At 73.3% G+C, this 57,671-nt stretch carries 38 protein-coding genes and 2 pseudogenes (2 of these 40 running past the window's edge); 12 read left to right on the forward strand and 28 right to left on the reverse strand.

What is annotated here, in order from left to right; translation table 11 throughout:
• On the reverse strand, positions 1–256 hold the beginning of the coding sequence (locus CBOVI_RS09015; RefSeq protein ID WP_125185952.1) for an FAD-dependent oxidoreductase. 944 nt of this gene lie to the left of the window's left edge; 256 of the gene's 1,200 nt are visible here — the first part of the coding sequence; its start codon is at positions 254–256; its stop codon lies off the left edge, out of view.
• Positions 249–980 (reverse strand): thiamine phosphate synthase, encoded by a 732-nt coding sequence (gene thiE / locus CBOVI_RS09020; RefSeq protein ID WP_125185951.1) that lies wholly within the window; start codon positions 978–980, stop codon positions 249–251. Before thiE ends, CBOVI_RS09015 begins: the two co-directional genes overlap by 8 nt.
• A 133-nt stretch (positions 981–1,113) precedes the next feature.
• Here thiE and CBOVI_RS09025 point away from each other — a divergent pair, with 133 nt between their 5' ends.
• From CBOVI_RS09025 to CBOVI_RS09040, 4 genes are all read left to right on the forward strand, one after another.
• Positions 1,114–2,583 (forward strand): GlnX family signal transduction membrane protein, encoded by a 1,470-nt coding sequence (locus tag CBOVI_RS09025; protein WP_010266278.1) that lies wholly within the window; start codon positions 1,114–1,116, stop codon positions 2,581–2,583.
• Entirely contained in the window at positions 2,583–3,671 is a 1,089-nt protein-coding gene (locus tag CBOVI_RS09030; RefSeq protein ID WP_010266281.1) for a transporter substrate-binding domain-containing protein, read from the forward strand. Before CBOVI_RS09025 ends, CBOVI_RS09030 begins: the two co-directional genes overlap by 1 nt.
• Positions 3,668–6,178 (forward strand): serine/threonine protein kinase, encoded by a 2,511-nt coding sequence (locus CBOVI_RS09035; protein ID WP_010266284.1) that lies wholly within the window; start codon positions 3,668–3,670, stop codon positions 6,176–6,178. The genes CBOVI_RS09030 and CBOVI_RS09035 overlap by 4 nt, the downstream gene beginning before the upstream one ends.
• 346 nt (positions 6,179–6,524) lie before the next feature.
• A complete protein-coding gene (locus tag CBOVI_RS09040) occupies positions 6,525–7,988 on the forward strand; it encodes a hypothetical protein (RefSeq protein WP_010266287.1) in 1,464 nt (487 codons plus the stop codon).
• 318 nt (positions 7,989–8,306) lie between these two features.
• Here the strand turns inward: CBOVI_RS09040 and CBOVI_RS09045 are convergent, their stop codons facing one another.
• From CBOVI_RS09045 to CBOVI_RS09085, 9 genes are all read right to left on the reverse strand, one after another.
• Positions 8,307–9,566: an acetate kinase gene (locus CBOVI_RS09045; RefSeq protein WP_010266290.1), complete on the reverse strand. Its 1,260-nt coding sequence runs from the start codon at positions 9,564–9,566 to the stop codon at positions 8,307–8,309.
• Positions 9,567–9,601: 35 nt separating this feature from the next.
• Positions 9,602–11,047, reverse strand: coding sequence for a phosphate acetyltransferase (gene pta / locus CBOVI_RS09050; RefSeq protein WP_010266293.1), 1,446 nt, complete (start codon positions 11,045–11,047; stop codon positions 9,602–9,604).
• A 134-nt stretch (positions 11,048–11,181) separates the two neighbouring features.
• Positions 11,182–12,243, reverse strand: a complete 1,062-nt coding sequence (locus CBOVI_RS09055) for a sulfite exporter TauE/SafE family protein (RefSeq protein ID WP_375781335.1) — start codon at positions 12,241–12,243, stop codon at positions 11,182–11,184.
• Positions 12,240–13,070, reverse strand: a complete 831-nt coding sequence (locus CBOVI_RS09060) for a sirohydrochlorin chelatase (RefSeq protein WP_125187437.1) — start codon at positions 13,068–13,070, stop codon at positions 12,240–12,242. Before CBOVI_RS09060 ends, CBOVI_RS09055 begins: the two co-directional genes overlap by 4 nt.
• Positions 13,071–13,115: 45 nt before the next feature.
• A complete protein-coding gene (locus CBOVI_RS09065; RefSeq protein WP_010269701.1) occupies positions 13,116–14,420 on the reverse strand; it encodes a sulfate adenylyltransferase subunit 1 in 1,305 nt (434 codons plus the stop codon).
• Positions 14,420–15,358 carry a sulfate adenylyltransferase subunit CysD gene (cysD, locus tag CBOVI_RS09070; RefSeq protein WP_010269704.1) on the reverse strand — a complete coding sequence of 313 codons (939 nt, stop codon included), beginning with the start codon at positions 15,356–15,358 and terminating at the stop codon, positions 14,420–14,422. The genes CBOVI_RS09065 and cysD overlap by 1 nt, the downstream gene beginning before the upstream one ends.
• Positions 15,359–15,443: 85 nt before the next feature.
• A complete protein-coding gene (locus tag CBOVI_RS09075) occupies positions 15,444–16,244 on the reverse strand; it encodes a phosphoadenylyl-sulfate reductase (protein ID WP_010269709.1) in 801 nt (266 codons plus the stop codon).
• A 280-nt stretch (positions 16,245–16,524) separates the two neighbouring features.
• Complete coding sequence (locus CBOVI_RS09080; RefSeq protein ID WP_183273644.1) at positions 16,525–16,812, reverse strand: hypothetical protein; 288 nt, start codon at positions 16,810–16,812, stop codon at positions 16,525–16,527.
• Positions 16,809–18,497 carry a nitrite/sulfite reductase gene (locus CBOVI_RS09085; RefSeq protein ID WP_010264473.1) on the reverse strand — a complete coding sequence of 563 codons (1,689 nt, stop codon included), beginning with the start codon at positions 18,495–18,497 and terminating at the stop codon, positions 16,809–16,811. The genes CBOVI_RS09080 and CBOVI_RS09085 overlap by 4 nt, the downstream gene beginning before the upstream one ends.
• Positions 18,498–18,892: 395 nt before the next feature.
• On the opposite strand from CBOVI_RS09085, the gene CBOVI_RS09090 reads away from it, so the two are divergent.
• Both CBOVI_RS09090 and CBOVI_RS09095 read left to right on the forward strand, forming a co-directional pair.
• The gene (locus tag CBOVI_RS09090; RefSeq protein ID WP_010264479.1) at positions 18,893–20,323 is read left to right on the forward strand and encodes an FAD-dependent oxidoreductase; all 1,431 of its coding nucleotides are present in this window, start codon (positions 18,893–18,895) and stop codon (positions 20,321–20,323) included.
• A gap of 8 nt (positions 20,324–20,331) precedes the next feature.
• Positions 20,332–20,868, forward strand: a complete 537-nt coding sequence (locus CBOVI_RS09095; protein WP_010264482.1) for a GNAT family N-acetyltransferase — start codon at positions 20,332–20,334, stop codon at positions 20,866–20,868.
• 39 nt (positions 20,869–20,907) lie between these two features.
• Here CBOVI_RS09095 and purT read toward each other — a convergent pair whose 3' ends face one another.
• From purT to CBOVI_RS09145, 10 genes and pseudogenes are all read right to left on the reverse strand, one after another.
• Entirely contained in the window at positions 20,908–22,119 is a 1,212-nt protein-coding gene (gene purT, locus CBOVI_RS09100) for a formate-dependent phosphoribosylglycinamide formyltransferase (RefSeq protein WP_010264485.1), read from the reverse strand.
• Between the two features lie 92 nt (positions 22,120–22,211).
• Positions 22,212–23,918: an AMP-binding protein gene (locus tag CBOVI_RS09105; RefSeq protein ID WP_010264490.1), complete on the reverse strand. Its 1,707-nt coding sequence runs from the start codon at positions 23,916–23,918 to the stop codon at positions 22,212–22,214.
• A gap of 80 nt (positions 23,919–23,998) precedes the next feature.
• Positions 23,999–27,217, reverse strand: a complete 3,219-nt coding sequence (locus tag CBOVI_RS09110) for a cytochrome P450 (protein ID WP_043360385.1) — start codon at positions 27,215–27,217, stop codon at positions 23,999–24,001.
• Between the two features lie 230 nt (positions 27,218–27,447).
• Complete coding sequence (locus CBOVI_RS09115) at positions 27,448–27,591, reverse strand: hypothetical protein (RefSeq protein ID WP_010264497.1); 144 nt, start codon at positions 27,589–27,591, stop codon at positions 27,448–27,450.
• Positions 27,592–27,683: 92 nt separating this feature from the next.
• Positions 27,684–28,688: a GDSL-type esterase/lipase family protein gene (locus CBOVI_RS09120; RefSeq protein ID WP_183273636.1), complete on the reverse strand. Its 1,005-nt coding sequence runs from the start codon at positions 28,686–28,688 to the stop codon at positions 27,684–27,686.
• Between the two features lie 900 nt (positions 28,689–29,588).
• Positions 29,589–30,818: an ATP-binding cassette domain-containing protein gene (locus tag CBOVI_RS09125; protein WP_125186032.1), complete on the reverse strand. Its 1,230-nt coding sequence runs from the start codon at positions 30,816–30,818 to the stop codon at positions 29,589–29,591.
• Between the two features lie 36 nt (positions 30,819–30,854).
• Positions 30,855–33,302 (reverse strand): fructose-specific PTS transporter subunit EIIC, encoded by a 2,448-nt coding sequence (locus CBOVI_RS09130; RefSeq protein ID WP_260159829.1) that lies wholly within the window; start codon positions 33,300–33,302, stop codon positions 30,855–30,857.
• A 29-nt stretch (positions 33,303–33,331) separates the two neighbouring features.
• A complete protein-coding gene (locus tag CBOVI_RS09135) occupies positions 33,332–34,087 on the reverse strand; it encodes an energy-coupling factor transporter transmembrane component T family protein (RefSeq protein ID WP_010269400.1) in 756 nt (251 codons plus the stop codon).
• Positions 34,088–34,269: 182 nt separating this feature from the next.
• Positions 34,270–35,016 (reverse strand): annotated as a pseudogene (locus CBOVI_RS09140) (ECF transporter S component); the annotation flags it as partial.
• 407 nt (positions 35,017–35,423) lie between these two features.
• Complete coding sequence (locus CBOVI_RS09145) at positions 35,424–37,121, reverse strand: HNH endonuclease signature motif containing protein (RefSeq protein WP_139016717.1); 1,698 nt, start codon at positions 37,119–37,121, stop codon at positions 35,424–35,426.
• A gap of 350 nt (positions 37,122–37,471) precedes the next feature.
• On the opposite strand from CBOVI_RS09145, the gene CBOVI_RS09150 reads away from it, so the two are divergent.
• The 6 genes from CBOVI_RS09150 (at position 37,472) to CBOVI_RS09175 (ending at position 49,328) form a co-directional block, all read left to right on the forward strand.
• Positions 37,472–39,250 (forward strand): (2,3-dihydroxybenzoyl)adenylate synthase, encoded by a 1,779-nt coding sequence (locus CBOVI_RS09150; RefSeq protein ID WP_010269393.1) that lies wholly within the window; start codon positions 37,472–37,474, stop codon positions 39,248–39,250.
• 7 nt (positions 39,251–39,257) lie between these two features.
• Positions 39,258–39,494 carry a phosphopantetheine-binding protein gene (locus CBOVI_RS09155; protein WP_010269389.1) on the forward strand — a complete coding sequence of 79 codons (237 nt, stop codon included), beginning with the start codon at positions 39,258–39,260 and terminating at the stop codon, positions 39,492–39,494.
• Positions 39,494–41,080 (forward strand): enterochelin esterase domain-containing protein, encoded by a 1,587-nt coding sequence (locus CBOVI_RS09160; protein ID WP_125186232.1) that lies wholly within the window; start codon positions 39,494–39,496, stop codon positions 41,078–41,080. The genes CBOVI_RS09155 and CBOVI_RS09160 overlap by 1 nt, the downstream gene beginning before the upstream one ends.
• On the forward strand, positions 41,077–45,942 hold the full coding sequence (locus tag CBOVI_RS09165) for an AMP-binding protein (RefSeq protein ID WP_183273637.1): 4,866 nt from the start codon (positions 41,077–41,079) through the stop codon (positions 45,940–45,942). Before CBOVI_RS09160 ends, CBOVI_RS09165 begins: the two co-directional genes overlap by 4 nt.
• A gap of 206 nt (positions 45,943–46,148) precedes the next feature.
• The gene (metE, locus tag CBOVI_RS09170) at positions 46,149–48,596 is read left to right on the forward strand and encodes a 5-methyltetrahydropteroyltriglutamate--homocysteine S-methyltransferase (RefSeq protein ID WP_125186310.1); all 2,448 of its coding nucleotides are present in this window, start codon (positions 46,149–46,151) and stop codon (positions 48,594–48,596) included.
• A 288-nt stretch (positions 48,597–48,884) separates the two neighbouring features.
• Entirely contained in the window at positions 48,885–49,328 is a 444-nt protein-coding gene (locus tag CBOVI_RS09175) for a helix-turn-helix domain-containing protein (RefSeq protein WP_010274665.1), read from the forward strand.
• A 776-nt stretch (positions 49,329–50,104) separates the two neighbouring features.
• On the opposite strand, the gene CBOVI_RS09180 is transcribed toward CBOVI_RS09175, so the two are convergent.
• From CBOVI_RS09180 to CBOVI_RS09210, 7 genes and pseudogenes are all read right to left on the reverse strand, one after another.
• Complete coding sequence (locus CBOVI_RS09180; RefSeq protein ID WP_290214608.1) at positions 50,105–51,595, reverse strand: alpha/beta fold hydrolase; 1,491 nt, start codon at positions 51,593–51,595, stop codon at positions 50,105–50,107.
• Positions 51,596–52,111: 516 nt separating this feature from the next.
• Positions 52,112–53,182, reverse strand: coding sequence for a nucleoside hydrolase (locus CBOVI_RS09185; RefSeq protein ID WP_010265497.1), 1,071 nt, complete (start codon positions 53,180–53,182; stop codon positions 52,112–52,114).
• Positions 53,183–53,215: 33 nt separating this feature from the next.
• Entirely contained in the window at positions 53,216–54,274 is a 1,059-nt protein-coding gene (locus CBOVI_RS09190; RefSeq protein WP_010265496.1) for a hypothetical protein, read from the reverse strand.
• The gene (locus CBOVI_RS09195; RefSeq protein WP_010265495.1) at positions 54,271–55,020 is read right to left on the reverse strand and encodes an ABC transporter ATP-binding protein; all 750 of its coding nucleotides are present in this window, start codon (positions 55,018–55,020) and stop codon (positions 54,271–54,273) included. The genes CBOVI_RS09190 and CBOVI_RS09195 overlap by 4 nt, the downstream gene beginning before the upstream one ends.
• Positions 55,017–55,370 (reverse strand): hypothetical protein, encoded by a 354-nt coding sequence (locus CBOVI_RS09200; protein ID WP_125176319.1) that lies wholly within the window; start codon positions 55,368–55,370, stop codon positions 55,017–55,019. The genes CBOVI_RS09195 and CBOVI_RS09200 overlap by 4 nt, the downstream gene beginning before the upstream one ends.
• Positions 55,371–55,752: 382 nt before the next feature.
• Positions 55,753–57,420: pseudogene (locus CBOVI_RS09205) on the reverse strand (alpha-keto acid decarboxylase family protein).
• 128 nt (positions 57,421–57,548) lie between these two features.
• Positions 57,549–57,671 carry the end of a GNAT family N-acetyltransferase gene (locus tag CBOVI_RS09210; RefSeq protein ID WP_083825981.1) on the reverse strand. 483 nt of this gene lie beyond the right edge of the window, so the window shows 123 of its 606 coding nt (coding positions 484–606); its start codon lies beyond the right edge, outside the window; the stop codon is at positions 57,549–57,551.

A 57,671-nucleotide genomic window follows, 5' to 3' on the forward strand; every position in this document is an offset into this window, starting at 1 on the left:
CGAGGGCGGTGACCCCCTGGTGGAGCAGGTCCTCGTCGCCCGGCCACGCCTCCGTGTACGCGCCGAGCATCCCGGCGGCCACCCACGCCGCGGGGGCGGGGGCGGTGCCGGTGCCGGTGCCGGGGGCGGTGCCGGTGCCGGGGTCGAAGGGGTCGACGACCTCCACCGCGTGCCCGGCGCGGGCGAGACGGTGGGCGCACGCGAGGCCGATGACGCTGCCACCGACGACGGTGACGGGGGCGGCGACGTCAGTCACGGGCGGTCACCGCCGTCCGGAGGGTGCGGGCGGCCGCGGCGGGGTCGGCGGCCGCGGCGACGGCGCGGACGACGACGATGCGCCGCGCCCCGGCGGAGACGACCTCCCCCACGGAGGCGGCGTCGATCCCCCCGATGGCGAAGAACGGGGTGCCGGTGTCCCGGGACGCGGCGGCCCCGTGCCGGACGAGCGCGGTGCCGACGGCCGCGCGGCCCGGCTTCGTCGGCGTCGTCCACACCGGGCCGGTGCAGAAGTAGTCGACGTCCGGGTCCGCGGCGGCGGCGTCGACCTGCCCCGGGGTGTGGCAGCTCAGGCCGACGACGACGTCCGGGCCGACGATCCGGCGCACGACGTCGACGGGGACGTCGTCCTGCCCGACGTGGACGACGTCCGCCCCGACGGCGAGGGCGACGTCGGCCCGGTCGTTGACCGCGTAGAGCGCGCCGTGCCGGTGGCACAGGTCCCGCAGCCGGCGGTGGACGGCGATCTCGTCGGCGACGCTCAGGGCCCCGAACCGGTCGGGGACGGCACCCTTGTCCCGGAACTGGACGACGTCCACCCCGCCGTCGAGCGCGGCGGCGACCGTCGCGTGGAGCCGGGTCAGCGCGTCCCGGTCGGCGGGGCTGTCCCCCTCCCGGCGCAACGAGTCCGTGACGAGGTACAGGCGGGCGTCCCGGAGGCGCTGCCGGGGCGGGACGTCGGGGTGGGTGTCGGTCCGGGTCATGGCACACACGCTACTCCGCGCCCGGACCCGGGACGCGGCCGTGCGGCGGGCCTGTGGACGGGCGCGGGCCGGGCCTGTGGACAGGTGCCGGGACAGGCCGTGGAGTGTCCCGGCACCTTGTAAGCTGTCACCCATGTCCGCACCGGAGACCCCGCCCGCACGCCCCGTGCACGGTCCCCGTGACGACTTCGACCGGTGGATGGACACCGACCGCGCGGGCGGCCGGTCGCCGCGGCTCAGCATCTTCGCCCCGGCGCTCGCCCTGCCGCGCCGGTTCACCGAGTTCGTGTCGACGTCACCCGGCCTGCTGTGGGTGGTCTCCACCGTGCTCGTCCTCGCGATCCTCGCCGCGGGCGGGGCGATGGCGGCCAGTTCACAGTCCCGGCAGGCGGACCTGAACAAGCTGGTCAACGGCACCGAGCCGCTGTCCTACGCCTCCCAGGAGCTGTTCAACTCCCTCTCCGTCGCCGACTCGGTCGCGACGACGTCGTTCATCCAGGACGGCGCCGGGACGGGGGCGGACGACGCCGCGTACACGCACGCCCTCCAGAACGCGACGCAGTCCGTCATCCGCGCGGCGAACGGCATCGAGGACCCCTCCAGCCGGGACATGCGCCTCGTGCTGGAGATCCAGCAGAAGCTCCCGGACTACGTCAGCCTCATCGCGGAGGCGAAGGTCAACAACCGGGTGAGCAACCCCGTCGGCGGGGCGTACATCGCCCAGGCCAGCGAGCTCATGCAGAACGACCTGCTCACGGCCGCGTCCGAGCTCTACACCCGCACGAACGCCCGCGTCGGCGAACAGCAGGTCGGTCTCACCCGGCCGATGTGGTTCCCGCTGTCCGGCCTGCTCGCGGCGGTGGTCATGCTCGTCCTCGCCCAGTTCTGGCTCGCGGCGTTGACGAACCGGCGGCTCAACGCCGGGTACGGGACGGCGACGATCCTCATGACCCTGGCGCTGCTGTGGACGGTCGGCTCCGCCGTCGTCACGTGGCACGCGGGCGCCAACGGCCTCACCCGGGCCGCCGAGCCGCTCGAGACGCTGACGTCCGTGCGGATCGAGGCCCAGCAGACCCGGACGACGGAGGCGCTGAGCCTCGTGCGCCGGGAGTACTCCGACGCGGAGCGGACGTCGTTCTCCGAGCACATCCGCTCCATCGACGCCGCGCTCGACGACCTGCGCGACACCGTGCACGACCCGGCGCTCGTCGACAGCTCCCGGGAGCTGCTCCGCGGCTGGGACACGTCCCACGCCCGGACGCTGACCCTCATCCGCGACGGGGACTACCCGGCGGCGATCCGCGTCGCCGTCGCGGAGGGCAACGGGGCGACCGGGCCGGACGACGCGACCGACCCCGCCGGCACCGCCGCCGACCCCGGCGCGGCAGGGACGACGGGTGCGACGGGGACGACCCGGAACTTCGCGCGCCTCGACCGCCAGCTCCAGCAGCTCATCGCGGAGACCCGCAAGGACCTCCGCGACTACCTCATCGAGAGCCGGGTCTCGGCCGAACGGGTGACGAACCTCGTCGTCGTGTTCACCGTGTTCTCCGCCCTGTGCGTCATCCTGGGCACCCGCCCCCGCCTCCAGGAGTACATGTGATGTCCCCGCTGTCCGTCCCTCCCCGGCGCGCCCCGCTGCGGGTGTGCGCCGCGCTCACGCTCGCCGCCGTGACGCTCTCCGCGTGCAGCTCCCCCGACTTCACGCTCCCCGCGTGGCCCACGGTCACCGACGACGCGGGCGACGACCTCCCCGCCGGCGCGACGATGACGTCCGCCACGGCGGACCCGTCCGACGCGGGGACGTCGGCGTCGGCACCCCCCGTCGGGTCCCTGCCCCCCGACGACCGGACCGCGGCCGAGCGCGTCCCCCAGATCATCGACCGGGGCCGGCTCATCGTCGGCGTGGCCCAGTCCCTCAACGGCCTCGGCTTCCGCGACCCCGTGACCGGTGACCTCGCCGGGTTCGAGGTCGACCTCGCCCGGGAGATCGCCCGCGACATCTTCGGCGACCCGACGAAGGTCGACTTCCGCTACGTGGAGTCCACCCGCCGGGACGACGCCCTGACCACCGGGGACGTCGACCTCATCATCCGCACCATGACCGTCACCCGGGACCGGCAGGACGAGATCGAGTTCTCCACCCCCTACCTCACGACCGGCACCGCGGTGCTGGCGATGCGCGACGCCGGCATCGACGGCAGCGACGACCTCGCGGGGCGGACCGTGTGCGTCGCCCGGGACTCGACGTCCGCCCGGCGCGTGTGGACGGAGATCCCCCACGGCGACGTGCTGCTGACCCAGACCTGGCCGGACTGCCTCATGGCCGCGCAACGCCACCAGGTCGACGCGGTGTTCTCCGACAGCGCGATCCTCGCCGGGCTCCGCGCCCAGGACCCGCACACCGAGTTCGTCGACCTGCCCTCCCCGACGGTGCAGCGCTACGCCGTCGCGGCGGCGTCGTCGGCGTCGGGGCGGGACACCGGCGGGCTCATCCGGCAGGTCAACGCCACCGTCGAACGGATCCGGGACGACGGCACGTGGCGGCGGTCCTACGACCGGTGGCTCCGGCAGTACCTCGGCCCGGCGGACCCGCCGCCGCTGTCCTACCGGACGGAGGCCCAGTCCGCCGACCTCGCGCGGAGCCGCGCCGAGGTCCGCGGGAACCGGACACGGGAGGAGCAACGGTGACCGATGACGCGACGACCCCGGGAGCCCGGGGCAGACTCAGCGGCGACGGTGACACGGAGCCGACGACCGGCCCGACGGCCGGGCCACGCACCGGTCCGTCGACCGGGCCGGGGACAGGGCCGTCGACCGGGCCGGTCACCGAGCCCGGGACGGAGGCCACGGTCTTCGACCCCTTCGCCGACGACGATGACGACGACATGGCCGAGATCGAGGTCGACCCGGACACGTACCTCGACGACCTCGCCGCGGCCGGCGGCCACCACGGCGACGGCGAGGACACCGTCACGAACCCGCTGCCCGCCGGCGCGACCCAGTCCGCGACCGACACCGGGGAACGCAGCCGCCGGGAGGCGCTGACGAAGTTCCGCCGCCTCCGCGGGACGTACCGGGAGGGGGCGACCGTCGCCGGGGGCATGGTCCGGCTGCCCTTCGTCACGCCGACCGACCCGAACGACGCCGTCATCAGCCCGGAGGAGACCGCCCGCACCGTCGCCGAGGGCACGGAGCCGCCGACGCTCTCCTCCGGCGACATCGTCGCGGCGCAGTACGAGGTCCTCGGCCCCATCGCCCACGGCGGCCTCGGCTGGATCTACCTCGCCGTCGACCACAACGTCGCCGACCGGTGGGTCGTGCTCAAGGGCATGATGGCCACGGAGAACGAGCACGAGGCCGCGGTCGCGGAGTCCGAGCGGGCGTTCCTCGCGGACATCACCCACCCCGGGATCGTGAAGATCTTCAACTTCATCGACGACCCGCGCAGCCCCGGCGGGTTCATCGTCATGGAGTTCGTCGGCGGGCCGTCCCTGCGCAGCCGGCGGCGCCGGCAGCCGGGCAACGTCCTGCCCGTCGACGACGCGATCGGCTACATCCTGGAGATCCTCCCGGCGCTGGACTACCTGCACAGCCGGGGCGTCGTCTACAACGACCTCAAACCGGACAACATCATCATCACCGAGGACCAGGTCAAGCTCATCGACCTCGGGGCGGTGTCCGGCGTCGGCGCGTACGGGCACATCTTCGGCACGAAGGGGTTCCAGGCCCCCGAGATCGCGACGACGGGGCCGACCGTGGCGTCGGACATCTACACCGTCGGCCGGACGCTCGCGAGCCTCGTCGTCCGGCTGCCCGTCACCGACGGGGTGTACGACCCCGGCCTGCCGACCCCCGACCAGGAGCCCCTCTTCCGGCGCTACCTGTCCCTCTACCGCCTCCTGCTCCGCGCGACGGCGGAGGACCCGGAGGTGCGGTTCTCCTCGGCGTCGACGATGGCCGACCAGCTCATCGGCGTGCTCCGCGAGATCCTCGCCATCCGGGACGGCCGGAAGTTCCCGCACCTCGACACCCGCTTCACCGCCCAGCGGTCGACGTTCGGCACGAAGCACCTCGTGTTCCGCACGGACCAGCTGCTCGACGGCATCGTCCGCTCGGTGGAGATCTCCCCGGCGGAGGTCGTCGCCGCGCTGCCGACCCCGCTCGCGGACAAGGACGACCCCGGGGCGGCGCTGCTGTCCGCGACCGGGTTCACCGAACCGGGCGAGCTGCTGGAGACGCTCACCGAGGCCGCCCGGCAGCCGGACATGGCGAACTCCACGGAGATCCCGCTGACGAAGGTCCGGGCGCAGCTCGACCTCGGCCTCGTCACGGAGGCGCACGACGCCCTCCGCGCGATGGACGGGACGATGCACAACGACTGGCGTCACCAGTGGTACTCCGGGATCGCGAGCCTGCTGCTCGGCGACTTCGCCGGCGCGCAGGTGTACTTCAACCACGTGCTCAACATCCTCCCCGGGGAGCCCGCGCCGAAGCTCGCCCTCGCCGCGACGGACGAGCTGCTGCTCCAGCACCAGGGGGTCAACGGCACCCGGCTGCTCGACGCCGACGTCCGGCGGGCCGCGACGGCGCTCGCGTACGCGCAGAGCGTGCAGATCGCGGACTACAGCACGGTGCCGAGCTGGGACCACGTCACGCAGGACCCGGTGGCCCTGCGGTTCCACTCCATGCGGCTGTACGGGCTGGTGTGGGCGACGAACCCGACGACGGTCTCCTCCGCCTTCGGGCTCGCCCGGCAGATCCAGGCCGAGGGGCTGATCGACATGGCCGTCTCCGTGCTCGACCGGGTGCCGCAGGCGTCCCGCCACCACCACCTCGCCCGGCTGACGACCGTGCTCATCCTCATCGCCGACCCGGAGTCCCTCCACGAGTCGCGGCTGCGCCGGGCGGCCCGCCGCCTGGAGACGATGCCCACGAACGAGCCGCGCCTGCCGCAGGTGCGGCTCGCGGTGCTCGGTGCGGCCCTCGACTGGTTGCGCTCGGTGACGGAGGACGACGACGACTCCACCCGCCGCGTCGGGTCCGCGCCGTTGTTCGACGTGCGGTTCACCGAACGGGGCCTGCGCACGGGGCTGGAGCAGGGGCTGCGCCAGCTCGCCCGCCAGTCCCCGTTCGACCGCCACCGGTACCGGCTCGTGGACATGGCGAACAAGATCCGGCCCCGGACGTGGTTCTGAGCGGGGTGGGTGCCGCGCGGGGGTCGCGCGCGGGGGCCCTCCCCACCCCCGGTTTCCCGGGCCCCGGCACCCCCGAACGTGAATGACAGCTCATTGTTTCCGAATTGTGACAATCCCGCTGGCCAGGGCGGGAGCCGGGCCGATCCGCGGGGTGCACGCATCCGTGCAGGTCGCCCCTGCACAGGTCACGAAACGGACACGATCACAGCCATTGACCTGTCCTTTCACGGTGTTAGCGTAGCCGTGAACGAGGTCGGCGGAGGCTCCCGTCGTCCCCCCCCCCCTCACCGCACCCGACACCCGACCCGGCCCCGACGGCCGGGTCCAGACCGGAAGGCACCCTCACGTGATTCGTCCGACCAGGTTCCACCTCTCCCGCCTCCGCCCCCGCACCGTCGCCGTCTCCGTCGCCGGCGTCGTCGCCCTGACGACCGGCGCCGTGGGCGCGGGCACCGCCGGCGCCGTCACCCTCGGCGCGGGCGACCCCGTGCGCATCCCCGCCGCGGAGACCGAGGTCACCGACGCGGGCGTCCACACCGCCACCGGCCTGTGCACCGCCGGCATCCCCGGCACCGTCACCGACCCCGACGGCACGACGCACCGGGTCATGATCACCGCCGGCCACTGCGCCGCCTCCCCGTTCGAGGACATCACCGGCGAGTTCTACGTGCCGGCCCCCGACGGCGACCGGCACGTCGGCACCGCCCGGGACGTCCGGGCGCTCGGCTTCATCGACGGCGACCCGGCCAACGGGCTCGAGACGGCGGAGGACGACGCCGCCGCCTCCGAGGAGGGCGACCCCGTGGCCTTCCTCGACCAGGCGTTCAACATGCCCGACTACGCCGTGGTCGCGGTCGACGACGACGTCGAGATGAACGGCAGCACGTACTCCGTGGACTCCGAGGGGCGCCGGTACGGCAGCCCGATCCCGCTGACGCGCGTGCGGGACTACCCGGACCTCGGCCAGCGGCAGGTCTCCCTCGACAACCTCGGCCAGCCGGTGTGCAAGGACGGCAACCGCACGGGCCGGAGCTGCGGCTTCCAGCTGTTCCGCACGGCCAACGGCGTGTGGTCGGTCAACGTCCGGCTCAGCCAGGGCGACTCCGGCGGCCCGGCGTACGACCCGAAGACCGGCGAGGTCGTCGGCGTGTCCTCCCAGGCCATCGGCCCGTTCCAGCGGTACCAGCCGCTCGACGTGCCGCTCGAGCACCTCTACGGCGCGCCCGACGGGCAGGCGGCGGACACCTTCCGGATCGCCCCGGCGACCGGTGAGCACGACACGTTCCGCACGATGGACGACGACATCATCGCGCTCATGACCTGGTACGACGAGCACGAGCCCGCGGCCGACGAGCCGGAGGCCGGGGACCCGACGTCCTCGGCGCCGGACGCCCTCCCCGCCCCGGAGCTGCCGCAGCTGCCCGAGCTGCCCCAGCTCCCGCAGGTCCCGCAGGTCCAGGCGCCGCAGCTGCCCGAGCTGCCCCAGCTCCCGCAGGTCCCGCAGGTCCAGGCGCCCCAGCTCCCCCAGCTGCCCGAGCTTCCCCAGGTCCCGCAGGTCCAGGCGCCCCAGCTGCCGCAGCTGCCTGAGGTCCCGCAGCTCCCGCAGCTCGGCGCGCAGGCGGGGGCGGCCGACCAGGTCGGCACCCCGGAGGTTCAGGAGCCGGCCCCGACCACCTCGGCGGGCAGCTCCGACGCCGTCGCCGCCGATCTCCTCGCGGCCGGGGACACGGCCCGCCAGGCGGTCAACGACGGGATCCGCACCGCGGCGGCGGCCGTCGCCCCCGGTGTCGAGGTCCCGGACGTCGTCTGACCCTGATCCCCTGCCCCCCCCTGACCCCGGCGCGGCACCCCGCCGCCCACCCAGGTGTGCACCCCGCGGTGCACACCTTTTTCATGCGCTCACCGCACAGGTCAAGCGCTCGCCGGGCAGGTCATGCGCGCAACTGGCAGCCCCGGGTCAAAAAACGGGCGAAAAATGACCCGGAGCTGCCAGTCGCTGACAACCGCCGCGCCGCACAACCGCCGCGGTGACCCGGAGCTGCCAGTCGCGCACAACCACCCCGCCGCGGTGACCCCGCGCTGCCAGTCGCTGACAACCACCGCGCGCCCCGGCACCCCGGCCCCGCCGCTAGCCCTCCCCGTCGTCGGCGAGGTCGAGGGCGTACCGGGCGATCGCGAGCTCCTCGTTCGTCGGCACGACGAACACCTTCACGCGCGAGTCGTCCGTGGAGATCATCCGCGGCCCCTCGGCCTCGGGGTCCTCGTTGCGCGCGTCGTCGATCTCCACGCCGAACCCCTCGAGCCGGGCGAGGGTGTCCCGCCGGATCCCCGCGTGGTTCTCCCCCACCCCGGCGGTGAACGTGATCGCGTCGACCCCGCCGAGGATGAGCATGTACGACCCGAGGTAGCGGCGCAGCTGGTGGACGTAGATGTCGTAGGCGAGGATCGCGTCCTCGTCGCCGGCGTCGATGAGCTCCTGGAGCTGCCGGAAGTCGTTGACCCCGGAGAGGCCCTTGAGGCCGGAGTCCCGGTTGAGCATCGTGTCGATGTCCTCCGAGCTCATCCCCGACGACCGGTGGAGGTGGAAGATGATGCCCGGGTCGATGTCACCGGACCGGGTGCCCATGACGAGCCCGGCGAGCGGCGTGAGCCCCATGGACGTGTCCACCGCCCGCCCGCCGTCGATCGCGGCGGCGGACGCGCCGTTGCCCAGGTGCAGCGTGATCTGCCGCACGTCCGCCGGGTCCCGGTCGAGCAGCCCGGCGACCTGCTGCGACACGTACTCGTGGCTCGTGCCGTGGAAGCCGTAGCGGCGGATGTGGTTGTCCTCGGCGACCTTCCGGTCGATGGCGTAGCGGGCGGCGGCCGGGGGCAGGGTGTGGAAGAAGCCGGTGTCGAACACGGCGACGTGGGGGACGTCGGGCAGGAGGCTCCGCGCGTTCTCGATGCCGTCGATGTTCGCCGGGTTGTGCAGCGGGGCGAGCGGCACGAGGTCCTTGATGCGGCGGATGACGTCCCGGTCGATGAGCACCGGCCCGGAGAACGTCTCGCCGCCGTGGACGACGCGGTGCCCCACGGCGACGACGTTGAGGTCGGACGGGCCGACGCCGAGGAGGCTCATCATGCCGAAGGCGCGCTCGAGGCCGACGGAGTGGCCGAGGATCGGGCGGTTGTCCTCCATCGCCTGGTCGGGGGTGGTGATGCGGATGTGCCCGCGGTCCTCCCCGATCTTCTCGACGAGCCCGCTGATGTACGGCGGCTCGGTGCCGTCCGCCCGCGGGTCGAGGACCTGGAACTTGATCGAGGAGGACCCGGAGTTGAGGACGAGGACGTACTCGTGGTCGCCGTCGGTCGGCGCGGGGACGGGGGCGGCGGACGTGTCGGTCATGGGTCGGTGGCCTTTCGGTGCAGGTGTGTGGGTTGTCACTCGCCGGAGGGGGTCCGACGGGCACCCGCCTGGACCGCCGTCACGGCGACGGTGTTGACGATGTCGCGGACGGTCGCGCCGCGGGAGAGGTCGTTGACCGGCTTGTTCAGCCCCTGGAGGATCGGTCCGACGGCGAGCGCGCCGGCGGTGCGCTGGACCGCCTTGTACGCGATGTTGCCCGCGTCGAGGTCCGGGAAGATGAAGACCGTCGCCCGGCCGGCGACGTCGGACCCGGGCATCTTCTTCGCGCCGACGGACTCGACGACGGCGGCGTCGAACTGCAGCGGCCCGTCGACCGTGAGGTCCGGGTGCGCGGCCCGGGCGGCCTCGACGGCGGCGGCGACGGCCTCGACGTCCGCGCCGCTGCCGGACGTGCCCGTCGAGTAGGACAGCATCGCCACCCGGGGCTCGACGCCGAACTGCGCGGCGGTCTCCGCGGACACCGCCGCGATCTCGGCGAGCTGCTCCGGCGTCGGGTCCGGGTTCACCGCGCAGTCACCGAAGGCCCACAGCACCCCGTCCATGACCATGAGGAAGATCGACGAGACGACGCTCGCCCCCGGCGCCGTGCGGATGATCTGCAGGCCCGGCCGGATGGTGTGGGCGGTGGTGTGGGCCGCGCCGGAGACCATGCCGTCGGCGAGCCCGGTGTGGACCATCATCGTGGCGTAGTAGCTGATGTCCCGCATGGTCTCCCGGGCGTCGTCGAGGGTGACGCCCTTGTGCTTCCGCAGCTCGGCGAAGTCCGCGGCGAAGCGCTCGAGGTCCTCCCCCGCGGTCGGGTCGGTGACCGTCGCGCCGGAGAGGTCGAGGCCGAGCTCGTCGGCCCGGGCCCGGACGGCGGCGGGGTCACCGAGGACGGTGAGCCGGCACACCCCGTCGCGGAGGAGTTCGTCGGCGGCGCGGAGGATGCGGTCGTCGTCCCCCTCCGGGAGCACGATGTGCGCGTCGGCGGCGCGGGCCTTCCCGAGGAGGTCCCGCTGGAAGACCTCGGGGCCGGTGACGGGGGTGCGCGGGCGGGTGGCGCGGACGTCGTCGTCGGAGAGGACGGGCAGGGACCCCTCCCCCGCGTCGAGGGGCAGGGAGGTGCCGTCGTGCCCGCCCTCGAGGAACCACACCCCGTCGACGGGGCGGCCGGCGGCGGCGAGCCCGGCGGCGGTGGCCTGGACGGGGACGTCGTCGTCACGGGTGCTGCCGACGAGGATGTGGTGGGCGCCGGTGGCGGCGGCGAGGCGGGCGTCGAAGGCGGGGTCGCCGGTGCCGACGAGCACCCCGGCCGACGCCGCGGCCCCGAGGGTGAAGTCCACCGCCTCGCCCATGTCCGGGCCGGTCGGGCGGGTGCCGTCGAAGACGTCGGCGGCGGAGAAGACGGTGACGGTGCGGCGGCGTTGGTCGGTGCCGGCGGCGGAGGCCAGCGGGCTGAGGACGGCGGTGACGGTCAATGCGACTCCTCGGTCGTGGGTGCCTGTCCGCGACCCCGGCGCGGGGGCCGTGGCGGGCCCGCCGTCGGGGCGCGGTCTCGGTGCCCATTGTGCCCGTGCAGCCCGCCGGGGACCACCGGATGCGGGGGCCGGGGTCAGGGTCGCGGGCCCCGGTCACCCCCGTCGCGGCCGCAGGCCACGGGCGTCGCCGCGCGGTCACGTCCGACGGCTGCAGGTTCCGGGCCCCGGGGCTCCTCCCGGGCCCGGTCGGCGGCGGGGTCCGGCCGCGTCCCGGCGGCGGTGGGCCGGGGGTGGGGTCGGGGGTCGACGCCGTCCGCGTCCGCGAGACTGCCGGCGAGGATGGACCGCTTCCGCACCCGGACGACGGCGACGACGACCACGAGGGCGAGCACGGCCACCGCGACCGCCCCCGGCCAGCCGAAGAACCGGATGAGCCGCGAGGAGTTCAGGACCATGAGCAGCCCGCCGACGACCGCGCCGAGGGTGTGCGGCCGGATGACCGTGACGACCCACGCGGCGACCGGCGCGGCGACGAGCCCGCCGACGAGCAGCCCGACGACCGGCTGCCACGACTCGTGGAGCTGGTCGGACAGGCCGACGAGGAACCCGCCCGAGGCGGACACCGCGACGAGGAACTCCGCGGTGTTCACCGTGCCGATGATGCGGCGCGGCTCGCCGCTGCTGACGGACATGAGCGTGGAGGTCGTCAGCGGCCCCCAGCCCCCGCCGCCGCTGGCGTCCATGAAGCCGCCGCCGAGGCCGAGCGCGGCGAGGCCCAGCCGGGACCGCCGGGTGGAGGACACGGGGGCGGTCCGCCGCGACTCCCGCCACGGCGCGGCGACGCTGCGGACGAGGACGTACGCGCCGAGGAGCACGAGGATCGTGGAGACGACCGGTTCCGCGGCGCGGGTGGACAGCGTCGAGAGCACACTCGCCCCGAGGAACGCGCCGACCGCCCCGGGCACGCCGAGGGCGACGACCGTCGGCCAGTGGACGTTGCGCAGCCGCCAGTGCGCGGCGCCGGAGAAGAGCGTCGTGCCGACCTCCGCGAAGTGCACGGCCGCGCTGGCCTGGGCGGGGGCGGTGCCGGAGAAGACGAGGGCGGTCGTCGCGGTGACGCCGAAGGCCATGCCGAGGGCGCCGTCGACCAGCTGGGCGAGCAGGCCCGCCACGGCGAAGAGCAGCAGTTTCATCATGACGCCACCCGCTGTCCGGGACTTCCGGCGGGGGCGGTCCCGGTCAGCGCCGCCGCGGCGCGCTCCCGGACGAGGGGGACGACGCGCGTCCCCAGCGGCGCACCGGTCAGCACCGGCACCCCCGCGGCGGGCAGGGCGTCGAGGGCCTCCACGTCCCGGTCCCACAGCGTGCCCGGCGCGACGAACAGCGGCAGCACGACCGTCGGGCCGGCACTGCGGTCCGGGGCAACGCTGCGGTCCGGGGCAGCGCTGCGCCGCACCCGGTCGACGAGCGCGGCGGGCCCGACCTCGCCGCGCAGCCGCGCCGCCGGGGCGCCCGTCGCGACGACCGCGGACCCGGCGACGCCGAGCTCCGCCCCGACCGCCCGGGCGAGCCGGCCGACCGCGGCGTTCGCGCCGGGACGCGTCGACCCCACCGAGTACAGCACCACCGCACCCGGCCGCGCCGCACCCGGCTCCCCGGGGGCGAGCTCCCGGGCGACCCCGGCGAGCAGCCGCGCGAGGTCCGGCCCCGTGCCGAGCCCGGCGGCGCACCGGACGTCCATGCCCGTGCCCCGGGCCATGTCCCGCACGGCGGCGGGCACGTCCTCGGTCATGTGGAACGCGGAGGTGAACAGCAGCGGGACGACGACCGCCCGGTCGTGCCCGGCGGCGGCGAGCATCCGCGCGGCGTTGAGCGGGGTGCGCGGGGAGAAGTCCAGGAAGGCCTCGGCCGCGGGCGGCCCGCCGGCGGCGGTGAGGCCGCGGGCGATGTCCCCGACGACCCCGTCGGCGAGCGGGTGCCGCGAACCGTGCGCGAGGCAGATCACGGGGGTGGGAGCGGTCACGGCGGGGTCCTTTCTGCAGGGGCCGGGGCGGGGCCCGGCCCGGGGCTAGCTGACGAGACCTGCGGTGACGGTGTCGCCGGTCTGGGGGTCGATGAGGAGGAAGGAGCCGACGGCCCCTCCGCGGCGGTACGTCTCCACCGGCAGGGGCTCGGCGAGGGTCACGCGGACCTCGGCGATGTCGTTGAGGCGGAGCTGCGTGTCGTCGGCGGGGGCGGCGGTGTCCGTGACGGGGTCGCCCCCCGCGATGTCGGTGCGGCGGATGATCTCGTCGACCCGGGCCCGGACGAGCGCCGAGCCGTAGCGCAGGAGGATGAGCGACCGCAGCCGCACCGGCGTCTCGGACAGCTGGACGACCGTCGCGGTGAGGGAGGTCACGGCCTCCGGGCGGGTGGCGTCGGCGATGAGGTCCCCGCGGGCGATGTCGATGTCCTCGGCGAGCCGCAGCGTGACGGACCGCCCGACGCCCGCCTCGGCGACCTCCCCGTCCGGGGTGTCGATGCCGGTGACGGCGACCTCGCGGACGCTGCCGCCCGTGCCGACGGTGACGGTGTCGCCGACGCGCACGGTGCCGGACGTGATCCGCCCGGCGTAGCCCCGGTAGTCGGTCGCGTGGTCGCGGATGACGTACTGGACGGGCAGGCGCAGGTCGTCGGCCTTGTCGTCCGCCTCCGAGGCGAGGAGGTCGGGCCGGGCGTCCTCGAGGATCTCCAGGACCGCCGGGCCGTGGTACCAGGGGGTGCGCTCCGACCGGGTGACGACGTTGTCGCCGAGCAGCGCGGACGTCGGCACGACGTCGACGTGCCGCAGGCCGAGGCCCTCGGTGAGCTCCCGGATGTCCGCGGCGACCGTGGCGAAGACGTCCTCCGAGAAGTCCACGGCGTCGATCTTGTTCACGGCGACGACGACCTGGGGGATGTCCATCATCGCGGCGACGGTGAGGTGCCGCCGGGTCTGCTCGATGACCCCGTTGCGGGCGTCGACGAGGACGATGACGAGCTGCGACGTCGACATGCCCGTCACGGTGTTGCGGGTGTACTGCACGTGGCCCGGGGTGTCGGCGAGGATGAAGCTGCGCCGGTCCGTGGCGAAGTAGCGGTAGGCGACGTCGATGGTGATGCCCTGCTCCCGCTCGGCGCGGAGGCCGTCGACGAGGAGCGACAGGTCGGGGGTCTCCAGCCCGCGGGCCGTCGACGCGCGGGTCACGGCCTCGAACTGGTCGGCGAGGATGGACTTCGTGTCGTGGAGGAGGCGGCCGACGAAGGTCGACTTGCCGTCGTCGACGGAGCCGGCGGTGCACAGGCGGAGCGTCGGCAGCGCCGGAGCGGCGGTCTCCCGGGTGGCGGCGGTCATCAGAAGTACCCTTCCTTCTTGCGGTCCTCCATGGAGGACTCGGACAGGCGGTCGTCGGCGCGGGTCGCCCCGCGCTCGGTGGTCGTGGACAGGCGGATCTCGTCGATGACCTCGTGGATCGTCGTCGCCTCGGACAGCACCGCCCCGGTGCAGGACATGTCGCCGACGGTGCGGTAGCGCACCCGGCGGCGTTCGACGGTCTCCCCGTCGCGCGGGCCGCCCCACTCCCCGGCGGTGAGCCACATGCCGCCGCGTTCGAAGACGTCCCGGTCGTGGGCGTAGTAGATGCCGGGCACCTCGACGTCCCGGTCGCGCAGGTAGTCCCACACGTCGGCCTCGGTCCAGTTGGAGATCGGGAAGACGCGGATGTTCTCCCCCGGCTGGTGGCGGCCGTTGTACAGGCCCCACAGCTCGGGCCGCTGCCGGCGCGGGTCCCAGCCGCCGAAGGAGTCCCGCACGGAGAACACGCGCTCCTTGGCGCGGGCCTTCTCCTCGTCGCGGCGGGCTCCGCCGAGCACGGCGTCGTACCCCCTCTCCTGGATCGTCTCGACGAGCGGGACGGTCTGGAGGGGGTTGCGGGTGCCGTCGGGGCGCTCGCGGAGGGCGCCGGAGTCGATCCAGTCCTGGACGTGGGCGACGTGGAGGCTGATCCGCGGGTCGGCGGCGACGCGGTCGCGGAAGGCGATGACCTCGGGGAAGTTGTGGCCGGTGTCGACGTGGAGCAGCTCGAAGGGCACGGCGGCCGGCGCGAAGGCGCGCTTGGCGAGCTCGAGGACGACAACGGAGTCCTTGCCGCCCGAGAAGAGCAGCGCCGGGCGGTCGAACTGTCCGGCGACCTCGCGGAGGATCTCGATGGCCTCCGCCTCGAGGCCGGCGAGGTGCGGGCTCAGCGGCGTGTCCGCGCTCGGTCGCGGGTGCGGGCTGGTGGTCTGGGTCATGTCGGGTGCTCCGGCTCTGTGTCGGGGAACGGGGTCTGGTCGGGCGCTGTCGCGGGGGCTGTCGCGGGGCGGCGCGGGGGCGGGGTCAGGTGTGGAGCCCGCACTCGGTCTTGCCGGTGCCGGCCCACCGCCCGGAGCGGGGGTCCTCCCCCTCGGCGACGGGGAGGGTGCACGTCGCGCAGCCGATCGAGGGGTAGCCCTGCCGGGTGAGGGGGTGGACGATGAGGTCGTGGTCGCGGATGTACGCCTCGACGTCCTCGTCGGTCCACGCGACGAGGGGGTTGACCTTGAGCCGGCCGCTGCGGTCGACGGCGAGGACCGGGGTCGACCGGCGCAGCGGGCTGTCGACGCGCTTGACGCCGGAGATCCACGCGTCGTAGGGGTCGAGCATCCGGGCGAGGGGCTCGACCTTGCGCATCCGGCAGCACGCCGTCGGGTTCCGGGAGTAGAGCCGGGGGCCGTAGACCTTGTCCTGGGTCTCGACGCTGTACTCCGGCTCCACCGTGCGCAGCGGCAGGGTGTAGCGCGTCTCGACGGCGCGGGCGACGTCGAGCGTCTCCGGGAAGTGGTAGCCGGTGTCGAGGAAGACCATCTCCGCCGACCCGAGCCGCCCCTCGGCGAGCTCGGCGAGGACGGTGTCCTGCATGGACAGGGTCACGGCGACGGTCCCGGCGACGTGCTCGCCGACCCAGTCGAGGATCTCCTCCGCCGGGGCGCCGTCGAGGCGGTCGTTCCACTCCGCGACGAGGCGGTGGTTCTCCGCCTCCCGCTCCGGGTCGAGGTGGCGGGTGGTCGTGGGGGCGCCCTCGGGGCTGACCTCGGGGTCGCGGTAGCTCTCGGCGGCGGTGGTGAACCGCAGGCCGGAGACCTGTGCCGGGAAACTCATCTGACGTTCTCCGTCGCTCTTCTCGTGGGTGGTGGCGGGTCGTCGCGGGGGTCGCCTGTCACCGCGGCCCCGTGAGCGCCACCACAGACCGGTCGGTCTGTTTTGGTGTCCCCCACACTAGACCAACCTGTCCATTCCGGCAACACCCCGGGGCGGATCCGGGGGCCGGGGCGGCCGTGACGGCGTCGTCACCCCTCCCCGGCAGCGGGTCCCGGCCACCGGAACAGACGTACCTGTCTAGTCTGCTGCGGCGGGGCGCGCCCGGGTGCCGGGGCGCAGGTCAGCCGGTGACGCCGCGCGGCAGGTAGCCGTGGAGCTTGACGGAGAAGACGCGGCAGCAGTCACGGCACTGCCACGCGTTGTCGGTCTCGGCGTCGGGGAAGAGGTTCTCCGACGCGCAGAACGGGCAGTTCACGACGGTCGCCCGCCGGGCGTTGGGGTGCATGGCCCTCCCTCCGATGATCTCGTTGGCCGGCGGCAGGCCGTCGCTGTCCGGGTGCCCGGCGGCCCGGCCCCCCGCCGAGTCGCCCGGCGCGGCGCCGGCCCCACCGCCCGGCGCGGCGGTCACTGCAGCTGCTCCTCCGGCGCGCGGGCGACCCAGTCGCGGAACTGCTCGCCGTCCTCGCGGCCCTCCCGGTAGTTCTCGACGAGCCGGACGACGTAGTCCGTGAGCCCCTCCGACGTGACCTTGTGCCCGCGGAGCTTCCGGCCCCAGTCGGGCCGCATCCCCACGGCCCCGCCGAGGTGCACCTGGAAGCCCTCGACGCGCTCACCGTCGTCCGTCGTGACGATCTGCCCCTTGAGGCCGATGTCCGCGACCTGCGTCCGGGCGCACGAGTTCGGGCACCCGTTGAGGCTGATCTTCAGCGGGACGTCGAGGTCGCCGAGCCGCTCCTCGAGCTCGTCGGCGAGCCGGATCGCCCGCTGCTTCGTCACGACGAGCGCGAGCTTGCAGAACTCCAGCCCCGTGCAGGAGATGATGTCCCGGCGGAACGCCGACGGGGAGGCGGACAGGCCCAGCCGGTCGAGCTCCGCCGTGAGCGGCTCGACCGCGTCCTCCTCGACGTCGAGGAAGAGCAGCTCCTTGTCCGGCGTCGTCCGCAGGCGGGTGACCCCGTGGGCCTCCGCGATGTCGGCGAGCCGCTGGAGCGTGTCGCCCTCGGTGTGGCCGACCGTCGGCTTCACGCCGACGTAGAACCGCCCGTCCCGCTGCTCGTGGACGCCGACGTGGTCGCGGTAGCCCGGCCACGTCTCCGGCTCGGGGCCGTCCCGGAGGGGGCGGCCGAGGTAGTCCTCCTCGAGGACCTTCCGGAACTTCTCGACGCCCCACTCCGCGACGAGGAACTTCAGCCGGGCCCGGTTGCGCATCCGCCGGTAGCCGTAGTCGCGGAAGATGCGGACCACGCCGGCCCACACCTCGGGCACCTCGTCGATGGACACCCACGCGCCGAGGCGCTGGGAGAGCATCGGGTTCGTCGACAGCCCGCCGCCGACCCACACGTCGAAACCGGGGCCGTGCTCCGGGTGCTCGGAGCCGATGAACGCGAGGTCCTGGATCTCGTGGGTGACGTCCTGCCGCCGCGACCCGGAGACCGCGGACTTGAACTTGCGCGGGAGGTTGGAGAACTCCTCCCGGGCGAGGAGGTTCTCCTTGATCTCGCGGATCGCCGGGGTGGCGTCGATGATCTCGTCCCGGGCGATCCCGGCGACGGGCGAGCCGAGGATGACGCGGGGGACGTCGCCGCAGCCGAAGTACGTGTCGAGGCCGACCTCGGCGAGGCGGTCCCAGATCTCGGGGATGTCCTCGATGCGGATCCAGTGGAGCTGGATGTTCTGCCGGTCGGTGAAGTCCGCGGTGCCCCGGGCGAACTCGGAGGAGATGCGCCCGATGGTGCGGAGTTGTTCGGCGGAGCAGATGCCGCCGTCGAGCCGGATCCGCATCATGAAGTACGTGTCCTGGAGCTCCTCGGTGGTCATCGTGTTCGTGGCCTCGCCGTCGAGGTTCTGCTTGCGCTGGGTGTAGAGGCCGACCCACTTGAAGCGGGGGGCGAGGTCCTCCTTGGGGATGGAGCTGAACCCCTGGACGGCGTAGATGTCGCGGATCCGGTCGGCGACCGCGAGGCCGGCGTCCTCCTGCTTGATGCGCTCGTCGTCGTTGAGCGGGTCACGGCCGTCGATGAGCCACTGGCCCTGGGGCTTCCGCGCGCGCGGACGCCGCGTCTCGGTCGTGGACCCTGGCGTGGCTGCTGTCATGGGTGGTTCTCCCGTCCTCGTTCCCGGCGGTCGCAGGTCACGGTGCCGGTCGGTGTCCCGTCGGGACGTCGGCCGACCCCCGTTGCAGACCGATCGGTCTGTGGCGGTCAACACTAGACCGGTCGGTCCATCCCGTCAACACGCCCGTCGACACGCCGGACGTCCCCCGGAAGCGACCGTGACGGCCCGTCCGCACCCACCCCACCTGCGGAGGAGGGTAGGCTCACCTGATGGACGCTTGCCAGCGGTAGACCACTCGGTCTATCGTGACGGGGGTCTCCACCCGGCCGCACCCCGGGACGCCCCGCCACCCGACTATCGTGGACGGGAGCCCCCGCGCGCCGGGACCGGCCCCACCCGACAACCCACCCGTGAACTGATTGGACCCGCACCCCATGCCTGAGAACCGTCCGCTCCGCGTCGCCGTGATCGGCTCCGGACCCGCCGGCATCTACGCCTCCGATGCCCTGGTCAAGTCCGGGGAGAACGTCTCGATCGACCTCTACGAGCGGATGCCGGCGCCCTTCGGGCTCATCCGCTACGGCGTCGCCCCCGACCACCCGCGCATCAAGGGCATCATCAAGAGCCTCCACAAGGTCCTCGACAAGCCCCAGATCCGCCTGCTCGGCAACGTCGCCGTCGGCACCGACATCCGCCTCGACGACCTCCGCCGCCACTACGACGCCGTCATCTACGCCACCGGCGCGACCGACGACCGCGACCTGCCGGTCGCCGGCGGCGAGCACTCCGTCGGCGCGGGCCGCTTCGTCGGCTTCTACGACGCCAACCCGGACTTCTCCGACAGCTGGGACCTCAGCGCCGAGAGCGTCGCCGTCGTCGGCGTCGGCAACGTCGGCCTCGACATCGCCCGCGTCCTCGCGAAGACCGGCGACGAACTCCTCACCACCGAGATCCCCGACAACGTCTACGACTCGCTCAAGACCAACCGCGCGCGCGAGGTCCACGTCTTCGGCCGCCGCGGGCCCGCCCAGGCGAAGTTCACCCCCCTCGAGCTCAAGGAGCTCAACCACTCCGACACCATCGAGGTCGTCGTGTCCCCCGAGGACATCGAGTACGACGCCGCCTCCGAGGAGGCCCGCCGGAACTCCAAGATCCAGGACATGGTCTGCACCATCCTCGAGCAGTACGCCATCGCCGAGCCCAAGGGTGCCCCGCACAAGCTCTACCTCCACTTCTTCGAGTCCCCGAAGGAGATCGTCACCGACGCCGACGGCCGCGTCACCGCCTTCGTCACCGAGCGCACCGAACTCGACGGCTCCGGCGGCGTCCGCGGCACCGGCCGGCTCACCGAGTGGCCCGTCGGCGCCGTCTACCGCGCCGTCGGCTACCGCTCCGACGAGCAGCCCGACGTCCCCTGGGACGCCGCGAAGAACGTCATCCCCAACGTCGGCGGCCGGGTCCTCACCGAGGGGCCGACGGCCGACGGCATCGCCGGCGTCCCCGGCTCCGCCGACCCCGAGGCCGCGTCCCGGGAGGTCCTCCCCGGCGTCTACACGACCGGGTGGATCCGCCGCGGACCCGTCGGGCTCATCGGCAACACGAAGGGTGACGCGAACGAGGCCGTCGCCAACCTCCTCGCCGACCACGCCGAGGGCGTCGGCTTCGACCCGGAGGCCCCCGGCGAGGACGCCGTCCTCGACCTCCTCCACGAGCGCGGCGTCGACTACACGACGTGGCAGGGCTGGTACAACCTCGACGCCCACGAGCGCGCCCTCGGCGAGGCCGAGGGCCGGGAGCGCAAGAAGGTCCGGCTGTGGGAGGACATGGTCCGCTACTCCTCCGGCGAGAACCGGGTCGAGGCCTGAGGCCCCGCATGAGCGAGACCGCCGGCCCGGACGTCCACTACACCGGGCGCGCCCTGCTCTCCATGCAGCCCCAGCAGGTCCACGCCCTCTACCGGCTGCGCGTCGACGTCTTCGTCCACGAGCAGCGCGCCCCCCACGCCGAGATCGACGACACCGACGCCCACCCCGGCACCCACCACATCCTCGCCTACGTCCACCCCGGCGCCGGCCCGGACCACCCGTGGGGCGTGGCCGACCCCGGCTCGCCGCTCCGGCTCGTCGGCACCGCGCGCGTGTACGGCCCGCCGGAGGAGCAGCACATCGGCCGCGTGTGCGTCGCCGCCGACCTCCGCGGGCACGGCATCGCCCGGCAGCTCGTCACCGAGGCCCTCGAGGTCTGCCGGGGACGCGCCGCCGCGCTCGACCCGGTGACGCAGCGCGCCACCGTCGTCCTCGACGCGCAGGCGCACCTCGTCGACCTCTACGCCGGCTTCGGCTTCGAGCCGGTCGGCGACCCGTTCGCGGTCGAGGGCATCCCCCACCGCACCATGCGGCTCACGCTGTAGCCGGGGCGGGCCGCGTCACCGCGGCACCCGCACCGTCCGTCAGCGCACCCGCACCGTCACGGCCTCGGCCGCGCGGGACGCCCGCTCCCGGGCCTCGTCCACCGACTCGGCCGTCGCGAACGCCACCCCCATCCGCCGCCGCGGGTGGGACACCGGCTTGCCGAAGAGGCGGACGTCGGCCTCCGGCACCCGCATCGCGTCCGCGAGCCCCGAGTACTCCGGGGCCTCCCCCTCGACCCCGCCGTAGATGACCGCCGACGCGCCCGGGGAGATGAGCGTCGTGTCGATCGGCAGGCCGAGGACCGCGCGCGCGTGGAGGTCGAACTCGCTGAACCGCTGCGAGCCCATCGTCACCATGCCCGTGTCGTGCGGACGCGGGCTGACCTCGGAGAAGTAGACGTCGTCCCCCTTCACGAAGAGCTCCACGCCGAACACCCCCCGGCCCCCGAGCGCGTTCGTCACCCGGGCGGCGACGGAGCGGGCGTTGTCGTGCGCCGCCTCCGTCATCTCCGCCGGCTGCCAGGACTCCACGTAGTCCCCCCGGTCCTGCCGGTGGCCGATCGGCTCGCAGAACCACGTCGCCTCCCGGCCCGTCTCCGGGTCGACGGACCGGACCGTGAGCAGGGTGATCTCGTAGTCGAAGGGCACGTACTGTTCGACGATGACCCTCCCCGAACTCACGCGCCCGCCCGTGAGGGCGTGGTCCCACGCGGCGTCGATGTCCTCCGCCGACCGGACGTAGGACTGCCCCTTCCCCGAGGAGCTCATGACCGGCTTGACGACGCACGGGAAGCCGATCCCGCGGACCGCCTCCCGCAGCTCCTCCCGGGACGACGCGAACGCGTGCCGGGAGTTCGGCAGCCCCAGCTCGTCGTTCGCGAGCCGGCGGATGCCCTCCCGGTTCATCGTGAGGTTCGTCGCCCGGGCCGTCGGCACGACGTCGGCGAGCCCCTCCCGCTCGATCCGGACGAGCTCGTCCGTCGCGAGGGCCTCGATCTCCGGGACGATGAAGTCCGGCCGCACCTCCTCGACGAGCGCCCGCAGCTGGCGGGCGTCCGTCATGTCCAGCACGTGCCGGTGGTCCGCCATGTGGTGCGCCGGCGCGCCGCTGTACCGGTCCGCGGCGTGGACCTCCACGCCGAGCCGCTGCAACGCGACCGTCACCTCCCGGCCGAGCTCCCCCGACCCGAGCAGGAGGACCCGGGTGGCGGACGGGGAGAGCGGGGTGCCGAGGGCGGACGGAGTGTGCACGGTGGACCTTTCCGGGTGGGGGTGGGCTGGGTCTGCCCCGACCATACCGGGCAGGGACGACGCCGGGGAGGGACGACGCCGTGCGCCCGGGGTCACTCGACGGTCGAGCGCCCCGGCAGCTGCGGGCGGATGACCTTGCCCATCGGGTTCCGCGGGAACTCCTCGACGAAGAACACGTCACGCGGGGCGTGCGCGTCGGAGAGGGACTCGCGGAGGATCCGGCGGACCTCCTCCGCGTCGAGCTCCGCCGGGGTCACGCCCTCCGCGCGGATGATGTACGCGCGCAGCGCCTGGCCGAAGTGCTCGTCCGGCACACCGTGGACGGTGACGTCCGCGATCCGCGGGTCGCGGGTGAGGCGGTCCTCCAGCTCCGAGGGGAAGATCTTCTCCGCGGACTGGGTGATGACCATGTCGTCCGCCCGGCCGAGGACGTGGAGGTGGTTGCCCTCCGTGAAGTAGCCCTTGTCGCCCATCGGGACGAGGCCGTTGACGACCTTCACCGGCACCGTCGGGTCGGTGTAGCCGAGGAACATGTCGTACGCGCCGACGAAGATGTTGCCGGTCTCGCCCTCGGGGACGAGTTCGTCGTTCTCGTCGCGGATCTCGACGCGGGTGCCCGGGTAGACGACACCGCTCAGCGTCGGGTCGGCGGCGAGCTCCTCCGGGCGGGCCATCGCGAGCGTCGCGGTCTCCGTGCTGCCGTAGCAGTTGCACAGCACCCGGCCGAACTTCCGCTCCGCCTCCTGGATCTCGTGCGGGGTCAGCGGGCTGCCGGCGGACACGATGAACTCGAGGCCGTCGACCTTCTCGATGCCGTTCTCGTCCATGTAGCGGTACAGGGCGCGCAGGCGGGACGCGGCGCTCGCCATCGCCGTGATGTCGTACCGGCGGATGTCGTCGATCGCCTGCGCCGGGTCGAACGTCCGGCGGGCGATGATCGTCGAGCCCGTGAGCAGCGCCATGAGGAGGTTCGCCCAGCCGTAGGCGTGGAAGAGCACGGCCGTGAGCATGAGGGTCATGCCCGGCCGCCACGGGATCGCCGCGAGGATCGGGGCCGCGGGCTGCGGCGACCGGGTCACGCGGCGGACGACGCCCTTCGGCATGCCCGTCGTGCCGGACGTGAGGACGATGTGGCGGCTCTGCCCCGGGCGGAACGGCAGGGAGTCCGTCACCCGCGCGGAGTCGATGACGTCCTGCATCGTGTCGAACCCGCTGATGTCCTCGCGCTCGCCCGGGCCGGCCTCCTCGTCCGTGTCGACGTGGCCGATGACGAGGTCCCGGTTCCGGGAGCCCTCGTTCATCCGGTCGAGGAACTCCTCGTCGACGATGATGAGCTCGATCTCGTGGAAGTCGAGGACCCGCTCGATCTGCTCCGCCGAGGCGTTCGCGTTGATCATGAAGATGTGGTAGCCGAGCAGGTGGCGGGCGCACAGCGGGTAGATCGCCGCGCGGCCGTTGCGGGCCAGCACCGCGACGCGCGAGCCCTCGCCGATCCCCCGCCGCTGCAGGCCCAGCGCCAGCCGGTTGACGTCCTCCCAGAACTGGGCGAACGTCCGCTCCCCGTCGTCGTCGACGAGACCCAGGCGGTCCGGGTGCTTCCGGGCGGCCTGGTTGAGCTGGGAGGTCTCGTAGGACCCCCAGCGCACCTGGCTCATGACGGCCTTACCGATGTCCCGGAGGGACTGCTTCTCGGTGAGGTTGCTCTTCTTGAGCTGCTTGAGGAAGAAGAAGAACTGGTCCGTGATGTCACGGCGCGTGACGCCGTGCTCCGGAACCGGGTTCAACGTGAAGTTCGACATTGGCTTGTGGGCCCCGTTCTGCTCGTGTCGGTGGGAGGGGTCAGGTGCGGTCAGGTGCGGTCAGGTCCGGTCACCGGCGGTCACGTGAAGGACTCCGTGACGAAGGTCATCGTCTCGGTCTCCATCGCGTGGAGCCGACGCTCGGCCTCCTGCCGGTCGCCGACCTTCTCCCGGATGATCTCCGTGAGGGTCTCGCGCACACCCGGCACGAGGGTGCGGGCGTCACCGCAGACGAGGACCTTCGCCCCCGACGTGATGAGCTCCCACACCTCGTCGCGGTCGCGCCACAGCGCGTCCTGGGCGTACTTCACGTCACCCTCGGGCTGCCGCGAGAACGCGGGGCGCACATCGAGCAGCCCCTTCCCGGTGAGCCGCTCGTACTCGTCGGCGTAGAGGTAGTCCGTGTCCCGGCCGTGCGTGCCGAAGAACAGCAGCGCGCGGGCGGCGTCGTCCCTCGACTCCGCCCGGCGCTCCAGGTCGACGAGGAACGCGCGGAGCGGGGCGATACCCGACCCCGCACCGACGAGCACCATCGGCACCGTGATGTCCTCCGGCGGCCGGAAGCCCTCCGGACCCGGGGTGACGGCGACGGACACCGGGGTCTCCGGCTCCGCGGACCCGAGGTACGTCGACGCCGTGCCCCGGTACTCCCCGACGCCGGACCAGGCCGGCCCCGCGACCTCGGAGACCGTGAGCTCCGCCGTGCCCTCGTTCTCGAACGGCGCGGAGGAGATGGAGTACTGGCGCGGCAGCAGCTCGGTGAACAGCGGGATCGCCTCGACGGCGGTCATCGACACCGAGCGGTACCGGTCGAGCACGTCGAGGACGGTGAGGCGCTTCGCCACCACCTCGTCGTGGTACCGGTCCGGCTCCGCGAGCGCCGCGATCTCCGCCTTCTCCGGCGGGCAGTCGCAGTGCTCCGCGAGGGTCCGCAGCGCCGACGACCCGGCCGGGGCGTTGAGGTTGAGGTGGGAGGTGAAGATCTCGCCGACGGCCAGCGGGAAGCCCTGCGGGAGGAAGGTGTTCTCGCCGCCGACGACGACGCGCGTCTCCGGGGCGGTGCGCAGGAGCCGCAGCGCGCGCTCGACCTGCCGGGCCGAGTTGCGCGGCACGACCTCGAGGTAGTCGCCGAGCCGGTAGTCCATGCCCTCCGGCAGGTCGAAGGCGATGCGGCGCTTGACGCCGATCTCGCCCGCCCCGCCGGTGTTCATGACCTCGTTCGAGCGCACGATCGCGGTGCGGAACGCGCTCGGGGCGCGCGGGCCCTCGGCGAGCATGGCCTCCGGGGCCTCCTCGGCGAGGACGACGGTCGCCCGCTGCTGCTCGACGTCGGCGACGGCGATGTCGACGCCGAGCACCTCCCCGACGGACTCCCACAGGCCGGTCATCCAGCCGTTGAAGTCCTCCTCGAAGTCACCGCGGACGTCGGCCGCGCCGGCGTCGTCGATGCGCTGCGCACCGCCGGCGGCGAGCCCCTGGTCGATCTGGGTCGGGACCCGCTGGAAGCTCGGCCCCCAGTCGGAGTTGCCGACGCCGAAGACGCAGTAGTTCACGCCCTCGTGCGCGGACGTGCCCTCCGTCGACCGCACCCAGTCGAGGAACTCCTTCGCGTTCTTCGGCGGCAGGCCCTCGTAGGAGGCGGTGACGATGATGACCGGGCCGTCGGTGATGAGGTTGTCGACGGCGTCGTTGAGCGGCGAGACGAGGGTCTCGAAACCGATCCGGCCGGCGGTCGTCGCGATGCGCTCCGCGAAGCCGCGGGCCGTGCCCGCCTCGGAACCGTAGAGGACCTGCATCCGGCTGCCGGCGGCGACGGACCCGGTGACCGCGATCTCCGGCTCGGTCGTCGGGGTCGACGCGGCCTGCGTCGTGGCCCCGGCGGCCGTCGGCGCGGCGCTGTACCGCTTCGAGATCTCCCGCTGCGTGAACCGGACCATGAGGTTGTTCGGCTTGAGCGACAGGGACTCGCGGATGTCGAGCTCGTAGTTCGGGTCCGCGAAGTCCATCTCGAAGTTCTGCAGCACGAGCGTGAGCATGAGCTGCGCCTCCTGCAGGGCGAAACCACGGCCGATGCACGACCGCTCGCCGTTGCCGAAGGGCTTCCACGAGTTCTGCGGGATCTTCGGGGTGTTCTCCGGGGAGAACCGCTCCGAGTCGAAACGCTTCGGGTTCTGCCACACCTCCGGGTCCTGGTGGAGGCTCGGGATGAGGGTGAGCAGCGTGTCGCCCGGGTTGACCTCGTAGCCCTCGAAGTCGTCGGTCGCGCCGATGCGGGTCTTCTCGTACGGCGTCACGCCGAAGGCGGGGGCCGTCGGGTAGATGCGCAGCGTCTCGCGGAGGATCTGGTCGATGTAGCCCAGGTCCTTGAGGTCGTCGTACCGCGGCGGGCGGCCGCCGAGGACCTCGTCCACGACCTGCTGGGCGTGGCGGAGGACGGAGCGGTTCCGCATGAGCTCGTACACCGCGAAGCTCAGCAGGCCGGACGTCGTCTCGTGCCCGGCGATGAGGAAGGTCACCATCTGGTTGCAGACCGACTCGTCGGACAGCTTCTCGCCGGTGACCGGGTCCTCGGCGTTGAGCATCGTGTCGAGGATGTCCCACTCCCCCTCGGGCAGCGGGTTCCGGCGCCGGTCGTCGATGAAGTCCTGCGCGATGGAGCGCATCTCGGCGATGGCTTCCTCGTAGTTCTTCACCGCGCTCTTGTTCAGCGCCTTCTGGAAGCCCGGCATGTGGGCCAGGCGGGCCGCCTCGACGAGGGCCGTGACCATCGCGTTGACGAACGGGTGGAGCGTCTCCGAGTAGAAGGAGTTCAGCCGGTAGCTGAACGCGGTGAGCGCGATCGTGTCGATCGTGAGGCGGGTGAACTCCTCCGCGACATCGACCGGCTGGTCCGGGCGGCGTCGGGACCACTTCAGCTTCAGCTGGTCCGCGATGTCCATCATGGACTCGAACATCGCCTTGAGGGCCGTCGGCGAGAAGGCCGGCATGAGGATGCGGTGCGCCTGCTGCCACTCCTCGTTGTGCGTGTCACCCGTGAACAGGCCCTGCCCGCCCAGCGGACGGAGGTTGCGGATCGCGGCGTGGATCTTCTTGTAGAACCGGGTCTCGTCGCAGATCTCGTTGACGATGCGCTGCGAGCTGATCATGTAGACCGGCTCGTGGCCGGGGAACCGCTGCAGGAAGATCCCGCCGTACTTCTCGGCCAGGGCGACATCCGACTGGATGAGCTTGTCCGGGTCGATCGTGTAGGCGGTTCCGACGACCGGGTACTTCTTCGGACCGGGCACTGTCTGTGTCATCTTCTGAACCACTTCTTCGGTGAGTTGGGGTGTGCCGTCACCGCGCGCCGGTGCCGTGCACGGGCCGTGCACGGCGCGGCGGCGGGGGCTCGGCGGGCGTCCCCGTCGTGGGGGGACGTGGTGCTGTGGAGTGCGGGGACGACGGCGCCGCAGGGTCCCGGGCCGTACCCGGCAACCTCTGCGGCGTGGTCATTGGTGTTCGTGACCTGGAGAGGTCGGTGGGGCGGTGGTTACGACCCGCTGGAGCCCATGTTCATGAGGTTCTGCGGGGTGAAGGGCTCCGGGGTGTAGGTGAGGTACACCGGGAGGTTGGTCAGCGGGTAGTCACGGAGCAGCTGGATGGCCAGGTCAGCCCACGACTGGAGGAGGTTCATTCGGGGTCGGTCCTTTCGTCTCTCAGTGTGGAGGGTCCGGGGCGGTCCCGGTGCCGTCCCCCGCGGGGGGAGGCGGCCCGGCGACCGGACGGTCAGTGGTTGGCGCGCGCCGCGAGGGCCTCCGCGTAGTGGTCGTTGCCCAGCGAGGTCAGGTGGCCGGCGAGGGCGTGCGACTGGTCGTCGACCCAGGCGCTGCTCAGCCGGTTCGGGTTCGGGGAGCAGGCGTTGTTGTCGTGGCCGAGGTCGATCTCGGAGAAGGCGTCGTAGAAGTCGACGTGCTGCTCGTCCGCGGTCCGCTGCTGGGCGGTGCGGATGTGCTTCTGCAGCCAGTCGAGCAGCGGGTAGTAGGTGCGGGTGACGAGGCCGCCGGCGTTGAGCTGGCAGATGTAGCCGTGGCCGTCGGTCTGGTCCGGGTAGCCGGTGATGACGACGCGGGCGTTCGGGGCGGCCTCGCGGATGCGGCGGACCTGGTCGCCGATGACGCGGACGTACTCGTCGTCGTACTCGCCGTACTGGGAGGGGTCGCCGTACGGCGCCTGGTAGGTGTCGTTCATGCCGGCGGTGATGGTGACGAGCTTCGTGTCACCGGTCAGGGCGCCGTCCTTGAGGGCGAGGTCGACCTGGTGGGTGACCGAGTTCGTGTGCAGGCTCGGCATCCGCACGTCGGCACGGGCGACCGCACCGGCGCAGGTGTAGTTGCTGAGCCGCAGCCCGGCGCGCTGCGCGGTCTTGACGGGGAAGGAGTCCGCGCCCTGGGCGCAGTTGCCGTTGCCGATGTTCGGCCAGGCCACCGGGACCCCGCGCTCGATCGCCTTGGAGGCGACGATGTCGATCGCGGTGACGTTGGCGGCGGCGGAGTCGCCGAAGGCCACGAAGTTCTCCCGGGTGTCCGGGTTGACCGTGATGGCGTCGTTGTTCGGGGCCGGCAGGATCATGGGCTGCAGGGCCATGAGCTGGTCCGGGGTGAACTGAGGGAACGCCGGAAGCTGCGGCATCGGCGGAAGCTCCGGCTCTGCTGCTGCGGATCCGACACCGGCGGTGCCGGCCGCCAGGCCCGCCGCGGCGACCGCGGCGGCTATACGTCGTTTGATAGACAAGGGCATTTCCTCTTTCTCACCGTAGTACCAGCGTATGAACCGCTCCCCTGCCTAGTACAGTTGCCTGTTTTATGTGGGGGCAGGGTGTGCTCGATTACGCCATGAGTGTTGCTGTGGGTCAACGCGTAGGTTTCGCAGCCACCGGGCGCATCTCGGCGCTGTGACCACTACTCACATCTAACACGATGTCTCGGAGCCATGCCCAACCCAGCCGAAGCCCGGGAAATCACAGAATGCGTGTTCACAGCACTGTAAGACAGGCGAGCTACTAACAGCAGAAGTGATACAGCTGGATCTTTTCTGGCAGTCTCCCGGCGCCCGACCGGCGGCCTCCCCTCCCGCGACCGGCAGTTTCACCGCCGCGCGGACCCCCGGCCCGCCGCCGCGGCCCGCCGGACCGGTCCCCTCCCCGGTAACGCCGGCGTCCCGTACACCGATGAAGTCCTGCTACAGCCTCAGACACGGGGGAGTTCCGAAGAACTTATCACAGTCCCCCCTTTTCGGGGGCCTTTCTCGCCCCATTAGTCACACCAGTCACACCAGCCCCAGGAGTTGACAGTCGCTCCTCACGTGAACTCCTGACAACCTGAGATGGACCCCGGAAGGACCCCCGAACCAGCTGACAGCTTCCCGCACCCACACCCCGGCGGCCGGGGGATCCCCAGTCGCTCCCCGCCCTGTAACGCCCCCGCCGGCCCGTCCGATGAACCCCGTGACTGAGGCGCACACCGACGTACCCCGGCCACGGAGTCAAACCGGAGTCAGGGCCGGACGCACGCGCGGGGTGCACTCAGCGCACACGATGTCTCCGCGCCCCGGCCCCGGCCGGGGACCGCGACGTCGGCGCGGCGGACCCTCGTCGGCAGTCCCCCCGGGACGGCCGACCCCGCCGCGCACCACTCACCGCCCGGGTCCCCCGGGCCGGGCCAGGGTGACCCCGCGGTCACTGACCGCCCCGGCGAATGCTGCGTCGTGGCAGGTCCAGAGCACCGCCGGGCGAGCCCCGTCCCCGGGACCACCGTGCCCCACCCACAGCGGCCGCCCGCCGGCGGCCGTGAGGGCACGGTGGTACCCGCCGGAGGCGAACCCCCGCAGCAGCTCCGCGAGCCGGCCGTGCCCCGCCGCGTCGAGCCCCACCGTCGGCTCGTCGACGAGCAGCAGCCCCGGCCCCCGCACCACCGCCGCCGTGACCGCGAGCAGCCGCCGGTCGCTCGCCGGCACGTCCAGCGGGTGCGTGTCCCGCCACCGGCCGAGACCCGCCCACCCCAGGGCGACCTCCGCGGCGCGACGCGTCGTCCCCACCGACAGCTCCTCGACGACCGTGCGGCGGAGGAACGACCGGTCCATCGCCGTCGGCGCCCACCCCGCGACCGGCGCGGTGACCCGCCCGGCGTGCGGCAGCAGCCCCAGGACGGCGAGCATGAGCGTCGTCTTCCCGGCGCCGTTCGGGCCCGCGAGGTGCGTGACCTCCCCGCCGCGCGCGGCGAGCGACACCGGGCCGAGGCGGAACGACCCGTGCCGCACCGTGACCTCCCGGGCCTCCAGCACCGGGGCCGACCCCTGACCCTCCTCGGGAGCCCCCTCCGGGAGCACCGCCCGACCCCCCTCCGGGACCACCGCCGCGGGCGCCCGCGCGGCGACGAGGGTGCCGTCGGGCCGCAGCTCCAGCTCCTCGGCGGCGTCGTCCGCCAGCGGTGTGCGCACCCGGTCGTACACCGTCACCGGGCCCGGCACGCCGGCGAGGACGTGGCGGAGGGTGCGGACCGCGTCGGCGTCGAACCCGTCGAGCGGGCAGTCCAGCACCAGCGCCCCCGGGGCGGCGAGCAGCGCCTGCGCCACCGCCACGCGGCGGGTCTGCCCCGTCGACAGGGTCACCGGGTCGTCCCCGGCGACGCCGCGCAGGTCCCACTCGGTGAGCGCGGCGTCGACGCGCCGCCGCATCTCCTCCCGGGGGACGCCGCGCTGCTCCATCGCGAAGGCCAGCTCCTCGGCGACCGTCGCGCGCAGCAGCGAGATGTGCGCCGCGGCGTCGTTGCCGACCCACGCCGCCCCCGTGCGCTCGGCGGTCCGCCACGCGTGGTCGGACAGACCGCTGCCGCTGGACCCCCACACGAACCTCACGACCGGCATGGTCACATCGAACCACACCGGACCCCGGCCGCGCCCCTACCGCCGGGCGCCGGCGAGCGCGTCGTCGACCGCCGCCGCCACGGCCGCCGCGTCGGGCGCGTCGAGGAGCCGCCGGCGGAACGGCTCGCGCATGAGCGCCCGCGCGAGCGCCGCGAGGATCCGCAGGTGCGCCGACCCGGCGTCGTCCGGCACGGCGATGAGGAACACCAGCCGCACCGGCGCGTCGTCGGGGGTGTCCCACTCGACGGCCCCGGCGGGCACCCGCGCGACCGTCACGACCGGCTGCGCGACCCCCGCCGTCCGCGCGTGCGGGATCGCCACGCCGTGGCCCGCCGCCGTCGACGACGTCTCCTCCCGCGCGACCGCCGCCCGCACGACGTCCTCCACGTCCGTCACCCGCCCGACCTGCGCCGCCCGCCCGGCGAGCGCGCGGATGAGCTCGTCGCGGGTGCCGGGGGCGGGCCCGTCACCGTCATAGAGGACGACGCCGCCCTCCGTCAGCAGCGGCTCCCGGCCCTCCGGCTGTCCCGCGTCCGCGCCCGCCCCCGCGGCCCCGGCACCCGGGGCGTCCGCCCGCCCGGTGGCGGCGTCGGACCCCTGCACCTGCTCCCCCTGCCCCGGCTCACCCGGATCGGTCGCGGCGTCGGACCCCTGCCCCGGTTCGCCCTGCCCCGGTTCCCTCGGCTCCCCCGGCCCCGGCTCCCCCTGCGCCCGCTCCCCGCGCCGCCGGGCCAGCCCCACGAGCAGCAGCGACGTCGACGCGGTCACGAGCGCGCCGACGACCACCGCGACGGCGAACCACGGCACCCCGTCGACCGCGCCGAGCACCGCGACGATCGGCCCACCGTGCATGACGTTGTCCCGCACCCCCGTCGCCCCGGCCAGCGCCCCCGCCACCGCGCCACCGAGCACGTTCGCCGGGATGACCTGCAGCGGCCGCGCGACGGCGAAGGGGATCGCCCCCTCCGTGATGCCGAAGAACCCCATGAACAGCGCGGCGATGCCCGCCTCCTGCTCGGGCCGGGTGAACCACCGCCGGCGCACGACCGACGCCAGGCCCATCCCCAGCGGCGGCACCGCGATCGCCGCGGCGGCCATGCCCATCGGCGCGGCGTTCCCCGCCGCGATGAGCCCGCCGCCGAAGAGGAACGCCGTCTTGTTGAACGGCCCGCCCATGTCGAAGGCGATCATCGCGCCGACGACCGCGCCGACGATGAGCACCGAGTCCCCGTCCATGCCCGCGAGCCACTCCGTCAGCGCCGTGAACACCGCGGCGATCGGCCGGCCGAGCACGTAGATGAACACGAGGCCGACGCTCACCGTCGTCACCACCGGGATGACGATGATCGGCCACACCGGCGCGATGTACCGGTGCACCGGGATCCGCCGGATCCACCGCGCGACGTACCCCGACAGCAGCCCGGTGACGATCCCGCCGAGGAACCCCGCGCCCGCCTCCGAGTGGTACAGCGCCCCCGTCGCCGCGACGAGCCCCGTGATGAACCCCGGTGCCAGCCCCGGCCGGTCGGCGATCGCCTGCGCGATGTACCCGGAGATCACCGGCACCATGAGGGTGAACGCGAGGGCGCCCAGCTGTTCGACCGGTTTCCAGGGGGAGCCGTCGGGGACGACGAGCCCCTCCGCCGTCGGGTCGCCTCCCAGGGAGAGGGCGACCGCGATGAGCAGCCCACCGGTGACGACGAACGGGATCATGTGCGACACCCCGTTCATCAGCGCGGCGTAGAGCTCCCGGCCCAGGTCGCGGCCCGCGGTGCGGGCCGTGGTGCGGGCCGTGGCGCCGGACCCCGCGGCCGCTCCCGCGCCGCCGGACCCCGCGGCCGCTCCCGCGCCGCCGGACCCCGCGGCCGCTCCCGCGCCGCCGGACCCCGCGGCCGCTCCCGCGCCGCCGGACCCCGCGGCTGCTCCCGCCGCGCCCGCGCCGCCCGCCGCGCCCGTCCTGCCGTCTGCGCCCGCCCGGCCCGACCCCGCGGCAGCGCCCGCGCCCGCCGCGCCTGCCCGGACCGACCCCGCGCCGCCCGCCGCGCCCACGCCCGCGCCCACGCCCGCGCCCACGCCCGCGCCCACGCCCGCGGCCGCGCCCGTCCTGCCGTCTGCGCCTGCCCGGCCCGCCTCCAGCGTCCGCCGGAGCAGGGCCGCGGGGCGGCGGATGCCTTCGTCGACCCCCGTGGTGACCAGCGGAAGCCCCGCGAACCGTGCCGTGTCGACGGCCGTGTCCGCCGCGACGACGACCGCCGCCGCCTCGCGGAGCTCCGCGTCGGTGAAGGTCCCCTCGACCCCGATGGACCCGTGGGTCTCGACGCGGACGCGAACGCCCGCCTCCTCCGCCGCCGCCGTGAGGTTCTCCGCGGCCATGTACGTGTGCGCGATGCCCGTCGGGCAGGCCGTGATCGCGAGGATCAGCGGGCGGGTGCCGGCGTCGGGGTCTGTGCCGGCGCGGGTGCCGGCGTCGGTGCTGTCTGTCATGCCCCAGAGAGTATGGTGTTCCGCCCCCCTCAGGGAATGAGCGTGACGACGACAGCCAGGACCGTGGCCACGATCACACCCCACCGGACCACCCGTTGCCCCACCGGGTTCGGGACCGGCCGGAGGACCGTCCGCGGCCCCGGTGTCCCGACCCCGGTCCGTTGAAGTGGCCGGGACCGCTGGGCGGCGTCGTCGACAAGGCCGACGACCAGCGGCAACACCGAGTCGATGCGCGACCGCCAGGACCGCACCGGCACCCCGCGCGCGGCCTGGATGTTCCGGATCGTCCGCCACCGGTCGCGCGCCATCGGGAGCAGGCGGACCACCGAGCCCACGACGTACACCACCGGCGCGGGCACCGACGGTTGGAGGGCGCGCATGAGCCGGTCGAGGTCCACCTCGGCGGCGAGGACGAGGCCGGTGACGACGACCGCCGCCACCCGCAGCGCCAGGCGCCCGGCGGTCGCCGCCCCGTCGGACGTCACCGGCACGCCCCCGAGGACGGCCGGTGCGACCCGGGCGACGACGTCGGCGCCGAACGGCACGTACATCAGGGCGAACCCGACGGCCGCGGGCACGCTGACCACCGCGGCGGCGACGACGGCGCGACGCTGACGCGGCCCCCGCAGCAGACCCCACACCGCCACCGCGCCCGCGATGACGGCACACATCACCGGCGAACCCACCGCGAGAACGAGGACGATCAGGCACGCCGCCACCGTCACCGGGGTGTACGGGTGAACCCGGGGGCCGCCCGCGCCGCTGCCGACCGGGGCGAGACTCATCGCCGCGCCCCACCGCCCGCAGTACCCGGCTCACCCACGGTTCCGGCCTCGCCCGCGGTTCCGGCCTCGCCCGCAATTCCCGGCTGGCCCGGCTCACCCGCGGTTCCGGCCTCGCCCGCGGTTCCGGCCTCGCCCGCAAATCCAGCAAGCCCCGCCTCGCCGTCCGGCCCGGGCAGCGTCGCCGGCGCGAACGCCCGGACGGCCCGTTGCGGCAGGGACCGCACGACCGCGGCAACGGCGGCGAAGACGATGACCTTGTCCGCGGGATCCGAGGTCCACGACTGGAGGAACACCGCCTCGACGGGCCCTGCCCCGAGGGACCGGTAGAACGTCACGAGGAGCCCGGTCCCGGTCCCGGCGGTTCCGCCGTAGATGAAGCTCGCCACCGGCGCGGCCATCACCGCGGAGAACACCCCGACGACCGCGCCGACGATGACCGTCCACCACCACGACCGCCTGATCAGGCGCCCGGTCACTCCGGCGGCGAGCCCCACCATCGCGTACCCGGCGGCGAAAGGGATGACCGTCGGGTTGAAGGTCCCCCACACCAGGGCGGAGAGGCTGCCGGTCACGAGGCCGGCCCCGGGCCCCGCCAGCACTCCGACGAGGACGGTGCCGATGCTGTCGAGGTAGAGCGGAACCGGCAGGCCCATGGTGCCGATGACCTGGCCGACGACGATGTTGAGGACCAACGCCGCCGGGAGCAATGTCAACGAGCGGACGGGCAGCCGGGGTACGACGGCGACAAGCGCGAGGACCGTCGGCACCAGGAAACCCAGCAGCGCGAGCAGTGACGCGTGGGAGGCGGCGATGGACGACCAGTCGGTGTCGCCGGGGTGGACGACAACAAGGGTGATCCACGTCGCAAGGTAGAGCACCGCGGCGGTGAAGAGCAGCGCGACGGTCGTGGTCGGTGACAGGGGGCGCATGGCGTGTGAGGGTCTCCCGTGGACGGACCTCAGCGGCGGATGCGGCGACGTCACCGGGGCGCTGTGCTCCGGTGGCCGGCCGGCGACACCGTTGACGTCGGGGGCGGGCAGGGGATCGGTGAACCTGCAGTGCCGACCGCAACCGCCCTATGTCACCTCGGGGAGCGATCGGTGATTGCGACCATTGTTCTCCGCTCGCCGAGGGCCGGTCAACTCCCCGCCGCCCCCAGCCTCCACGACGGCCTCGTCCCCGGCTCCGGGCGTTCCTCCCTTGACCTCTCTCTTCTCTCCTCTCTCTCAGTCCCTCCACTCTCAGTCCCTCCACTCTCACTCCCTCAGCCTTCGACCCGGCGCCCGCACCCTTCGTCCCCACGCCCGCCAGTCTCGCTCCCTCCACTCTCACTCCCTCAGCCTTCATCCGTGAACCGGCCATGTTCTCCCCGGAGCTCCTTCTCGTCCTGGCGCGCACGACGCACCGAACGCCCCGGATTGGCCCACGCCGACGGGTGCCCGTTCACCCTCGGTTCCCGTTCCGGATCGAGCTGGACCGGCGGTATCCACACGGCTTTGTCCACACGTTCACGCCGACCTGGACCGTTGCCGTCACCTCCACCGTCACCTCCACCGGCGCCCCCACCGGCGCCTCCACCGTCGCCGCCGCCACCGGCGCCCGGTCCACCACCCGAACCACCGCGCTCTCTGTCCTGCGCATCGGACCTGATGGTCCACCACCGCGAGGAATCGGTCCGCGAGTCGTCGATCTTGGCGTGGGTGAGCGGGTCCACCAGCGTGAGGTTGTCGATGTCCGTCATCCCACCCGACTCCCACGAGTCGATGTGGTGCATGTGGCACCGGGCCGCGCATGTCGCGGAGCCCGGCGCCATGCTCATCCCCTCCTCCCCGAGCAGAGCGAGGTACTGTGCCGTACTCCCGAGCCGGGATGACCGCCCGAGGTACAGCGTCTCGCCCCGCAGGCCGAGAACATGCAGGTAGGTGTCGCGGCACAGTGCATCCTCGACGAGATCCGCCAGCGGGAGCTGGACTCCGGTGTCCGTCATCGCCGTGCCCTGTCGGGCGAGCAGATCCTTCAGCGTGGTGACCGCGACAATGGTCGTCGTCCGACGTCGGGGAGCGAGACCACGCCCACGCAGTCGCGGAATCTGCAGACTGTCGGGCCCGTCGCCGTCGCCGGGTTCCCCCTTACCTCCGGCACTGTCCCCGTCGCCTTCTCCGCCGCCGCGGTCCTGTCCCCCGCTGCCACCGGTGACTCCCCCAGCCCGGCCCGGGCCTGCGGCGTCGGCCCCGTCGGCATCCACACCGAAACCCCCGTGGACCGCCGCCTCGAGCGCGTCGTGGCGTCGTTGCTCCGCAGAACGGAGGTCCTTCTCCCCCTCCTCGAGGAGATCCCCCGTCCCGGCGTGGTCGGCGAAGAGCTTCGCCAGCGCGGCGGCGCACCGTGGTGTCACGAGCCCGCGCAGTGACGACATCCCGTCGGGCCCCTGCTTGCTGAGGGTGAGCCGTCGCATCCGCGCCCGGTCCTCCCGCGTGTACGGGTCATCCTGTCCGAGCAGCGCCCGCAGCATCGGCGCCAGGTCGTCGAGGGCGTCGGGCCCGTGGTCGCGGACGACCCTGGCGATCGGGCCGTCGGCCACCGCAGCCATCCTGTTCTGCGCCGATGCGGGGAGTCCTGTGATCGCACGGTCGATCTTCTCCACACCTTCGGTGTCGAGCAGGCCCTCGGCCACGATCGCCCTCACCTCCGGCATGGCCGTCGCCGCCGATCGTCCCTCAGGGCCGACGGGTCGGTCGTCGAGCCGGCGCACGGCCTTGACCCGCTGGCGGGCATCGCGTGACGTGAGCCGGAACCGCCGGGCCAGCCACGCGGGACGTCGGTACACACCGGCCGGCATGCACGGCGCGTGGGCGAGAAGGAACGCAGCGTCCGCCAGCGCCAGCGACTTCCGGGCGCGTTCAAGGCGGGCGTAGAGCTCCACGCGCTCATCCTCGCCGAGCCGCCCCCAGACCTCCTCGCCGCTGCCGGCGACGATCGCCGCCGCACTCTCCATCGCCGCCACGGCGGTCCGCAGATCGTGAGTACTCCCCACCGGTTGCATCGTCTCCCCTCCCCTAGGGCCAGTCACCGGGACGGTCATTCGACCATCCGTTCCCCCTGCAGAATCCCCGATATGCACGCCCACCAGGCCGTTCACATCTCGATACCCGCAGCATACACAGGGCTTCACATCCCGTCAAGACCCTCTCCCCACCGCCACAGACAATCGAACACACTCTCCGATACGCCGTCCCGTCAGCGACACATCCGCAGGTCACCGCCTTCCGCTACCCCCGAATCGGGGCCGAGCGCCCACCCCTGCTGTATCGTCCCGGGACACAACACCTGAAGCCCGGCGCGCCGGGCCACACACCACCACACCGACCACACTCAGGAGCCACATTGACCACCACATCCTTCCCCGCCGACACCCCGCTCTACCCGCAGGAATGGGTCGAACGGTACACAGAGGCCGGGTACTGGACCGCGGACACGTTCGCCGAGCTCTCGGAGGTGTCGGCCACGCGCTTCGGCGATCTCGAGGCGGTGGTCGGCGACGACTGCCACGGCCGTCGCCGGCGCTGGACCTACCGGGAGCTCAACGAGCAGGTCGGGCGTCTCGCCGCGGCCCTCACCTCCGCGGGCGTCAACCGCGGCGACCGGGTCCTCGTCCAGCTCCCGAACACGGTCGACTTCGTCCGGGTCCTCCTCGGCGTGTTCAGGATCGGCGCCATACCGGTGCTGTGCCTGCCCGCCCACGGACGGGCGGACATCGCCCACTTCCTCCGGATGTCCGGGGCCCGCGCGCACGTGGTCCCGGTGACGCACGCCGGCGTCGACTACCCGGCGCTGTCCGCCGGCGCCATCGCCGACGTCCACGGTCCGGGGGCCACCGCCGACGACGCGGCAACGCCCGCCGACGACGCCGACCGGCCGTTCACCCTCGTCGCGGGCCCGGCGGACGACATCACCGGTGACGCCGTCTCCCTCGACGCGCTCGTCGACGGGAGCAAGGAGGACCCGGTCCCACCGCCATGCCCCGACGTCGCACCGACCGACCTCGGCCTGCTCCAGCTCTCAGGGGGTACGACGGGCGCCTCCAAGCTCATCCCGCGGACTCATGCCGCCTACCACTACTCGATCCGCGCCTCGGCGGAGATCTGCGGGACCGGACCCGGCACCCGGATGCTCGTCGTCCTCCCGGCCGGCCACAACTTCACGCTGAGTTCGCCCGGCATCCTCGGCATCCTCTGGTCCGGGGGAACGCTCGTGTTCTGCCCGGACCCGACGCCCAGCACCGCCCTCGGGCTGGTCGAGCAGGAGCGGATCACGCTGACCGCCCTCGTCCCTCCGCTCGTCAACGCCTGGCTCGCTGCCCTGCCCCGCATCGACCGGGACATCTCGTCACTGCAGACGCTCCAGGTCGGCGGGGCCCCGCTCACCGAGACGACCGCCCGCCGTATCCAGCCCGAGCTCGGCGTCCGGCTCCAGCAGGTCTTCGGGATGGCGGAGGGCCTGGTCTGCTACACCCGCGAGGACGATGACGAGGAGACCGTCCTGACGACCCAGGGGCGGCCGATCTCCCCGGCGGACGAGATCGAGGTCAGGGACGAGGACGGTGAGCTGCTCCCGGTCGGCGCCGTCGGCGCGTTGTGGACCAGGGGGCCGTACACGGTGCGGGGGTACGTCGGCGGGGTCGACCGGGATTCGTTCGACAGCCGTGGTTTCTACCGCACCGGCGACCTCGTCCGGCTTCGTCAGGACGGTGCCGTCATGGTGACAGGACGGGTGAAGGACCAGATCAACCGGGCCGGGGAGAAGATCTCCCCGACCGAGGTCGAGAATGTGATCCTGACACATCCCGCCGTCCGCGATGTCGCTGTCGTCCCTGTGACGGATGACCGCCTCGGCGAGCGCATCGTGGCGTTCGTCATCCCGAATCCCTCCGCCGGGGCCGGTGCAGGTGCCGGGGATTCATCCGAAACCGACTCCGGGCGCGCTCTCGAGACGGAGCTCCGCCGGTATCTCATCGACCGTGGTCTGGCCCGCCATGCGGTGCCGGACGTCATCCACACAGGCGCGGAGTTCCCGTTGACCGGTGTCGGGAAGCTGTCGCGCCGCGACCTCAGGGAACGTCTCAGCCGGTACTTCCAGTCGCAGCGCCCGGAGACGGGGAAGTGAGGTGACCATGTCCGCTACATTCTCCCGCGCCCGCATCGTCGCGGACATCGCCTCCGTCACCGACTACCCGGCCGACGAGCTGAAGGACGACACCGTCCTCACCGACATCGGTCTGGACTCCCTGCGCATGATGGAACTCATCGAGGACTGGCGTGCCGACGGGGCGTCGGTCGACTACTACGAGCTCGTGACCCACCCGACGCTCGGTGAATGGGTCACCCTTCTCCGCGCCGGGGAGCAGTGATGACAGGCCCCCTGCCCGCCACCGGCTCCCCGGGGGCGTCAGGCTGCATGACCGCCGCGGCGATCACCGCGCACCTGACCCACGCCGACACCGCCACGGTCGAGCGGTTCTGGACCCGCGTGCGCACGCTCGGCACACCGGTCGACGCAGCCCTCCCACTCGTCGCGCCCGAGACCGGCGCGGGGACGGACACCGGTTCCGCCGCCGGGGCCGGGCCGGTCACGGACACCGCCGCCGGGGACACGCGCACCGCTGACGCGACGATGCAGGTGACGTTCCTCTGGCGCCAGGAGCGGGGTGCCACCTGCGACCGGGTGTATCTCCGGGTCAACCGCGTGACCGACAAGGGGCGGGAGGCTCTCGGTCTGATGCACCACATCCCGGGGACGGACGTCTGGGTCCTCACCCTCGACCTCGCCCCGACGACCCGCCTGAGCTACGGATTCGTCCCCCTGCCCCCGGGCACGGAGCCGCCCGCCGGCCCACCGCCCGTCGTGCCCCGTCACCTGCGACCGCACCCGGATCCGTTCAACCGGTCCCGGCCACTCATCGTCCACCGCGAGGGCATCGGCCATTCCGTCTACCGTGGCCCGCTCGCCGGCCCGCTCACCGAATGGGACGATGTCGCCACAACCAGCACGGGACGGGTCCACAGCACCGTCATGCGGCTGCCCGGCGCGGCGCGCCCGCCCGGCGGCGGGCACCCGGTGCTCACCCCGACGATGCGCGAGAAGCCGCTGCGCCTCCTCCTCCCCGCGCCGCCGACAGTGGCGGATGAGGACGACCCGCGCCCACCGGCCCCGGTCCCCCTGATCACGATGTTCGACGGAGACCACTGGTTCGACGATCTCGGACTCCCCGCCGCGATCGACGCCGCCGTCACCGCCGGCCGTCTTCCCGCGGTCGCGGTGCTCGGCGTCGGCAACGCGGACCGGGCGGACCGGGTCGGTTCCCTGGGACACAGCGCCGATCTGCTCCGCGCCGTCGCTGACCAGGCGATCCCCTGGGCGGAGGACACGGCCGCGGCGCACGGCATCACGTTGGCCCCACCGGGTGACCGCCGGCGGATCGTGTGCGGCTGCAGTCTCGGAGGACTGGCCGCGCTGCGTAGTGTCCACGAAGCCCCGGGGACCTGGGGCGGCATCCTGGCGCAGTCGCCGTCCCTCTGGTGCACCCCCGGCAGGCCAGGTCGACCGTCGGAACCGGGGCCCGGTCACGGCGAGACGTGGTTCACCCGCTGGATCCTCTCCCACCCGCGCCCGCCGGAGCGCGAACCGCAATCAGTGTCCCGCCCGCCGGAGCCGCGACCGCAATCAGGGTCCCGCCCGCCGGAGCCGCGACCGCAGTCAGGGTCCCGCCAACCGTCGGAGCCGACGCCACCCGACGGTCACCCGCTACCGCAGGTCAGGCTGACTGTCGGCCTACGGGAGCCCCACCTTCTCCCGCACGTCCACGAGCTCTCCCTCACGCTCGAAGCCCTCGGGTGGCCGGTGGACACGAGGGTCTACGACGGAGGGCACGACGACGCTTGGTGGCGGGCCGGCGTCATCGACGGACTCGAGAGCCTGCTGAGGGGGGCGTCGTGACTGATCAGAAGCACTTTCCCACCGCAGGGCCCGCACCGACCGTGCCCCCGGCCCCGCCGTCCCGGGACGGTGAGCCCGGACTGCCCCTGACCCCCGGGCAGATGTCCGTGTTCCTGGCACAGGCGGCGGACCCGACCTCGACGCGCTTCCAGTGCGCTGAGCTGCTCGTGTTCGACGACCGGCCCGACGTCGCGGTACTCCGTGCCACAGTCACCGACTGCCTCGACCAGATCGAGGTCCTCCAGTCCGCGGTCACGGCGACTCCGGGTGACGACGGGGCCCGGCTGGTTCCGCACCCGCACCGCTACGAGGTCGCGGAGCCTCTGGCGCCGGATGGGGCGGTCGACCTCATCGACTGGTGTGCCGCGCGCATCGCGGTGGCCCCCGGGGACGACGCCGACCGGACGTCGGGTGTCGACGCACCGTTCTCCCTGTCCGGGGACATGCTCTCCGGCCATGACCTGCTCGACCTCCCCGACGGACGGTTCGCCTGGCTCGCCCGGTTCCACCACGTCATCGCGGACGGTTTCGCGGTCCACGTGATCATCCGCTGGATCGCGGAGTGTTACACGGCGCGGGTCGCGGGCGCCGCGTCGCCGGGTGTCGCCGACCGGTTCCTCAGCCACGCCGAGTGCCTCGGGCAGGCGGCGCAGGCGGCGTCGTCCCCGGCGCGGGAGGCAGACCTCGAATACTGGCGTGACCTGCAGTTCCCCGTGAGTCCCCCGGTGCTGGCGCGCCACCGGCCCACCCCGGCACCGGCGGCCCCGGGGCCCCGGAGGACGTACCCCCTGGCCACGACGACGCTGAGCCCGGACGACCACCGGGCGCTCCGGACGTTCGCGCGGGACCACGGCGTCTCCGAGGCGACGGTCCTCGCGGCGGTCACCGGCCACTACGTCGCCGCGGTGTCCGGCACGGGGACGTCGCCGGGATCGGACCCTGCGGTGCTCGGCCTGCCGGTGATGGGCCGGCCGGCCGGGAGTCGGCTCACCGCCGTCGACCCGGCTGTCACCGTGCTCCCGCTCGTCGTCGAGCCCCACCTGCGGCCCGACGACAGCCTCGCAGCCGTCGACCGCGCCCTCGCCGGTCTCCGCCGCCATTCGGGGTGCCGGGCCGAGGACATCCGGCGGGTACGCGGGGTGACGGATCCCGACCGCCTGCTCACGGGGCCGAGCCTGAACATCCGGCCGTTCTCTCCGCTGTTCCGGTTCGGTGACACCCGGGCGACCCTGACGACAATCTCGACGGGGCCGGTCACCGACCTGGAGTTCATCGCGCAGTCGCGCCCGGACAGTGGCCTTGACCTGCAGATCATCGGTCGCCCGACGTGGCACACCCACGATGATGCCGACCGTCACTGCCGCGGGGTGGCGGCGATGATCCGGCTTCTGGTCCACGCGCGTCCGCGCCACTGGGCCGAGATCCCGTTGCGGCCGGCCGACCACCCGCCGGCCGATCCGCCAACCGGCCCGTCAACGGATCCGCCAACCGGTCCGTCGGCCGACCACCCGCCGGCCGCCCGCGGTTCCGCGGACTGCGCCACCCCCGGCAGCGCCACCTCCGCCGACGCCACCGCTGCCGCCGACCCCACGACGCTCACCCGGCTCCTGCGCGACGCCCGGGAGCGCGACCTGGCCGACCCGGATCTCCGCCGGTCACCGGGGGTCCGCAGCCCGGTCGGGGACCTCGACCGCGCGGAACGGTGGCGGGAGGTCGACCACCTCGCGGACCACCTCCTGGCCCTCGGCGCGGGGCCCGGACGGACGGTCGGCATCCACCTCCGGCGCAGTCCGGCGTCGTGCATGGCTGTCGTCGCGACGGCGCTCACGGGCGCGGCGTGGGTTCCGCTGAACCCGGACCTCCCGCCGGACCGGCTCGCGTCGATGGTCGAGACCTGCCCGCCGGACATCCTCGTCACGGACGTCGGCGGCGGAGGCGTGGACACGGACGCGCCGGTCGTGCGGCTCGACCCGTCGTCCCCCCGACCCGGAACATCCCTGGTCACAGACACCGGAGCATCGTCCGCCCCAGGCCCCCACGCGGCCTCCGCGCCGACGTCCGCGCCGACCTCCGCGCCGCCCCGCGCGGCGGCGTCGCCGCATCCGTGGGACACCGCGTACGTCATCTTCACGTCGGGCTCGACGGGCCGACCGAAGGGTGTCGCCGTCCCGCACCGCGCGATCGCCGCGCGACTGTCGTGGATGGCGGATCTCCTCGGGGTGGATTCCGCCGTCCCGCCCGGCACGACCTCAAGCCCCACGAGCCCGACCGCGCCCGGCACGGCTTCAGACCCCGCCAACCCCACCACCACCCGGCCACTGACACAGCCGCACACCGTGATGCAGAAGACACCCATGTCCTTCGACGTCTCCGTGTGGGAGCTCCTGCTGCCGTACACCCACGGCATGTGCCAGTCGATCGCGTCGGACGGCGCGCACCGGGACCCGGCGGTGCTGCTCCGCGAACTCCGGGAGACGGCCACTACGGTGTGCCACTTTGTCCCGAGTGCGCTGAAGAGTGTCCTCGTCGACGCCGGCCACCCCGCGCCCACCACGGACCCCACGCCACACGCCGCCCCCGCGCCCACCGCGGACCCCACGCCACACCCCGCCCCCGCGCCCACCACGGACCCCACGCCCACGGCGGGCATCCTTCCGCGGCTGCGCCACCTCGTCCTGTCGGGGGAGGTTCTCGACGCCGCCACCGCGCGGGCCGCCTTCTCCACATTCGCCGCTACCCCGCCGACCGGCGCAGACGCCGCCTCCGCTCCCACACCCCCGGACCCCGCACCCCACGCTCCCGCCACCCCGCCGCTCACCGTCCACAACCTCTACGGCCCGACGGAGGCCGCCGTCGACGTCACCGCCGCGTCCTTCACGGCGGACACCCTCGCCGCCGTGACGGAGCCGGACGGCACGGTCGCCGTGGACACGGCCGTGCCCGGGACCCGCGCGGAGGTGGTGGACGATCTCGGTCGCCCCGTCCCCGTCGGGACGCCGGGGGAGCTCATCCTCGGCGGGATCCAGTTGGCCACGGGGTACGTCGGCGCCCCGGCGACCACCGCCGTGGCGTTCACCGCCGATCCCACGGCCGGCGGCCCGCCCGGCGCGCGCGTGTACCGCACGGGTGACGTCGCGACGGTGCGCGACGACGGCCTCATCGTCGTCCACGGGCGGCGGGACAGGCAGGTGAAGATCAGGGGGCAGCGCCTCGAACCCGCCGAGGTCGAGTCCGTCATCACCGGCGGTCCCGTCGCCGCGTGCGTGGCGGTCGTGACCACGGTGGCGGGTGAGCCGACGTTGGCGGCGTACGTCGTCCCCGCGCCGGGGGTGGACGACGCGACCGCCGTGTCCGTCGCCCGGCGTCGGGCCGCGGACGCCCTGCCGGGGTCGGTGCAGCCGGTGGTGCGCGCGATCGCGTCGGTCCCGGTGACGGTCAACGGCAAGGTCGATGTCGCCGCCCTGCCCTCCCCGCTCGAGGTTCTCGCCGGCACCGGCGGGGACGCCGACGAGCGGGACAGCGCTCACCCGCCCGCGCCGCCCGGGACGGCGAGCGCGACGGAGCGCGCGGTGGCGGACACCGTCGCCCGCCTGCTGGGCGTCGGGTCCGTGCCGCCGACGGCGAACTTCTTCGACCTCGGCGGCAACTCGCTCACGGCGGTGCGCCTGGCGACGGAGCTGCGCGCGGTGCTCGGCCCCGGCGTGACCGTCGCCCACGTCATCGCGGGCCGCACCCCCAGAGGGATCGTGACAGCGGTCACGGGGGAGTCCGCCTACTCGCCGATCGTGCCACTCCGGCTCCGGACCAGGGACGACGCCACCTCTCCCCCGGCACCGTCACAGCACGCCCTGCCGCCGCCGTTGTTCTGCGTCCATCCGGCGGGTGGGCTGGGCTGGGCGTACACCGGCCTGCTGCCGTGTCTGCCGGACGGGCGCGAGGTGTTCGCGCTCCAGTCGCCGGGGCTCACGGGCGGGCCGCGTGCGCGGTCGCTGCGGGAGGAGGCGGAGCTCCACGCCGACCTCATCGCTGCTGCGGTCGCGCCCCACGCCGACGCCAACGCCGCCTCCGGGCCCCACGCCGACGCCACGCCCCACGCCGACGCCGACGCCGACGCCACCACCACGCCCCACCCCGACGCCACCACCACGCCCCACGCCACCTCCACGCCGACGGTCGACCTGCTCGGCTGGTCGGTCGGCGGGGTGCTCGCCCAGGAGACGGCGGCGGTCCTCGCCGACCGGGGGATCGGGGTGGGCCGGCTGATCCTCCTCGACGCCTACCCGGCGGAGACGTGGGCGGCCCTGCCTCCGCCGACGGAGGAGGAGCGTCTCACCGGCGTGCTGGCCATGGCGGGGCTCGGCGTCGGGGATCTGCCGGACCCGTCGCGGGTCACGCTCGACGCGGTCCTCGCGGCGGTCGACGGGCGTGGCGGCGTCTTCGGGTCGCTGCCCGCGGACACCGTGCGGACGGTCGCGGAGATGGTGGCACACAACGCCCACCTCATGCGCACGCACCACACGAGGAGGGTCGACGCCACCCTCCACGTCCTCACCGCCGCAGCCCGTGACACCGCCACCCCGGCCAACCCGGCCGACCCGCACACCACCACCCCGGCCGACCCGGCAACCCCGGCCGACCCCGCCACACCGCACACCACCGCCCCGCCGCCCCCGCGCCGTCCGCCCGGCCCGCCCGTCCCGGCGACCCTCGACGCCACGTTGTGGCGGCCGTGGGCGCGCCGCGTCGAGATCCTGCCCCTGCCCGTCGACCACCCGGGGATGGTCTCGCCGACGGGGTTCCGGGCCGTCGCCGAGCTGCTCACGGGCACCCCCCGCACGCACGTGACACAGTTGACAGACTGAGCGGTCTACTGTTGGATAGGTCTCGCAGTGCGTTCATTCCGAACCCCCCTCCTGGAGCCCCGGACGAGGGTGAATCTGCGACATCACGTGCGGCCCGTCCCCGTCGGCCCCCTGCCGTGCGGCACGTCGCCGTCGGCCCCCGGCCGTGCGACCACCGGTCGCGCCACACATCGCACATCAACTCTACGAGGATCAGAGAACTCACCATGACCAGTTCGACGAACCGTCCGCTCACGGACCCGATCACCGCCACGGTCGCCGGGGTTCCGCGCATCGGCCCCCGGCGCGAGCTCAAGAAGGCGCTGGAAACGTACTGGAAGGACCCGTCGACCGGGCGTGCCCTCGCCACGACGGCCACCCGGCTCGTCAACCAGCTGTCCGACGGCCTCACCGCTGCCGGGCTGGATTCCGTGCCCTCGATCGGCCGGAGCTTCTACGACTCGATGCTGGACACGAGCGCGCTCCTGGGTGCGCTGCCGGCCCGCGTCGCCGACGTGCCCGACCACGAGAACGACGGCCTCCCCGTCTACATCGACCGCCTCTTCGCCGCCGCGCGCGGCACGAAGGACCTCCCGGCCTCGGCGATGACCAAGTGGTTCGACACGAACTACCACTACATCGTCCCGGAGCTCGCGGCGGACACGGAGTTCCGGCTCGACGACGCCGCCCTGCTCGCGGACATCGCCGACCAGGCGACCCGCGGGACGGCGGTCCGCCCCGTGCTCATCGGCCCGCTGACGTACCTGGCCCTCGCGCGGACGACCGACGGGTCGGATGCGCTGGACCACCTCGAGGACGTCGTCGAGGCCTACATCCGGCTCCTGCCGCGCCTCGCGGACCGCCTCGGTGCCGGCGCCTCCGCCGACGCCCCGGCCGCCGACGCCGACACCGACGCCGCCGACTCCACCCCCGGGGTGTGGGTGCAGTTCGACGAGCCCTTCCTCGTCACCGACGTCTCCACCGACGACGCCCGCCGCGAGGACCTCCTCTCCCGCACCCGCGCGGGCTACGAGCGGCTCGCCGCGGCCGCCGAGGCCGCGGGCCTGTCCCTCCTCGTCCAGACGTACTTCGGCGACGGCGACCTCGCCGTGAAGACCCTGTCGGGCACGGGTGTCGCGGCGTTCGGCGTCGACCTCGTCACGGGCAGGACCGACGAGCGCTACACCGAGCAGACCGACGTCGCCGACCGCGACCTCCTCCCCTCCTGGACGGGTGAGGAGCTGCTGCTCGCGGGCGTCGTCGACGGCCGCAACATCTGGCGCACCGACCTCGGCCGCGCCCTGGACACCCTCCGCGCGCTCGACGCCCGCGGCCCGGTCGGGGTCTCGACGTCGTCGTCGCTGCTCCACGTCCCCTACTCCCTCGCCCAGGAGACCTCCCTCGACGACGACCCGGAGCTCCGCTCCTGGCTGGCGTTCGGCGAGGAGAAGGTCGCCGAGGTCGCGGTGCTCTCCCGCCTGCTGCGCGGCGAGGCGACGGACGCGGACCGTGAGGCCGTCGAGGAGTCGGCCCGGGCCGTGGAGTCCCGTCGTCGGTCCCCGCGGACGAACAAGGACGCCGTCCGCGAGCGCACCGACCACATCACCGACGCGGACCGCAGCCGCTCCCCCTTCGCCGCCCGGCACGCCGCCCAGCAGGAGCGCCTCAACCTCCCGCCGCTGCCGACGACGACGATCGGCTCGTTCCCGCAGACGACGCAGATCCGGCAGGCCCGCGCGAAGCTCCGCAAGGGCGACATCACGCAGGAGCAGTACGACCAGGCGATGCGCGACGAGATCGCCGACGTCATCCGCCGCCAGGAGGAGCTCGGCCTCGACGTGCTCGTCCACGGCGAGCCGGAGCGCAACGACATGGTGCAGTACTTCTCCGAGCAGCTCGAGGGCTACCACTCCACCGACCTCGCGTGGGTGCAGTCCTACGGTTCCCGGTGCGTCCGCCCGCCGATCCTCTTCGGCGACGTCGAGCGCCCCGAGCCGATGACCGTCAGCTGGTTCCGGGAGGCGCAGAAGCTCACCGACAAGCCGGTGAAGGGCATGCTCACCGGCCCGGTGACGATGCTCGCGTGGTCATTCGTCCGCGACGACCAGCCGCTCGGCGCGACGGCCGACCAGGTGGCCCTCACCCTGCGCGACGAGATCTCCGACCTCGCCGACGCCGGGGCGGCGATCATCCAGGTCGATGAGCCGGCGATCCGTGAGCTCCTGCCGCTGCGCCGGTCGCAGCAGCCCGCGTACCTGCGCTGGGCGGTCGGCGCGTTCCGCCTCGCCACCGGCGGCGCCGCGGACGACACCCAGATCCACACCCACATGTGCTACTCCGAGTTCAACGAGCTCATCGGCACGGTCGGGGACCTCGACGCCGACGTCACCTCCATCGAGGCCGCGCGGTCCGGCATGCAGGTCCTCGGGGCCCTGCGGGACAGCGGCTTCGAGCTGGGTGTCGGCCCGGGTGTGTGGGACATCCACTCGCCGCGCGTCCCGGAGCAGTCGGAGGTCGACGCGTTGGTCGCCTCCGCGCTGGACTCCGTCCCCCCGGAGCAGCTGTGGATCAACCCGGACTGCGGTCTGAAGACCCGTGGCTGGGAGGAGACCACCGCGAGCATCCGCGTGCTGGTCCAGGCGGCCCGCACCGCCCGGGAGAAGGTCGGCTCCTAGCCCTCCCCACCCCGCCCGCGGGCGCCCCGGGGGGGGCAGGGCGCCGCCGCCCGCCGAGGGTCAGCTCGCCCGGAGGGGGTGTCGGCCCGCCCGGGGGTGTCAGCTCGCTCGGGAGGCAAGGGACGACGGCGACAGCCCGGCACACCCGGTGTGACCGGGGCCGGCCCACGGGTGATCGTGGGCCGGGAGCCCCGCACGCCGGCGAGAATTGCACTTACATGTGAAACTCCGTACGCTGAGCGTCATGCACGGGAACCGACCGCGTGCACCACAGATCGGAGGCCCGCAATGAGCATCGCCGTCGACAAGGAACACTTCCACCTCACACCGGAGGAGCAGGCTTCCGCCGAGCATTTCATCTCCGGTCTCCGCCCCGACGTCGATCCGCTCCGGACCACGGACGGTGGCCGGTTGCCGGAGCCCCTGGCGAACGTGATCGCGGCAGTCTTCCGCGCGATCAGGGAAGATCTCCCCATCACCGTCTCGACCCTCCCCCGCGAGGTCACGACGACGACCGCAGCGTCGATGCTCGACGTCTCGCGCCCGACGCTCATGAAGTACATCAGGAACGGCGACATCACCGCCCACAAGGTCGGCGCCCACCACCGCCTCTCGGCCCGCGACGTCCTCGACTTCGCCGAGCGGCTGAAGGAGCGTCGCCGGAACGCCGTGTTCGCCCTCATGGACGCAGAAGAGGAGCTCGCCGACGGGAACCCGACGACCACGCGGTAGCCTCATCGTCGGAACGTTCCCCGCATCCCCTCCATGGACCCACAGTGACGACACCACGGCGCAACTCCGTACTCGTAGACTCCACCATCTGGGCATCCGCCACTCTCCACAGCTGGTTCGGTCTCATCGCCGCCGAAGCCCAGGGCGAGTGGTCCTTCCACTGGACCGAGGACATCCTGGCCGAAGCGGTGAGAGCACGTCGCCGCCGCTTCCCGACCTCGTCGAGCACACAGATGGAGAACATCCGCAATTACCTCATGGCGGTCATGGGCGACAACAAGATCGAACGGTTCCCCACGGACACGACTGTCGAGTACCCGGACCCCGGTGACGCCCACGTCCACTCGGCGGCGGTGTTCGGAAACATCTCGTACCTCGTCACCGACAACATCCACGACTTCGAGCCGCTGTACGCCGATCCCGACGAGCGCCCGTACGAGCTCTACACGTCGGACGCCTGGCTCATGCTCGCCGCCGAGAGCGCTCCGGACACGATCGACTCGGTCATCCTCCAGCAACACGAGTACAACACCCGGCGCGCATCCCCCACAATCTTGTCTCTGATCTGGGGAAGACCTCCCCGGCATTCGCCGAATACGTCCGTCAAAGGCTGCAGAGGCTCACCTGACACCTCGCCCAACCCCGCCCGCGGGCGCCCCGGGGGGTGTCGGCCCGCCCGGGGGTGTCAGCTCACTCGGGGGTGTCAGCTCACTCGGGGGTTTCAGCTCACTCGGGGGTTTCAGCTCGCCCGGGGGGGCAGGGCGCCGCGCCGCCCGTCAGCTGGTCATGTACCCCGTCACGCGGTCGACGACCTCGTCCGGGTTGTTCGAGAGCACGCCGTGGCTCGATCCGTCGAGCACCACGGTGTCCCCGCCGAGGACGGCGCGCATGGCCTCCACCCCGGCGCCGGTGACCGCGGAGTCGCGGGTGTAGCCGAGGATCAGCGGCGGCGTGTCGAGGGCGGAGCCGTCGAGCTGCGTCGCGGTGGACGGCACCGGCCACCCGGCGCACCGGATGCCGGAGGAGAGGAGGTCCTCGTTCATCGCGATCATGTCACCCCCGGTGAGGTTCGCGACGAGGGCGGGGGCGATGCGGTCCTGCCGGGGCACGACCTGGTTCTCGTTGCAGCTCACCGCGAGGTCGACGAGTTCGAGGCCCGTCTGCATCCGCTGGGCGGCCTCCTGTTCCTCGGGGGTCGGCTCGGCCTCCCCACCACCCGGCCCGCCGTCGCCACCCGGCTCACCCGGCTCGTCGCCACCCGGCTCACCGTCGCCGTCCCCGTCCCCGTCCGCGGCGGGCAGCCCGTCGCGGATGAGCTCGGCGACCTGCGGCCAGGACTCCTCCTTGTAGAGCACGGCCGTCATCATGACGGCGCTCATCATGGACATCGTCGGTTCCTCCCCGGCGGCGGCGCGTGCCGCGTCGAACGCGGTGCCGGACCGCCACAGGGCGGGTGCGACGGCGTCGATCACGGCCACGGCCGCGTCCCCGACGGACCCCTCCAGCGGGGCGACGTCCCCGGCCTGCGCCGGCGGCGGGGTGAGCGCCCCGGTCATCCCGGACTCCTCGCGTACCCGGTCGAGCCAGTGGCGGTAGACCTGGAGCGGCGTGGTGCCGAGGTGGTAGTCGTCGTCCCTCTCCGCGACCCAGGCGAAGAAGTTCGCGATCGTCTCGCTCCGCAGGGCCCTGCGGCTCTCCCCCACGCCGAACCACCGGTCGCCGGGGACCATCGGCGAGTCGAGGATCACCCGGCCCGTGTGCTGCGGGAACAGGGTGGCGTACGTGCCCATGAGCAGGGTGCCGTAGGACACACCGTAGAGGTTCAGGCGGTCCTCGCCGAGCGCCTCGCGGACCCGGTCGAGGTCGCGGGCGGTGTTGTCGGTGGTGATGGTGTCGACGTACCCGGGCTGGTTGCGTTCACAGGCCGCGTGGACCGCACCGCCGGTCGCGCTCATGGCGACGACCTGGGCCGGTGCACCGGCGGCGGCGAGCGCCTCGGAGGGCCCGCCGGAGCAGTCCAGGGGCGTGCCCCAGGCGAGGCCGCGCGGTTCGACGGCGATGAGGTCGTACCGGCGGCGGACCTCCTCGGGGAGGTCGACGGGGCGGCTGCCGTCGGGGGCGGCGAACATGCCGAGCGCGTCGCCGCCCGGGCCGCCGGGGTTGCCGGCGATGACGCCGCGGCGTTCCGCGGGACCGCCCTCGGCGGGGATGCGGCTCACGGTGAGGGTGATGGTCCCGGCGTCGGGGTGGGCGGGGTCGCGCGGCACGGTGACGTCGGCGCACCGGGTCGCCGGGCCGGTCTGGGAGCCGGCGGGGCAGTCGCCCCAGGCCAGGTCCCGGGTCGGGGCCGGTACCGGGGGGGGTGCGGAGGCGGGGCGGCAGCGGGGGCCGGTGCGGGGGCACCGTCGGTGAGGTCCACGGCGCCGGCGGCGGGGCCGGGGCCGGTGACGACGACGCCCACCGCCGCGACGCCCGCGACCACCGTCCGGAGCCGGCGTCGCCCGCTCCCCGCCCGGCGGCGTCCCCCGTCGTGTCCGGCCCCTGCGGACCGGGTGCCGTCGTGCCGGGGTGTCCCGGTCTCCACGCTGTCCATGTGTGCTCCACTCTGTCCGACCTGCGTCGGCGGGGCCGGCCACAGTGTCACGGTCATCACGTCGTCACACACCGTACCACGAGCGGTGAAGCCCTATTACTAATACTGTTGTGATAGATGACTGTCCGGCACGGCGGCGGGGGCGGGGCGGAATCGGGGGTCGGCGTGGTCAGGGCCGCCGCCCCCCGCGTCACGGCGTGCCCGGCGCGGCGTCGGGTCCCCCGGCGTAGGCGGCGCGGAGGTCCCGGGCGTAGACGTCGAACACCGCCTCCGGGTCGAGGTCGGTGAGGATCCGCGCGGTCGCGGGCCGCCCCCAGTGTCCGGCGGAACCGGGGTCGTCGGCGACGGTCGTCCCCCGCAGGGGGTCGTCGGCGGTCCCCACGGCCACGGTCGCCTCCCGGGTCGAGTAGCCGACGGCCCCCAGCGCGACCTGCGCCGCCGCGAGGTCGTGGATCTGCGCGGCGTAGCCGACGCCGACCGCATCGTGGAACTCGAAGTAGAAGCGGAGGACGGCGTCGAGAAAGTCCGCGACGAGCGGACCCTCCCCCGGCCGCCCGGCCCCCGACCCCGGGCCCCCCGCGCGCACCGCGGCGGTGATCCGGGCGAGCCGCTCCGGGCGGAGGAGCACCCGCTCCGTGACGTTGAGCGGGCACACCGTGGGCAGGGGCGCGCCCTCGGGCCAGTGCTCGACGACGTGCGCGAGGGCGTGGGGGTCGACCCAGGCGTTCCACTCGGCCGTGGGCGTGGTGTTGCCCGGGTAGAGGAACGCGCCGGTCATGAGCGTGACCCGCGCGGACCGGAGGACGTCCGGCGCGTGATCGACGGCGTGGGCGAGCGTCGTCGCGGGGCCGGCGACGATGATGTGGTCCGGCGCGGCGTCCCGCCACGCACGGACGGCCTCGTCGGGCGAGTCCGGCGCGTCCGCCACCGTCGGCGCGTCCGCCCCGACGGCGGGGATCCAGTGGCCCAGCCCCTCCGGGCCGTGGGTCTCCGGGGTGGTGACCAGCGGCACCTCCCGCGGCGCAGCCGCCCCGCAGGTCACCGGCAGGTCGCCGAGACCGCAGACGCGCAGGACCTCGCGGGAGTTGCGCGCCGCCAGGGCGGCCGTGGTGTTGCCCGCGCTCGCGGTCACCGTGAGGCGGAGCCGGCCGGCCCGGTGGCGGGCGGCGAGCCAGGTGAGGGCGAGGGCGTCGTCGATGCCCGTGTCCACGTCGGCGACGACGGACAGCGGGCGGGGGCCGGGGCCGGGCTGCGTGGTCATGGGGACAGGATAGGCCCGGTCACCCGCGCCAGGTCAGGCGAACCCGGCCCGGCGCGCCACCCGCCGGTCACCCAGGAACCTCATGAGCAGCACCGCGAGGAGCCCGGCGCCGATGACCACAGCGATCACGGCCGTGCGTCTCGGCGCCCAGCTCTCGCGGGTGAGCGCGATGATCCCGGTGTCAGCCAGGACAGCACCGGTCACGACGCTGATCAGGGTGGAGAGGAACGACTGGACACCCACCAACCACCACGTGAGGGTGACGGTCACACACACCCCCGCCCCGACCGACAGGGCACAGAGAGCGGCGACCGTGGGTGCCACACCTCCCTCCCCCATCGCCGCGACGAACGCGCAGGCGGCGGCGACGCCGGAGGACGCCCACAGTCGCCGGCGGATGTTCGCGGACGCCACCCCGGGGAGAAGGAGCTCGGTGACGACGGCCCGTGCGGCGGCGATCTCCCCGACTTCATTCATGCCGAAGAACACGGCGGCGAGCAGACCCGCCTGGCCGAAGAAGCTGCCCTCCACGATCCCGAGGGAGTAGAACGCCGCGTAGAGGACCGCCAGACCGACAAACAGCAGGGGCGTGGTGCGCCGTCCCCGCGCCCCGTCCCAGTGGTGGCTTCTCCACGTCACCAGGATGACAGTCCACGCCTGGAGCACCACGAGGACACCGAGACCGGTCCCGACAGCGATGACCGCCGCCACCGTGCCGTCGGCGTACCAGGCCCCGGCACAGAGGACGGCCAGGGCGGCGACCATCTCCACCACCGGCATGCCCAGCAGCCCACCCAGGATCCTGGGCCCGCGTGACACCGGCAACGCGATCCGGGAGTCGGTGACGGGGATCGCCGCGGGCAGGACGGGGTAGAGCACCGTGACCAGCACGACGATGAGCACGTGGACGGGCACCGTCACCAGCAGGTCGTGCAGGCTGGCCGGGTCGACGGCGAGGAGGACGGTCCGCCCGAGGCACGCCAACCTGACGAGAGACAGCAGCACCTGCCCGAGACCCGTCGTGACGTAGGAGGACCGTACGATCCCGGTCTGCGTCGCCGCGGCTCCGCGCGGGGGTGACGGCGGCGTCACGCCGACCTCCCGGAGTCAGGCCCGGCGTGCTGCGTGCCGTCCCGGGACCCGTCGGCGGAGGGGGCCTGTGACCCGCCCCGGTCCCGATCCCCGAGCACGACCGTCCGGTCGGCACGGAGGTCCCCGGGCAGCGCCCGCTGGGACACGACCACCGCCGCCGCCCCACGGGAGAGCTGGTCCCGGATCACGCCCGCGACCGCGTCCGACCCCGCGTCGTCGACCGACTCGAACGGCTCGTCGAGCAGCAGCAGCCGGCGCGGGAGTGCGAAGGCGAGCAGCAGGAGGGTGCGTTTCCGGTTACCGGTGGACAGGTCGCTGAGGCTGGTGTCCCACGCGGACGGGTCCCCGGACATGGCCACCCACATGTCCCGGAGTTCCCCGTCACGCACACCGAAGGAGGACGCCATCAGTTTCGTCCACTTCCGGAGGGGAAGGTTGACCAGTGGCCCGGGGTCGGAGGGAAGGTAGCCGATCTCGGTCTGGTGCCGACGCGTTCCCACGCGGGGAAGCGTCGGCCCCCGTCGACCGCGGGACGGCGTGCGGAATCCAGCGATGGTCGTGAGGACAGTGGTCTTTCCCGCCCCGTTCGGCCCGTCGAGAAGAATGAGCTCCCCGGGCCCGACCTCGAGCGTGAGGTCGCGGAACCGGGTGCCCGGGAAGTCGAACGACACCCCGTCGAGCAGGACGAACGGCGCTGACGGTCCGGCCCCCGACGCCGGCGCTGCCCCGGGGGACCGCCCGCTCACTGCGCTGCCTTTCGGAGCAGCTCGTCGATCTGACGGACTGTCCGTTCGTGGAACGCGTCATCCAACGGTTTCATGACCGCGTACAGGAGGTCCCAGTGACGTGACGACACATCGACCTGCAACTCCCCGGGCCGCGCCGTCAGCGTCACGCGGAGGGCCGCCGTGTACCGGGAGTAGAACACAATGCCGACGAACATCTGGAGAAGGACGGACCCGGTCCAGAGAACGATGCGCTCATTCGACTGCTCCACCCTCCGCACGAAGAGCAACGGTGACAACGCGCCGGCCAGCTCGTCCACACTCTTCTCATGCGGATTAGGAACCGTGAATGATTTATCGTACAAGGACATCGCCCTGCCCCTTTCACCATTTTTCAGGTAAGGCACCGTGACCGGCGCCGGAATCGAGGTCCCCTGAGATCAGAGGCCTGCGGCAAACCCGGACTTCACTGGCTTCACTATCGAAGCCTATGTGACACACGACACCCTCGCCACCGCACAAAAAAGGCATTTCACATTCCCCTTCAGTGGCCTGTGGCGGCACCTCTGTGACAGCACCCCGGCAATAATTCCCCCCGCCCGGACCACGCCCCGGTGCCGGACCGGTGCCGGACCGGGGCGGTCACCCTCTCACCGGCGATCTGTCACCCCCACCGCCGGGCCCCCACCACCGGTTCCGTCGCCGGCGGTCCCGCGCACGCGCGGGCGGACCCGCCCGCGCGTCACCTCCGCGTCACTTCATCGCGCCGGCGACCTTCGCGAGCAGCGTCGGGACATCATTGCGGTCGGTGACGACCTCGACGACGACCATGCGGTCGGTCGTCTTCTTCGCCGTGGCGATGGCGTCCTTCAGCTCGCGCAGGGTGGTGACCTTGAGCGTGAGGGCGGTGTCCTCGGTCGCACCGAAAGCCGCCGGCAGGGTCTGCCAGTCGTAGCGGACGATGTCGTTGTAGTGCCGGTTCCGCCCGTGGATCTCGCGTTCGACGGTGTAGCCGTCGTTGTTGACGACGATGATGACCGGGTTGACCTTCTCCCGGAGCATCGTGCCGATCTCCTGGACGGTGAGCTGCGCGGAGCCGTCGCCGATGAGCAGGACCGCGCGGCGCTCCGGGACGGCCAGCGCCACACCGAGGCAGGCGGGCAGGGTGTAGCCGATGGACCCCCACATGGGCTGGCCGAGGAACAGCGCGTCCTTCGGCATCCGCAGCGGGGCGACGCCGAAGAAGGAGGTGCCCTGGTCGGCGAGGACGGTCTGGCCCTCGCCCACGGCGGCGGCGATGGTGGGCCACAGGTCGGCCTGGGTCAGCGGGGCGTCGGCGTCCGCGGGGTCCGCCTCGGGCCGGGACGCGTCGTCGAGGGGCTGGGGCACCCAGGCCTTCTCCTTCGCCAGGTCGGTGAGGACGTCGACGGCGTCGCGGAGGGCGAGGGGGGCGAACATCTGCCCGCCGACGGAGCTGACCCCGGAGTCGACGGAGATGACCCGCTCGGGGTCGATGCTGTCGGTGAACCCGGCGGTGAGCGTGTCGTTGAGGACGACGCCGATGGACACGAGGGTCTCGGCGTCCTCGACGGCGGCGCGGACGCGCTCGTCGGAGGCGCCGCCGGCGTACACCCCGGCGAAGCGGTCGAGGGACTCGTTGACGAGGGTCTTCCCCTACGCCGAGGTGCTGAAGGGCACGTCGGTGGCTTCGAGGAGCCGGTCGAAGGCGTCCGTCGCGCCGAGGCGCTGGACGAGGAGGTCGGCGAGGATCGTCGTGCGGCGGCCGTCGAGCTGCTCGCGGGCGGCGGCGCGGAAGGCCTCGACGGCGTCCTGCGACGACGTCCGCTCCAGGTCGCGGAGCGGGCCGGACGGCCGGTAGACGGGTGCCTCGACGACGTCGGCCGGGAGCATGAGGTAGCCGGGGCGGGACTCGAGGACGACCTCCCGGAGGACCCGGTCGATCTCCGCGGCGGCGTTGCGCGCGGTGAGGTGGGCGTCGGCGACCGTGATGTGCCGGGCCATGTCCCGGAAGTGCTCGAAGTTCCCGTCACCCAGGGAGTGGTGGAGCAGGAGGCGCTGCTCCTGGAGTTCGTCCTTGGGGGCTCCGACGATGTGCAGCACGGGCGAGTACTCGGCGTAGGCCCCGCCGATGCCGTTCGCGGCGGAGAGTTCGCCGACGCCGTACGTGGTGATGAGCGCGCCGAGGCCGCGGGCGCGGGCGTAGCCGTCGGCGGCGTAGGCGGCGTTGAGCTCGTTGGCGTTGCCGACCCACCGGAGGCGGTCGTGGTCGTCGACGACGTCGAGGATGCTCATGTTGTAGTCACCCGGAACCCCGAAGACCTCGGTGAGGCCGAGTTCCGCGAGTCGGTCGAGGAGGTAGTCGACGACGCGGTAGGTCCGTCCAGACGTGGTGTCGTTCATGAAGTTCAGTCCCTTCCGGTGTGTCTGTGGCACGGTCGGCTCCACCCGGCGGTTCCGCGCGGCCCCGTGCTCGCCACCGCCGACGGTACTCCGACCACGCCGGCGACGGCCCCGCCGACCGGACCGGCTCAGAGCACCCGCCGGTAGAAGACCGACCGTGACACACGGTCCGGGTACACCCGCGGGGCGTCGTCGACGCGCACCCGCTCCGCGCCGCATCTCTCCAGCGCGCGGCAGGAGGCGGTGTTCTC

The sequence above is a fragment of the Corynebacterium bovis DSM 20582 = CIP 54.80 genome, from assembly GCF_030408615.1.
GTDB classification, from domain to species: Bacteria; Actinomycetota; Actinomycetes; order Mycobacteriales; family Mycobacteriaceae; genus Corynebacterium; species Corynebacterium bovis.

What these genes read in the sequence shown, in the direction of transcription:
- metE (WP_125186310.1), top strand. Translation starts at nt 46,149, where the DNA reads ATGACCAGTTCGACGAACCGTCCGCTCACGGACCCGATCACCGCCACG.
- CBOVI_RS09155 (WP_010269389.1), top strand. Translation starts at nt 39,258, where the DNA reads ATGTCCGCTACATTCTCCCGCGCCCGCATCGTCGCGGACATCGCCTCC.
- CBOVI_RS09115 (WP_010264497.1), bottom strand. Translation starts at nt 27,591, where the DNA reads ATGAACCTCCTCCAGTCGTGGGCTGACCTGGCCATCCAGCTGCTCCGT.
- CBOVI_RS09200 (WP_125176319.1), bottom strand. Translation starts at nt 55,370, where the DNA reads ATGTCCTTGTACGATAAATCATTCACGGTTCCTAATCCGCATGAGAAG.
- cysD (WP_010269704.1), bottom strand. Translation starts at nt 15,358, where the DNA reads ATGACCCAGACCACCAGCCCGCACCCGCGACCGAGCGCGGACACGCCG.
- CBOVI_RS09105 (WP_010264490.1), bottom strand. Translation starts at nt 23,918, where the DNA reads ATGTCGAACTTCACGTTGAACCCGGTTCCGGAGCACGGCGTCACGCGC.
- thiE (WP_125185951.1), bottom strand. Translation starts at nt 980, where the DNA reads ATGACCCGGACCGACACCCACCCCGACGTCCCGCCCCGGCAGCGCCTC.
- CBOVI_RS09110 (WP_043360385.1), bottom strand. Translation starts at nt 27,217, where the DNA reads ATGACACAGACAGTGCCCGGTCCGAAGAAGTACCCGGTCGTCGGAACC.
- CBOVI_RS09185 (WP_010265497.1), bottom strand. Translation starts at nt 53,182, where the DNA reads ATGACCACGCAGCCCGGCCCCGGCCCCCGCCCGCTGTCCGTCGTCGCC.
- CBOVI_RS09175 (WP_010274665.1), top strand. Translation starts at nt 48,885, where the DNA reads ATGAGCATCGCCGTCGACAAGGAACACTTCCACCTCACACCGGAGGAG.
- CBOVI_RS09125 (WP_125186032.1), bottom strand. Translation starts at nt 30,818, where the DNA reads ATGCCGGTCGTGAGGTTCGTGTGGGGGTCCAGCGGCAGCGGTCTGTCC.
- CBOVI_RS09065 (WP_010269701.1), bottom strand. Translation starts at nt 14,420, where the DNA reads ATGACCGCCGCCACCCGGGAGACCGCCGCTCCGGCGCTGCCGACGCTC.
- CBOVI_RS09135 (WP_010269400.1), bottom strand. Translation starts at nt 34,087, where the DNA reads ATGAGTCTCGCCCCGGTCGGCAGCGGCGCGGGCGGCCCCCGGGTTCAC.
- CBOVI_RS09160 (WP_125186232.1), top strand. Translation starts at nt 39,494, where the DNA reads ATGACAGGCCCCCTGCCCGCCACCGGCTCCCCGGGGGCGTCAGGCTGC.
- CBOVI_RS09055 (WP_375781335.1), bottom strand. Translation starts at nt 12,243, where the DNA reads ATGATGAAACTGCTGCTCTTCGCCGTGGCGGGCCTGCTCGCCCAGCTG.
- CBOVI_RS09075 (WP_010269709.1), bottom strand. Translation starts at nt 16,244, where the DNA reads ATGAGTTTCCCGGCACAGGTCTCCGGCCTGCGGTTCACCACCGCCGCC.
- CBOVI_RS09085 (WP_010264473.1), bottom strand. Translation starts at nt 18,497, where the DNA reads ATGACAGCAGCCACGCCAGGGTCCACGACCGAGACGCGGCGTCCGCGC.
- CBOVI_RS09090 (WP_010264479.1), top strand. Translation starts at nt 18,893, where the DNA reads ATGCCTGAGAACCGTCCGCTCCGCGTCGCCGTGATCGGCTCCGGACCC.
- CBOVI_RS09030 (WP_010266281.1), top strand. Translation starts at nt 2,583, where the DNA reads ATGTCCCCGCTGTCCGTCCCTCCCCGGCGCGCCCCGCTGCGGGTGTGC.
- CBOVI_RS09025 (WP_010266278.1), top strand. Translation starts at nt 1,114, where the DNA reads ATGTCCGCACCGGAGACCCCGCCCGCACGCCCCGTGCACGGTCCCCGT.
- CBOVI_RS09045 (WP_010266290.1), bottom strand. Translation starts at nt 9,566, where the DNA reads ATGACCGACACGTCCGCCGCCCCCGTCCCCGCGCCGACCGACGGCGAC.
- CBOVI_RS09095 (WP_010264482.1), top strand. Translation starts at nt 20,332, where the DNA reads ATGAGCGAGACCGCCGGCCCGGACGTCCACTACACCGGGCGCGCCCTG.
- CBOVI_RS09130 (WP_260159829.1), bottom strand. Translation starts at nt 33,302, where the DNA reads ATGACAGACAGCACCGACGCCGGCACCCGCGCCGGCACAGACCCCGAC.